This window comes from Microbacterium sp. 71-23, assembly GCF_001897265.1.
Taxonomy (GTDB): domain Bacteria; phylum Actinomycetota; class Actinomycetes; order Actinomycetales; family Microbacteriaceae; genus Microbacterium; species Microbacterium ginsengisoli.
The window spans coordinates 201,579-258,322 of sequence record NZ_MKSL01000017.1 but is presented as its reverse complement, the minus strand read 5'-3'; the positions used below and the strand labels follow the sequence as shown (position 1 = coordinate 258,322).

The following is a 56,744-nucleotide window of genomic DNA, read 5'->3' as shown; positions in this document are numbered from 1 at the left end:
CCGGCGCATCTCCGCAGCGAGCGCAGGGTTCGCGTACGGCCCCGCGCCCTCGAGTTCGGCGATCACGTGCTCGACGGTCTCCACCGGGCGGTTCTGGCTCAGCTTGCGCTTGGCGACCACCCGCGTCGGTGTGAGGCGGAACCCGACCGTGCCGCGCTCGAGCCGCCGCACGAACTCGGGATCGTTCGGCGGCGCCCACATGAGCTTCGGATCGGGCAGCGGCGCCTCGAACCGCTGCACCAGGCCGTCGAGCACGCGCAGATTCTCCTCGCCCGACAGGATCTCGGGCACGCCGGCGAGGTGCACGGCGGTGAAGTTCCACGTCGGTACCGCGGGCGAGCCGTCGTACCAGCCCGGCGAGATGTAGCCGTGCGGCCCCTGGAAGATCACGAGCAGCTCGCTGTCGCCGAGGCCGTGGATCGCATCGTCGGGCTTGCCGACGTGTCCGACGATCGTGAGGTCGTCGCGCTCCGGATCGAGCAGCACCGCGTAGTGCGAGGCGATGATGCCATCGGGCGTGTGGGAGACGAGGGTCGCCCACGGGTTGGCCTCGATCACACGGCGAAGCTCGGCGACATCCGTCATCGCGAAACTCGGATTCTGACGCATCACGGTCCTCCTACGTCTGACAGCCCGGACACCAGTACAGCTTGCGCGCGCCCATCTCCTCCAGCACCACCGAGGTGCCGCAGCGCCGGCACGGGAGCCCGGTGCGGTGGTACACCCAGTGCCGGTCGTCGCGGTTCGCGAGCGCCAGCCGGTAGGCCTCGGGATCGAGGTCGTCCATGGTCATCATCTGGCCGGTCTCGACCCCCACCCGCAGCAGCCGCACCCAGTCGCGCCAGATCTCGCGCACCGTCTCCTCGGGCACGTCGCGACCGGGGGTGTGCGGGTCGAGACGGGCACGGAAGAGCAGCTCGGCCCGATACACGTTGCCGATGCCGCTGACGATCGACTGGTCCATGAGCAGCAGACCGATGGGCGTCGGCTTGCGGCGCACGGCCGCGACGAAGCGCTCTTCGCCCTCGTGCACGTCGTCGACGAGCGGGTCGGGTCCCAGCTTCGCGATCACCTGCGCGACCTCGTCGGCGGAGAGCAGCTCGCACGCCGTCGGACCGCGCAGATCGGCGCACGTGACGTCGGTCAGCAGCCGCAGGCGCACCTGCCCGACCACCGGCGGCGGCCATTCGTCCTCCCCCGCCAGGCCCGTGGTCTGCTCGGACATCCGCACGCGGGTGCGCCGCGGCGCTCCGATCGAGGTCAGCGAGTTCTCGCCCGTGGCATCCATGATCTGCTCGTCGGTGCCACGCTGGTTCGTCTGCCCCATGCGTCCGTTCGCCGAGGCGATCGTCGCGTCGACGCTGATCTGACCGGCGAAGTCCCAGGCGCCGTACATGCCCAGATGCACCCGCAGCCAGAGCGCATCGTCGAACTCGAGGAACATCTGCTTGCCGACGGCCCGCACACGGGTGGCGAACCGGCCGTCGAGCAGGGCCGCACCCTCGGCGAAACGGCCCTGCGGGCTGGATGCCGCCACCCGCCGGCCGACCACGTTCACCGCGAACTGACGGGCGATGCGATGGACGGAGTGTCCTTCGGGCATCGGCCGATCAGCCCGCTTCCGGATCGAACGAGCTCGACGCGTCGGCAACGACGTCGGCGACGCCCTGGCCCGCGCGGGGATCGGGCAGCAGCGACCCGTCGCGCTCGAAGTCGGCGATCTGCGCGATGCGGCGCACGTGGCGCTCCTCGCCCGAGAACGGCGTCGCGATGAACGTGTCGATGAGCGAGACGACCTCGTCGTAGGTGTGCTGACGTGCACCGATCGAGATCACGTTCGCATCGTTGTGCTCGCGCGCCAGCTCGGCCGTCGCGGTGTTCCACACGAGGGCGGCACGGATGCCGTCCACCTTGTTCGCGGCGATCTGCTCGCCGTTGCCGGACCCGCCGAACACGATGCCGAGCGTGTCGACGCCCGCCGCCTGATCGCGCACGACCGCCTGCGCCGCACGGATGCAGAACGCCGGGTAGTCGTCGACGGGGTCGTAGCTGATCGGCCCGTGGTCGACGACGTCGTGACCGGAGTCGCGGAGGTGCTGCTGAAGCTGGACGGAGAAGTCGAGGCCGGCGTGGTCGGTCGCGATGTGGATGCGCATGAGGACGATCCTAGGGAGCGATGCCCGCGGCGGCGGGCTTGAATCCGGCGCGGACGTTCTCACAGCACGCGGGGCGGCACACGTCGAACCACGGACCGAGATCGGTGCGGTGCGGCCGGTCGGCGGCCACGGTGCCCTCGAGGCGCTCGACCACCAGGTCGACGAGACCCGCGACATAGGCCGGATCGACACCGGGCGTGCGGGTGCGGACCGCACGCAGGCCCGCCTCGGCCGCGGCATCCAGAGCCTCGGTGTCGAGGTCCCACTTGACCTCCATGTGGTCGCTCACGAAGCCGAGCGGCACGATCGCGACGGCCTCCACTCCCTGCGCGGGCAGCGACTCGATCACATCGCACACGTCGGGCTCGAGCCACGGCTGGGTGGGCGGTCCGGAACGCGACTGGAAGACGAGCTCCCACCTGACGGCCTGTGCCGACGGGATCGCGTGCGCGACATCTGCCATGACGACCTCGGCCACCGCGCGATGCTGCGCCGCGTACGCGCCACCCTCGCCGAAGTCGACGTCGCGCGGACCCGAACGCTCGGCATCCGCGGTCGGCACGGAGTGGGTCGAGAAGAGCACCCGGATCTTCTCGGGGGCAACCCCGTCGGCGAGGAAGCCCGCGATCGCCTCCCGCACCCCATCGACGAACGGTGCGACGAAGCCGGGGTGGTCGAAGAACTGGCGCACCTTGTCGATCGTCACAGTGCCCGCGAGGCCGGTCTCGGTGAGCACGCGCGCGAAGTCCTCGCGGTACTGACGGCAGCTCGAGAACGAGCTGTATGCGCTCGTCGCCACCGCGATGAGCGTCGTGTGGCCGGCCTCGGCGGCAGCGGTGACAGCCTCATCGAGATAGGGCGTCCAGTTGCGGTTGCCCCAGTAGACCGGCAGGCGGATGCCGCGCGCGGCGAGCTCCGCCTCGAGCGCCGCCTTCAACGCGCGGTTCTGCGCATTGATCGGACTGATGCCATCGAAGTGCCGGTAGTGATGAGCGACCTCTTCCAGCCTCTCGTCGGGGATGCCGCGTCCGCGCGTGACGTTGCGCAGGAACGGAATGACGTCGTCCTGGCCCTCGGGCCCGCCGAACCCCGCGAGCAGGATCCCGTCGTAGGCCACCGGCTCCTCGATGTGGGCGGCGCCGCCGCCGGCGGCGGCGGAGGCGAAGGGCACGGATGTCTCGTCGGAGGTGATGCTCACGCGTCCATCCTCGCACCGCCATCCCGGTCATCGCTCGGTCCGCGTCAGTGCCGCGGCGTAGGGTGGAGGGGTTGTCGCCGGCGCCACCCGCGTCAGGAGCGACGTCCCCCTCGACCCACGGGAGAACCGACGTGCCTGGAGAGAACCTCACCCGCATCGAAGCGCAGGAGCGCCGCGCAATCGTCGACACCACCGCCTACGCGGTCGTGCTCGACCTGACCACCGGGCCGGAGGTGTTCCGCTCGACGACGACCGTCACGTTCACGGCCACGGCCGGGGCATCCACCTTCATCGACCTCATCGCCCGCACGGTGCACTCGGTCACCCTCAACGGACGCGCGCTCGACGCCGCGGCCGTGTTCGCTGACTCGCGCATCCAGCTCGACGGGCTCGAGGCCGAGAACACCCTCGTCGTCGATGCCGACGCGCTCTACACCAACACCGGCGAGGGACTGCATCGCTTCGTCGACCCCGTCGACGGCGAGGTGTACCTGTACTCCCAGTTCGAGGTGCCCGACTCGCGCCGCGTGTTCGCGGCGTTCGAGCAGCCCGACCTCAAGGCGACGTTCCAGTTCACCGTCACCGCGCCGGCGGCGTGGAAGGTCATCTCGAACTCCCCCACCCCCGAGCCGGTCGTCGACGGCGACGCCGCCACCTGGACGTTCGAGCCGACCCCGCGCATCTCCTCCTACATCACGGCGCTCATCGCGGGACCGTACGAGTCGACGTTCTCCGAGCTGACGAGCGCCTCCGGCCGCGTCATCCCGCTCGGCGTGTACGCCCGTAAGAGCCTGTGGGGATTCCTCGACGCCGACTACGTCTTCGAGAAGACCCGTCAGGGCTTCGCGTACTACGAGGAGAAGTTCGGCGTCCCCTACCCGTTCGCGAAGTACGACCAGCTGTTCGTGCCGGAGTTCAACGCGGGCGCGATGGAGAACGCGGGCGCGGTGACGTTCACCGAGACCTACGTCTTCCGCTCCAAGGTGACCGATGCCATCAAGGAGCGTCGCGTCGTCACGATCCTGCACGAGCTCGCCCACATGTGGTTCGGCGACCTCGTGACGATGAAGTGGTGGAACGACCTCTGGCTGAACGAGTCGTTCGCCGAGTGGGCCTCGACGATCGCGACCGCCGAGGCCACCGAATGGACCGAGGCCTGGACCACGTTCAACGCCATGGAGAAGACCTGGGCCTACCGTCAGGACCAGCTGCCCTCGACCCACCCCGTGTTCGCCGAGATCACCGACCTCGAGGACGTGCAGGTCAACTTCGACGGGATCACGTACGCCAAGGGCGGCTCGGTGCTCAAGCAGCTCGCCGCCTGGGTCGGTATCGATGCGTTCTTCGCGGGCGTCGGCGCGTACTTCCGGAAGCACCAGTGGTCGAACACGGAGCTGCGCGACCTGCTGGTCGAGCTCGAGGCCACCAGCGGCCGCGAGCTGACCGAATGGTCGAAGAAGTGGCTGGAGACCGCGGGCGTGAACACCCTCAGTCCCGTCATCGAGGAGGACGAGTCGGGAGTGATCACCCGCTTCGCGATCGCGCAGACCGCCCCCGCCGACTACCCGACCATCCGCCCCCACCGTCTGGGTGTGGGCTTCTACCAGCACCAGGGCGGCGCCCTCGTGCGCGTGCACCACGTCGAGCTCGACGTGGACGGCGATCTCACCGAGGTGCCGGAGCTCGCCGGTCTCGCGCGCCCCGACCTCGTGCTGCTCAACGACGAGGACCTCGCCTACGCGAAGATCCGCCTCGACGAGCGCTCGCTGAAGACCGCGATCGCCCACCTCGCCGACATCAGCGACCCGCTCGCCCGCTCCCTCGTGTGGGGCGCGGCCTGGGACCAGACGCGCGACGCGGAGGCCGCGGCATCCGACTACGTCGACCTCGTGCTCGGCAACATCGGCACCGAGACGGAGTCGACCACGATCCGCACGACGCTGGCGCAGCTGCTGCTCGCGGCGACCGCGTACGTCGCCCCCGCGACCCGTGAGGCCACCCGCGTGCGGGTCGCCGACACGCTGTGGGAGCTCGCGCAGGGCGCTGCCGCCGGCAGCGACAGCCAGCTGCAGTTCACCACCGCGTTCGCCTCCGCCGCGGCCACCCGCACCCAGCACGAGACCGTGCGGGCGCTGCGCGACGGCGTGATCGCGCTCGACGGCCTCGAGATCGATGCGGACCTCTCGTGGGCCCTCCTCGTCTCGCTCGCCGCGGGTGGGCTGGTCACCGCGGCCGACATCGACGACGCACTCGCCGCGGACAACACCGCAAAGGGTGCCGAGCTCGCCGCACAGGCCAAGGCGGCACTGCCCGACGCGGCGTCGAAGCAGCTCGCGTGGGACTCGCTCGTCGGCAAGGCCGACCTTCCGAACACGATCGTGCGCTCCGCCGCGCTCGGCTTCGTGCACCCGGCGGGTCGCGACCTGCTCGACGCGTTCGTCGCGCCCTACTTCGAGAACCTGCTGCCGATCTGGGGCTCGCGCACCTACAAGATCGCCGAGTACCTCATCGCGGGCCTCTACCCGGCGCCGCTCGCGAACGCCGCGCTGCGCGACGCGACGCAGGCCTGGCTCACGGCGAACGCCGACGCGCCCGCGGCGCTGCGCCGCCTCGTGAACGAGAACCTCGCGGGTGTCGAGCGGGCGCTGCGCGTGCAGGAACGCGACGCGGAGTGATCTGACAGACGGATGCCCCGGCCCACCCAGGTGCGGCCGGGGCATCCGTCGTTAGGCTGGACCTGATGTGGAATCTCGCCGACACTCCGGCCGCTGAAGGCGGCATCGACTGGGCGGGGCTGGGCACCGCCATCGTGACCTGGCTGATCGCCGCGGGCTGGAACCTGCTCGCCGTCGTCATCGTCGTGGTCGTCTCGATCGTGGTGGTGTGGGTGCTGCGACGGCTGATCCGCCGCATCGTCACGCGCATCGTCAACGGCGCGAAGGAGAAGGCGCACGTCGACGACACACAGGCGCTCGACCGGTCGCCGCTCGCGGCCGTGAGGCTTGTGCAGCGCACGCGCACGCTCGGGTCGATCCTGTCGAACATCGTGAACGTCACGGTCGTGATCATCGCGGCGCTGTTGATCGTCAACATCCTCGCGCCGACGGCCCTCGGGTCGCTCACCCTGCTGACCGCGGCACTCGGTGCGGGCCTCGGTTTCGGCGCGCAGAACATCGTCAAGGATGTGCTCAACGGCATCTTCCTGGTCGCCGAGGATCAGGTGGGCATCGGCGACGTCGTCGACCTCGGGCTGGCGACCGGAGTCGTCGAGTACGTGAGCGTGCGCATCACCCACGTGCGTGACGTGAACGGCACTCTCTGGTACGTGCGCAACGGCGAGATCACGCGCATCGGCAACATGTCGCAGGGCTGGTCTCGCGTGATCATCGACCTGGCCGTCCCTGTCGACGCCGACGTCGCGGAGGTCGAGAAGCACATGCTCGAGGCGGCCCGCGCGCTCGCGAAAGACCCGAAATGGCGCACCCGCATTATCGAGCAGCCGGAGATCTGGGGTCTCGAGTCGATCACCGGCGACGCACTCGTCATCCGGCTCGTCATGAAGACGCGGTCGAACGCGAAAGACGACGTCGCGCGCGAGCTGCGGATGCGCCTCAAGCGCGCGGTCGACGAGATGGGCATCAGACTCCCGCAGCTGAACTCGATCATGCTGTCGGGGCTCGAAGGCGCCGGTCGCGTACGCGGCGCCAACCCGCCCCGTACCCGGCCGAATCCGGTGGTCGAGCGACCGGTCTGGAAAGCGAAGCGCACGGCCGCCGAGGCATCCGATGAGGCACCGGAGCCGAAGGGTCCGATCACGAAGCCGTCCCCGACGGATGCTGCAACGCGGCGCCCCGTCGAGAAGAAGCCGCGCACGCGCCCCGCTCCGAAGGACGAGAGCACGGGCGAGAAGGACGAGACACCATGAGCGAGCCCTCCCCCGACGCCCCGTCCCTGTTCGAGCAGATGGGCGGACGCCCGGCCTTCGCCCGGCTCGTCGACACGTTCTACCGCGGCGTCGCCGAAGACGACGTGCTGCGGCCGATGTACCCCGAAGAGGATCTGGAGCCCGCCAAGGAGCGTCTGCTGCTGTTCCTCGAGCAGTATTGGGGCGGACCGTCGACCTACAGCGAACAGCGCGGGCACCCCCGCCTGCGGATGCGGCATATGCCGTTCCACGTGAACGCGGACGCCCGCGACCGGTGGCTGGCCCACATGCGCGACGGCGTCGACGATCTCGACCTGCCGCCCCTGCTCGAGGCCACACTGTGGGACTATCTCCAACGGGCCGCGTTCGCGATGGTGAACACGTTCGAGCCCACCCCCGGAGCACCGACGAAGGAGTCGTGATGACCGCACCCGTGACCCCCTCTACCGATGTCCTCGTGATCGGATGGGGGCTCGCGGGACTCGTCGCGACCGCCGAAGCGGTGCGACGCGGCAAGCGGGTCGTGATCGTCGACCAGGAGCCGCGCACGAACCTCGGCGGACAGGCGTGGTGGTCGTTCGGGGGCCTGTTCCTCGTCGACTCGCCCGAACAGCGACGGCTGGGCATCCGAGACAGCCTCGAGCTCGCCCGCCAGGACTGGTTCGCGACGGCAGGCTTCGACCGCGACGACGACGCGTGGCCTCGACGATGGGCGGAGGCCTACCTCGACTTCGCCGCGGGCGAGAAGCGCGCGTGGCTGCACGATCTCGGCGTGCGCATCTTCCCCGTGGTCGGCTGGGCGGAGCGGGGCGGCTACACGGCGCTCGGCCCGGGCAATTCCGTGCCCCGCTTCCACATCACGTGGGGCACGGGACCCGGCATCGTCGCCCCGTTCGAGCGCGCGGTGCTCGCCGCCGAGGCGGACGGCCTGGTGACGATCCTTCCCCGCCACCGCGTCGCCGAGCTGATCACCGAGTCGGGTGCGGTGGTCGGCGCGCGGGGCGACATCCTCACCGATTCGGATGCCGCGCGCGGCGTCGCCTCGACCCGCGAGGTCGCGGGCGCGTTCGAGGTGCGGGCGACGGCGACGATCGTGTCGTCCGGCGGCATCGGCGGCAATCACGACGCGGTGCGTCGCATGTGGCCCGACCGGCTCGGTACGCCGCCGTCGACGATGGTGACGGGCGTGCCCGCCTACGTCGACGGACGGATGATCGACACGGCCGGAGCCGCGGGGGCGCGCCTCATCAACCGCGACCGCATGTGGCACTACGTGGAGGGCATCCAGAACTGGAACCCGATCTGGCCGGGCCACGGCATCCGCATCCTGCCCGGTCCCTCGTCGATCTGGCTCGACGCGACCGGTCACCGGCTCCCCACGCCGCTCTTCCCGGGCTTCGACACGCTCGGCACGCTCGCTCACCTGCGCACGACCGGCCACGATCACTCCTGGTTCGTGCTCTCCCAGAAGATCATCGAGAAGGAATTCACGCTCTCGGGGAGCGAGCAGAACCCCGATCTGACCGGCAAGGACATCGGGCTGCTCGTGCGGTCGCGTCTCGGCAAGGGCGCCGCCGCACCCGTGCAGGCCTTCCTCGACCACGGCGCCGACTTCGTGGTGCGCGACACCCTCGACGACCTGCTGGCCGGCATGCGGGCCCTGCCCGGCGGCGACGCGCTGGATGCCGAGGCCGCACGCGCGGAGGTCATCGCGCGCGACCGCGAGCTGGCGAACCCGTTCACGAAGGACGCGCAGGTCGCGATGCTGCGCTCTGCGCGGTCGTTCCGCGGCGACCGGCTCATCCGCACCGCCACGCCGCACCCGATCCTCGATCCCCGGTCGGGTCCGCTCATCGCCGTGAAGCTGCACGTGCTCACCCGCAAGTCCCTCGGTGGCATCGAGACCGATCTCGACTCGCGCGCCCTGGGCGCGGACGGGACGCCGATCCCGGGCCTCTACGCCGCGGGTGAAGCTGCGGGGTTCGGCGGCGGCGGTGTGCACGGGTACCGTGCGCTCGAGGGCACGTTCGTGGGTGGATGCCTCTTCTCGGGTCGTGCCGCGGGGCGGGCGGCATCCCGCGCGGTGTGACGAGCCGTCAGCTACCGGTGCGGCGCACGGCGGTCATCGACGGCCGCCGCGGAACCCGCAGCAGCACGTGTCCGCGCGCCAGGCTCACCCGGCGCCACCCGTCTGCCTGGAACACCACCGCCTGTTCGTCGCCCCCGATGAAACCGAGAGCGAAGGCCGCGAACGCGACGCCCCGCGGCATCCCGTCGAGTTCGGCGTCGCCGACCGACCAGATCGTCGCGCGGGTCGAGCGTACGACGTCCTCCCCCGGGTTGTGGGGCAGCGCCTCGGCGACGGCGGTCATCCCGCCCTGGGCGATGCGCGCGACCGTTGACGCAGACACGGATGCGACCCGCTCCCACCCGCCCTGGGGCGGCGCGATGCCCGCCCACGCGGCGCGCACGGCGGACGCGGGCAGTGAGACCTCGGTGTCGACGGATGCCGCGGCGAGCCCGGTCGCCTCGACCACCAGGTCACACTCCAACTCGGCGTCCACCGGGAGGATGCGCAGGGCCAGCACCGTCGGGGCCGCGTCGAGCAGGGTGCGCGGTGCCAGCACCGCCGTCGACATCACGAGGCGTCCCCCGGCAGCCTGCAGACGCACGGCCGCGTCGGTGTCGAGGGTCGCCGCGCGACGCGCGAAGGTGAGGGCGTCCGCCGCGGCATGGGCGTCCGGGAAGACGAGGCGGGGAGACATCCGCTCTAAACTACCAAGCGGCCCGCGGAGGCCTCGGGAGGAGCGGCATGTCCGAGAGCGAAGCGATCGCACGGTGGCGTGAGGACCCGGTGGCGGGGCTGCTGGGGGTATTCGACCTCACCGACACGGGCGCGCGCACGACAGAGGACATCTTCACGGCGTCGTCGCACTTCATGCCGAGTGGTCGCATCTTCGGCGGGCAGGTGCTCGCGCAGTCGATGCTCGCCGCCTCCCGCACGGTCGGGGACGACCGTGTCATCCACTCGATGCACGGCTACTTCCTCCGGCCCGGAGACGCGTCGCAGGACATCACGCTCTCCGTCGACCGCATCCACGACGGCCGGTCGTTCTCGACCCGCCGCACCCAGGCGTACCAGGGCGGCGCCCCGATCCTGTCGATGATCGCGTCGTTCCAGGTGCCGGACGACGGGCTGGAGCACGCGGCATCCTTCGACTGGGACGTGCCGTCCCCCGAGGAGCTCGGTGACCAGGAGACAGCGCTCACGCGCGTGACGTCGTTCAGCGGGCTGCGTCTGACCGATCGTCCCATCGAACTGCGCTACGTCGAGGGGCCCGTCTACATGCGGGTCGACGGTGCGCACGTGCCGCACCAGGCGGTGTGGGCGCGACTGCGGCGGCCGATCGGCGACGATCCGCTGCTGCATCGGGCTGCGCTCGCGTACCTCAGCGACCTGAGCATCCAGGAGTCGATCCTGCGTGCGCACGGCATCGCGTGGGCCACGCCGGGGATGAAGGTCGCGAGCCTCGACCACGCCATGTGGTGGCATCGTGACGGACGCGTCGACGATTGGGTGCTCTACGCGCAGGAGTCGCCGAACGCCCGCGGCGGGCGGGGGCTGGCGACCGGCCGCATCTACACCCGCGACGGCGACCTGCTCGCCTCGACGGCGCAGGAGGTCATGGTGCGACTTCCCGTCAGCGACGGTGCGCGTAGCTGATCGAAGGGCCCGCGTACGGCTCCCACGCGGCACGAAGGGTCTCGGGCAGGCGCACGGGTCGCCCGCTCACCGGGTCGACGAGCACGATCACCGCGGATGACTTCGCGTACAGCTTCTGCTCGCCGCCCGTCGCGGGGCTGAACACCTCGTAGCAGACCTCGACGCTCGATCCGCCGACCGTGCCGAACCACAGCTGCACGTCCAGCGGGTTGCGCTGGTAGGGCACGGGCAGCAGGTACTCGATCTCCTGCCGCGCGATGAGCGTCATCGGTCCGCCGTCCTCGACGGATGCCGGCAGCACCGCGGTGGGTGGGGCATCTTCCCCGTCTCCGGGCAGCCAGAAGGCACGCACGCGCGCCTCCTCGAGGAGCTTGAGCATCGCCGTGTTGTTGACGTGGTTGTACGCGTCGAGGTCTCCCCATCGCAGATGGATGGGGATGTGGACGCGCCTATGCGCGGCCCCGGACGGCTCGTCAGTCACGCGTCAGCTTGCGGTAGGTGGAGCGGTGGGGGTTGGCCGCATCGGCGCCGAGCCGCTCGATCTTGTTCTGCTCGTAGGCCTCGAAGTTGCCCTCGAACCAGTACCACCGGTCGGGGTCCTCATCGGTGCCCTCGTAGGCGAGGATGTGCGTCGCGATGCGGTCGAGGAACCACCGGTCGTGGGTGATCACGACGGCGCATCCCGGGAACTCGAGCAGTGCGTTCTCGAGCGACTGCAGCGTCTCGACGTCGAGGTCGTTCGTCGGCTCGTCGAGCAGCAGCAGGTTGCCGCCCTGCTTGAGGGTGAGCGCGAGGTTCAGGCGGTTGCGCTCACCACCGGAGAGCACGCCGGACTTCTTCTGCTGGTCGGGCCCCTTGAAACCGAACTTCGAGACGTAGGCGCGCGACGGGATCTCGGTCTTGCCGACGGTGATGATGTCGAGTCCGTCGGAGACGACCTCCCAGAGCGTCTTCTCCGGGTCGATGCCCGCACGGGACTGGTCGACGTAGCTGATCTTGACCGTCTCGCCGATCTTCAGATCTCCTCCGTCGAGCGGCTCGAGACCGACGATCGTCTTGAACAGCGTCGTCTTTCCGACGCCGTTCGGGCCGATGACGCCGACGATGCCGTTCGGCGGGAGACTGAAGCTCAGTCCGTCGATGAGCGACCGGCCGTCGAAGCCCTTCTGGAGCTTCTTCGCCTCGATCACGACACTGCCGAGGCGCGGCCCCGGCGGGATCTGGATCTCCTCGAAGTCGAGCTTGCGGGTGCGCTCGGCCTCCGCGGCCATCTCCTCATAGCGCGCGAGACGGGCCTTCGACTTCGCCTGGCGGCCCTTCGCGTTCGAACGGACCCAGTCGAGCTCTTCGGCCAGGCGCTTCGCGAGCTTGGCATCCTTCTTGCCCTGCACGTCGAGTCGTTCGGCCTTCTTCTCGAGGTAGGTCGAGTAGTTGCCCTCGTAGCCGATGAGCCGGCCGCGGTCGACTTCGGCGATCCACTCTGCGACGTTGTCGAGGAAGTACCGGTCGTGGGTGATCGCGATCACCGCACCGGGGTACTTCTGCAGGTGCTGCTCGAGCCAGAGCACGCTCTCGGCGTCGAGGTGGTTGGTGGGCTCATCGAGCAGGAGCAGGTCGGGCTTCTGCAGTAGCAGCTTCGTCAGCGCGACGCGTCGCTTCTCACCGCCCGAGAGAGGAGCGATCGCCGCATCTCCGGGCGGGGTGCGCAATGCATCCATCGCCTGCTCGAGCTGCGAGTCGAGGTCCCACGCGTCGGCCGCGTCGATCTCCTCCTGCAGGACGCCCATCTCGGCGAGCAGAGCGTCGAAGTCGGCGTCGGGGTCTGCCATGAGGCCGGAGATCTCGTTGAAGCGGTCGAGCTTCGCCTTGATGGCGATGCCGTCCTGGATGTTCTCGAGCACCGTCTTGCTCTCGTCGAGCTCGGGCTCCTGCATGAGGATGCCGACGGTGAACCCGGGGCTGAGCTTCGCGTCGCCGTTCGAGGGGTGGTCGAGACCGGCCATGATCTTGAGGATCGTCGACTTGCCGGCACCGTTGGGACCGACCATGCCGATCTTCGCGCCGGGGAGGAACGCCATCGTGACGTCGTCGAGGATGAGCTTCTCGCCGACGGCCTTGCGGGCGCGGACCATCTGGTAGATGTATTCAGCCATAGCCGCCCCAGTCTACGGGGGCGAGAGTCGCCGCGTCGGACGGTGCTGACGGGCTACCAGTTGATCGGACGGGTCTGTCCGATCAGGCAGCCGCCGGAAACGAGGCCCGGGGCGACCTCTGTCACCGGACTCGCGATGGTCGGGCCCACCTGTCCGATCAGACATTCGTCGCCGAGACGAACGGAGAACTGAAGGCTCTCGACTGCGCGTCCGATCGTGGTCTCATCGTTCGTGACCTGCATGTCGGCCTTCGAGAAGCCGTCGGCGACCAACGCGTCGATGTAAGCCCTGCCGTGAACCTGATCCGGACCGCTCCATACGCTCGCCACCGTCTGGGCGAAGATCGGCAGGTTCTGCTGAGCCGTGCCTCCCGGGACGAACGCCACTGGTCCCGATGCCGTCGGGGTGGACGTCGGCGTAGCCGACGACACCGCGACGGACGGAGTCGGAGATGGAGCCGGTGTGGAGGTGCACCCCGCGAGAAGAGCGAGCGCCCCCGCCGCGCAACCGGCGGCGATCAGTTGCACGGAGGAGCGGAACCGGGTCACAGCGGGAGTCTAACCGGGGCCGAACTCAGAACGGCGTCGCGACGTTGTCGCCGACAGGCTCTCGGCTCGGAGCCCCGGCGCTCTCGTCGCCCGGCAGGGCCCAGGAGGACTCGGAGTCATCCGGCGCGCCCTCGACGACCGCGGCGACATGGTCGCGCACGAAACTGGTCGTACCCCAGCGCAGGTCGTGGCCGATCGCATCGGCTTCGATCTCCGGTGACACGCCCTTTCGCGTGCCATTGTCCCATTCCCGCAGGCGCAGCCGTCCGTGGACGATGACGCGGTCACCCTTCTGCAGCGACCCGTGGGCATGATCTCCCAGCGCGCGGAACGCCGACACCGTGTACCAGTTCGTGTCGCCGTCGATCCACGCCTGCCGCTGTCGGTCGTAGCGCCGATCGGTTGCCGCCACCCGCAGCGTGGTGACAGTGAGGCCATCGGCGACCGTACGGCGTTCGGGGATGCCGGCCACGTTTCCGATGACGGTGATGTGCTCAGACATGAGGTGCTCCTTCCCGGTGCGGAGACCGTCCCCGCACCGGTCGCGACGCCCGGGTGCCCGCCGGACGTCGCGACCGGGACCAGCCTCATACGGGGACGGGCGCGGCATCCGCCTGACCCCGAGGCCAGGGGGAACCGCGCCCGTTGTGTGCGCTGGGGAGGAAGCCGCGTTCAGGCCTCGACGTACTCCGCGAAGCGCGCGCGTACCTTGTTCACCTTCGGAACGGCGACCGCCAGGCAGTAGCCCTGCGTCGGGTTCTTCGCGAAGAAGTCCTGGTGGTAGTCCTCCGCGGGGTAGAACTCCCCGAGCGGCTCGATCGTCGTGACGATCCCGCCGTCCCACCACTCCGACGCCCGATCACGAGCCGCTTCGAACAGCTCGCGCTGCGCGTCGTCGGCGGGGAACATCGCGCTGCGATACTGCGTGCCGATGTCGTTGCCCTGCCGATTGAGCTGACGAGGGTCGTGCATCGTGAAGAACGCATCCAGGATCACGTCGGCGGGCACCACATCGGGTTCGAACGTGACGGCCACAGCCTCGGCGTGTCCCGTGGCTCCCGTGCACACCTGCTCATACGTCGGATGGGGCCGCCGCCCGCCGGTGTAACCGGAGACGACCGAGCTCACGCCCCGCAGCGAGCGATATGCCGCGTCGAGGCACCAGAAGCAACCGCCGGCCAACACGAATGTCTGCATCATCTCTCCACTCTCTCGCACCCGAGGGTGCCATCGCATACAACAGCACCCTCGTCTCCCCTGTTCCCGGCGCCGATGTCCGTGGTCGAAGCTATGTTCGAACCACGGAGGCATCATGACGACGACACCACGACAGGATGACGGCATCGCGCGCGCCGCGGCAGACCTCTGGCGCGTGCTGCGTGCCGACGGCACGATTGCGGGGCACGTGCGCCGCGTGCGTGACGGGCACGACGACCTCTGGGTGACCCTGCGCTATCGGGCCGGCGCTGGGTTCGTCGAGATGGGCCGCTTCCGCGACCGTGCCGTGGCAATGGATGTCGCTCGTGCCGGTTGAGAGGTCAGATCACCGCATCGAGTCGGTCCATGCCCATCACCGGCGACATCGCGCGTACGTCGCGCCAGCACTGCGCCAGCACTCCCACCGCGCGCTCGAGCACGTCGGCGGTGGCGGTGAACGGCACGCGCAGATATGTGTCGTGTCCACCGTCCACCGAGAATCGCGGGCCGGGCGAGAGAAGCATCCCGCGCGCACGGGCCGCCAGCACCACGTTGCCGCTCAGCGGTGCACCGAGGTCGATCCAGAGCGCCACTCCGCCCTTCACATCGGGTACCGACCACTCCGGCAGCAGAGACCCGACGCCGTCGACGACCGTGTCGCGACCCGCACGCAGCACGTGGGCCCGCTGGGCGACCACCTCGTCGTACCGATCCATCACCCGGGCGGCGATCGCCTGGTCGAGGTCGGGGGTGCCGAGCTCGGCGGCGAATCGCGCGGCGATGAGTCGGCGGATGAGCGAGGTCTCCGCGCGGATCCAACCGATGCGCAACCCTCCCCAGACGGTCTTGCCGAGCGACCCGACGCGAACGATGTCGAGGCCGGGAACGTCGAGACCGAACAGCGGTGCACGGTCGAAGGGCTCCACAGAGAGGTCTGCAGTCGTGTCGTCCACGACCACGGTGGTGCCCGCGCGCACCGCCGCGCGAGCGATCTCGTCGCGCTCGACGATCGTCATCGATCGGCCGGTCGGGTTCTGGAAGTCGGGCATCAGGTATGCGGCCACGGGCACGGTGCGGGCGAAGGCCTGTCCAGCTCTGTCGAGGTCCCATCCGCCGCCCGTCGACACCGGGATGCCGACGAGCCGACCGCCTGCACGGCGGAACGCCTCCGCCGCATGCGGATAGGTCGGCGTCTCGAACACGACACGGTCGCCGCGCGTGACCAGAACGGTCGCGAGGAGCGCGATCGCGCTCTGCGCGCCCGTCGTCACGATGATCTGCTCGGCCACCGTCGGCAGGCCGCGGGCGCTGTAGTTCGCGGCGATCGCGGCACGCAGATCCGCTCGCCCCACCACGTCGTAGCCGGGCCGCGCCACCAGTGATGCGGCGTCGGTCGCGGCTTCTGCGATCACCCCGGGCAGTCCCGGCCACGCCGGCGGACTCGCCTGCTGCAGATCGAGGGCGAAATCGTCTGGCGCGATGGTGCGACGCATTCCCTCGCCGCCGCCGAGCGGCTCCGTCACGCTGCCCGATCCCCGTTGGCTGCGGATGTGGCCCGAGTCGCGCAGACTCCGGTAGGCCGCCGCGACCGTGGTGCGGCTCAGAGCGAGCGCCGCTGCGAGTTCGCGCTCTGCGGGCAACTGGGTGCGAGAGGCGAGACGACCGTCGAGGCAGAGCAGCCGGACGGCATCGGCGAGAGCCTCGTACGCGGGTTCGCTGGTGCGCCAGACACCGAGAGCGGCTACGAGGCCACGAGCCGAAATTCGCGAGTCCATGCGGCCACGTTACTCATATTGGACTGGTGCACAAAGTCCACCTGTGCGCTGAGATGGAGGAATGACCCGCCGCATCCTCGCCCTCATCGTCGGATTGGCCCTCTACGGCGCGGGAGATGCTTTCGCGATCCGCGCCGGTCTGGGAGTCGATCCGTGGACAGCCTTCGCGCAGGGCCTCTCCCTGCACACGGGCATCGGTGTCGGCTGGATCACGAACATCGTGGGTCTGCTCGTGCTGCTGCTCTGGATCCCGCTGCGGCAGCGGCCCGGCATGGGCACGGTCGCGAACATCCTCCTGCTCGGCACCGTCATGCAGGCCACGCTCGCGATCGTGCCTCCGGTCGAGGGCATCGTGGTGCAGTTCGCGCTGCTCATCGGTGGAACGCTGCTGGTCGCGCTCGCGACGGGCATCTACATCGGCGCGGGATTCGGGCCCGGGCCGCGAGACGGCCTGATGACAGGAATGAACACGCGGCTCGGGTGGCCGATCTGGGTGTGCCGCGCGATCGTCGAGCTCACCGTGCTCGCGATCGGCTGGCTGCTCGGCGGCACGGTCGGCATCGGCACCGTCATCTTCGCCCTCGCGATCGGGCCGCTCGTGCACCTGAGCATGGCGCGCTTCGCGCGAGTGCGCCACGACGGCGGCGCCGAGGCATCCACTGCGCAGTCACCCATCGAGGAGGACTCGACAGCGCAGACGTGCCCCCGACAGGACTCGAACCTGCAACCGTCGGATTAGAAGGCCGATGCTCTATCCATTGAGCTACGGGGGCAGATCAAGACTACGGGAGCACTCGCCCCGCCACCCTGTCGCCGGGGCGAGCGTCGCCACCCCGCACTAGGATCGGTGCCATGGCAGGAACGGAAGGCGACCGGCTCGTCTGGATCGATTGCGAGATGACGGGGCTCGATCTGGAGGTCGATCAGCTCGTCGAGATCGCTGTGATCGTGACCGACTTCGAGCTCACCCCGCTCGACGAGGGCTTCCAGGTCGTGATCAAGCCCGACGCATCCGCTCTGGCGCACATGAACGATTTCGTCACCGGGATGCACCGCACCTCGGGTCTGCTCGACGAGATCCCCGAGGGGATCACCGTCGCCGAGGCCGAGTTCCAGGCGCTCGAGTACATCCAGCGCTTCGTGCCGCAGGAGGGGAAGGCCCCGCTCGCCGGCAACACGATCGGCACCGATCGCATGTTCCTGGCTCGCTACATGCCCCGCCTCGACCGATGGCTGCACTACCGCAATGTCGACGTGTCGAGCATCAAGGAACTCTCCCGCCGCTGGTATCCCCGCGCCTACTTCAACGCTCCGTCGAAGGACGGCGGCCACCGCGCTCTCGCCGACATCCGCGAGTCGATCCGCGAACTGGCGTACTACCGCTCGGCGGTGTTCGTGCCGGCGCCCGGCCCCTCCTCCGACGATGCGCGCGCTGCCGCGCAGGCGGCGGTGTCGTCGTTCGCGTCCGGGGTGTGAGAGAATCTTGAGGTTGTCCCGAGATCTCGGGGCCATGGTGGCTATAGCTCAGTCGGTAGAGCACCTGGTTGTGGTCCAGGGGGTCGCGGGTTCAAGTCCCGTTAGCCACCCCACGTTCTCCCGCGACGGGAGCTGATCGATGATCGACCTCGATGTCGACGCGTTCGAGGCGCTCGTGACCGATGAGCTCGACCGACTTCCCGACGAGATGATCGACGGTCTCGACAACGTGGTGTTCGTCGTGGAGGACCGCGCCGCCGACGGCTCGCTCGACCTGCTCGGCCTTTATGACGGGTGGGCGCTGACCGAACGCGACCGCTACGGCATGGGTGAGCTTCCCGACCGCATCATCGTCTACCGCGAAGCGCATCTCGCCGTCTGCGACTCCGTCGACGAGCTCCGCGACGAGGTGCACACGACCCTCGTGCACGAGATCGCCCATTTCTACGGCATCGACGACGAGCGCCTGCACGAGCTGGGGTGGGCATGACGGGCACGGCGACCGAACTCGACCGCGACCTTGACATCGCCGGCGCGACCCGTAGCGAACGCCCCTGGCAGACGGTCGTATGGAACGACCCCGTCAACCTGATGAGCTACGTCGTGCACGTCTTCCGCACCTACTTCGGCTATCCCCCGCCGGTTGCCGAACGGCTCATGCTCGCCGTGCACCACGAGGGTCAGGCGATCGTGTCTGAAGGGCCACGAGAACTGATGGAACTGCACGCGCAAGCCATGCATGACTACGGCCTGTGGGCCACGATCCGGAAGAGCCCCGAATGACGACTCCTCGCCTGATCGTGCTTCAGCTGACCCGCATCGAAGCAGCCCACCTGCAGACGCTGGTGACGCAGTTCGCCGAGCTGGTCGAGGTGCGCGATGACGATGACCCCGCTGTGGCCCGGCTCACCCCGGACGCCTATCCCGACGACGCCCGCGCGGCGAGCGACTTCCGCGACGCGACGCAGGACGAGTTGCTGCGTCGTCGCTCCACCGACGCGGCCGTCGTCACCGATGCGCTCGACGAGCTCGGGCTCGAGGAGGCGATGGATGAGCCGGTCGAGCGTCAGATCGAGGAGGAGCTGATCACTCTCGATCCCGATCAGGCCGCGGCGTGGCTGCGCACCCTGGCGGCGATCCGCCTCGTGCTCGCGACACGACTCGGGGTCACGGACGAGGACTCACACGACGACCGGGATCCTCGATTCGGCATCTACGACTGGGTCGGATTCCGACTCGACGGACTCGTGAAGGCTCTCGACGAGATCTGACCCACGTCCCTAGACGACAGTGAACCTGTGGGTCGCCCACCGGCTCGGGTCGTCACGTCGCACGTGATCCTCATCCTGGGCCGCCCAGGTGTCCCAGTGCGGTGCGTACGCCTCGCCGTCACGAGCGAGGGCGCGTTCGCGGCGAACCTCAAGGGGCGCGTCGAGCCACACCCGCACGGCGGCCGTTGGCGCGGAGCGAGGGGTGAGCACGCCGCATCCTTCGATGATCACCGAGGTGTCCGACGCCACCTCATGCCACTCGGCAGCCCGCGCCGTCTGCCAGTCCCACCGCTGCCAGCGGCCGATCCCTCCCGTCGCGCGAGGCTCGAGAAGTTGGGATGCCACGGCCTCCGCACCGGCGCGCAGCCCCTCCCAGCCCGGGTAGATGTCGTCGAGCGCGACCACGGCGGCACCGCCGGCATGAGGCCACGCCGCGGCCAGCAGACGCGCGAGAGTCGACTTCCCGGCGCCGCTGCGGCCGTCGATCAACACCGTCAGAGGCAGGTCGGCGCGGGCGATCGCCGCCCCGAGCACCTCGGAGATCTGCGCGAGCGTGAGGGCTGCGACGCTACTTCTTGAGGGCGCGGATGACACGGCTCAGTGCGCGCCCGGACACGAACACGAGCGGGATCGCGACCGCGAGCAGCGACACCAGGTTCGGCTCGAAGCGCAGATCATCGCCACGACGGACGTACGCGCCGACGGGCACGCTGTATCCGCCGCCACCGCCGCCGCCGTTCCCCTCGGTGTCGGAGCCACCGCCGAACCCGGCCCAGGCGATCGCGACCGGGATGACGGTGACGCCGTCGAGGTCGTGAGGCTCTCCATAGGAGGCCTTCACGCCGAAGTTGGCGACCTGCTTGCCGAGATCGAGCACGAAGTTGGGCATATGCCCACGCTACCCGCCCAGGCGGGGCCGCGACACCCGGCCGTCATTCGGAGGCACGCGGCTTCGACGGCAACGAGCGTCCGCCTCGCACGTCGCCCAGCAGCGCGGCGCGCGTCACCGCGCCCCGCCCGAACTTGCCGGCGAGGCCGTCGAGTGCGCGTTCGACGTTGCGCCACTCCTCGTCGTCGTCCCACAGCAGTCCGGCGTCTGCGGCCGGGCGCAGCCGTTCCCCGCGCACGCCGACCAGCCGCACCGGCAGCGGGCGCTCCAGCGCACCGAACATGTCGAGCGCGGCCGCTCCGATGCGCTGCCCCACGGCCGTAGGGTCCGCGAGGGTCTGGCTGCGTGACAGCGTGCGGAAGTCGGCGAACCGCACCTTGATCGCCACCGTCGCGGCCTCGACACCGTGCGCACGCAGCCTCGCACCCACCCTGTCGGCGAGCCGACGGAACTCGGCGCGGAGCACGGCATCGTCGTCGATGTCGGTGTCGAACGTCTCCTCGTGCCCGATGCTCTTCTCGGTGCGCGTCGTCTGCACCTCGCGGGCATCGATCCCTCGCACGAGCTGCCACACCCGCTCCCCCATCGCCGCACCCAGCGCGCGCGTCAGGGTGTCGGCGGGCGCCTCGAGCACGTCGGCGACGGTGCGGAGTCCGCGCTGCTCCAGCGCCTCCGCGGCCTTGGGCCCGACGCCCCACAGGGCGCGCACCGGCCGTGGCGCGAGGAACCGCGCGGTATCGGCCTCCGCGACGATCAGCAGCCCGTCGGGCTTGCTGAGCGTCGACGCCATCTTCGCGACGTGCTTGGTGGCGGCGGCGCCGACACTGCAGGTGAGCCCGGTCTCATCCTTCACCCGCCGTCGCACCAGGCGCGCGATCGTTCCGGGCGAACCGAGCAGTCGCTGCGCGCCGCGGACGTCGAGGAAAGCCTCGTCGATCGACAGCGGCTCGACGAGCGGGGTCACCGAGCGGAACACCTCCATCACCCTCGCTGACAGCTCGAGATGGCGCGGGAAGTCGGGCGCGACGACCAGCGCCGCCGGGCACAGACGCAGCGCCTGACCGACCGGCATCGCCGACCGCACCCCGAACCGCCGCGCCTCATAGGACGCGCTCGAGACGACTCCGCGCCCCTCGGGTGCACCGATGATGATCGGCTTGCCGGCGAGGGTCGGATCATCGAGCACCGCGACCGACGCGTAGAACGCATCCATGTCGACGTGCAGGATGCCCGCACCGGTGTCGTCGGCATCGGGCGGCGACACGATTCGCCCCGACCCGTCACCTCGACCCATGCCCCGATTCTCGTCGGTGCCGCCGACATCCGACGGCACCGACGAGATGATCAGAGCGCGCCGGCGCGCTCCAGGATGAGTTCGCGCACGCGAGCCGCGTCGGCCTGGCCCTTCATGGCCTTCATCACGGCGCCGATGACGGCACCCGCGGCCTGCACCTTGCCGTCGCGGATCTTCTCCAGCACGTCGGGTTGGGCGACGAGCGCCTCGTCGATCGCCGCGATGAGGGCACCGTCGTCGCTCACGACTGCGAGCCCGCGCGCATCGACGACCTGCTGCGGCGTCCCCTCGCCGGCGATGACTCCCTCGAGCACCTGACGCGCGAGCTTGTCGGTGAGCGTGCCGGCGTCGACGAGCGCCTGCAGCGCGGCGACATCGGCCGGGGTGACCAGCTCGGATGCCTCACGCTCACCGGCGTTCGCGATGCGGGCGATCTCTCCCGTCCACCACTTCTTGGCCGCCGCGGGGGTCGTCCCGGACGCGACTGTCAGCTCGACCTGCTCGAGCAGGCCGCTGTTGCGGACATCCTGGAACTCCAGCTCGGTGAAGCCCCAGTCGGAGCGCAGCCGGCGACGCCGGGCGATCGGGGGCTCGGGCAGGTCGGCGCGCAGCTCGTCGATCAGCTCGATCGGCGGGGCGACAGGCAGCAGGTCGGGCTCGGGGAAGTAGCGGTAGTCGTCGGCATCCGACTTCGGTCGACCCGCCGACGTCGTGCCGGTGTCCTCGTGCCAATGGCGCGTCTCCTGCACGATCGTGCCGCCCCCGGCGAGGATGGCCGCTTGGCGCTGGATCTCGTAGCGCACGGCACGTTCGACGGAACGCGTCGAGTTCACGTTCTTCGTCTCCGTGCGGGTGCCGAGCTTCTCCTGACCGCGCGGGCGCAGCGACACGTTCGCGTCACACCGCAGGTTGCCACGCTCCATCCGCCCTTCCGAGACGCCGAGCGCCACGACGATGTCGCGGATCGCCTGCACGTACGCCTTCGCGATCTCGGGCGCACGATGCTCGGCGCCGAAGATGGGCTTCGTGACGATCTCGACCAGCGGCACGCCGGCACGGTTGTAGTCGACCAGCGAGTAGTCCGCCCCCTGGATGCGACCGGTCGCCCCGCCCACGTGCGTGAGCTTGCCGGCGTCCTCCTCCATGTGGGCCCGCTCGATGGGAACGGTCACGAGGCTGCCGTCGGTGAGCTCCACCTCGACCGAGCCCTCGAACGCGATCGGCTCGTCGTACTGCGAGATCTGATAGTTCTTGCCGAGGTCGGGGTAGAAGTAGTTCTTCCGCGCGAATCGGCTCGACGGCGCGATCGAACAGCCGAGCGCGAGGCCCAGGCGGATCGACGACCTCACGGCCTGCGCGTTCACGACCGGCAGCGAGCCGGGGAGCCCGAGGTCGACCGGGGCGATAAGCGTGTTCGGCGCCGCGTCGTGGTTGTCGGGGTGCGCCGGGTTGGGCGCCGCCGAGAACATCTTCGTCGCCGTGTTCAGCTCGACGTGCACCTCGAAGCCGAGCACCGGCTCGAACAGCTCGAGTGCCTTGTCGAAGTCCATGAGCGCGTCCTTGGCCATCAGCGCACACCTCCCAGGGTCGGGGCGCGGTCGAGGAGCGGTCCGCCCCACTCCGCTTCGAGCAGAGCCTCGAGGGCCGCACCGACGCGGTACAGACGAGCGTCCTTACGGGCCGGGGCGAGGAACTGGATGCCGACCGGGAGCCCGTCGTCGTCGGCGAGACCCGAGGGGATCGAGATGCCGGGCACGCCCGCGAGGTTCGCGGGGATGGTCGTCACATCGTTCAGGTACATCTGCAGCGGGTCGTCGATGCGCTCGCCGAGCCGGAACGCCGTCGTCGGCGCTGTCGGCGTGGCGATGACGTCGACGTTCGCGAAGGCCGCGGCGAAATCCTGCTGGATGAGCGTGCGCACCTTCTGAGCCGACCCGTAATAGGCGTCGTAATAGCCCGCCGACAAGGCGTAGGTGCCCAGGATGATGCGGCGCTTGACCTCGTCCCCGAAGCCCGCCTCGCGGGTGGCCGCCATGACGTCCTCGACGGTGCCGCCGGACACCGGGACCCGCAGGCCGAAGCGCACGGAGTCGAACTTTGCGAGGTTGCTGGAGGCCTCCGCGGGGAGGATCAGGTAATAGGCGGCGACACCGTACTCGAAGTGCGGCGCGCTGATCTCGACGATCTCGGCCCCCTGGGACTCGAGCTTCGCGAGCGCGCCGTGGAACGAGCGGGCGACACCCGGCTGGAAGCCGGAGTCGGGCAGCTCGCGGATCACGCCGACCTTCAGGCCCTTCAGCACGTCGCCGCGAGCACCCTCGCGCGCCGCGGCGGCGAAAGAGGGCCAGGCGTCGGTGAGCGAGGTCGAGTCGTTCGCGTCGTGCCCGCCGATCACGTCGTGCAGGAGACCCGCGTCGAGCACGGTGCGGGTGACGGGGCCGATCTGGTCGAGGCTCGACGCGAGCGCGATCGCCCCGTACCGACTCACTGCGCCGTACGTCGGCTTCACGCCGACGGTGCCGGTCACGTGCGCGGGCTGGCGGATGGAACCGCCCGTGTCGGAGCCGAGGGCGAGCGGCGCCTCGAAGGCCGCGACCGCGGCCGCCGATCCGCCGCCGGACCCGCCCGGGATCCGGTCGAGGTCCCACGGGTTGTGCGTGGGACCGTAGGCCGAGTGCTCGGTCGACGAGCCCATCGCGAACTCGTCCATGTTGGTCTTGCCGAGCGGGATCAACCCCGCTGCCCGGGCACGCGCGACGACGGTGGCGTCGTACGGCGACAGGTAGCCTTCGAGGATCTTGGAGCCGCTCGTCGAGGGCATGTCGGTCGTGACCAGCACGTCCTTCACCGCGAGCGGAACGCCCGCGAGCGCGTGCAGTTGCTCGCCGGCGGCGCGACGACGGTCGATGTCGGCGGCCGCGTCGAGAGCGGTGTCGCTCACGTGCAGGAACGCGTGCACGTCACCGTCGACCGCGGCGATGCGGTCGAGGTGAGCCTGCGTCGCCTCCACACTCGAGACCTCTCCCGCAGCCAGCCGATCGGCCAGCGCGGCGGCGGACAGACGAAGGATGTCGTCGCTCACTGCTCCTCCCCCAGGATCGCCGTCACGCGGAAACGGTCGCCCGCGGCATCCGGCGCGTTCTGCAGCGCCTGCGCGGTGGTCAGCACCTCGCCGACCGTGTCGGGGCGGAAGACGTTCTCCAGCGGGATCGGGTGGCTCGTCGCCACCACATCGGGCGTCGCCACCTGCGACACCTTCGCGATGTTGTCGACGATCGCGTCGAGCTGACCGGTGAGTCGGGTCACCTCGTCGTCGTCGAGCCGGATCCGGGCCAGTTCGCCGAGGTGGCGCACGAGTTCGGGAGTGATTTCAGACACCCGACGAGTCTAGTTGGGCGGCTGGACCGGCCCGCGTTCCGGGCCGTCTCGCGCGTAGGCTGACCGCGTGACGACCTTCGAGCCGCCCCGCCCCTGGACCGCCAGCTACGCCGACGGCGTGCCAGAAGACCTCGCGACGGTCACCGGCTGCCTGACCGACATCGTCGAGGCATCCGCCCGGGACTACCCCGATGCTGTCGCCCTCGAGTTCTTCCGCCGCGAGACCACCTATCGGGCGCTCCACGAGCGGATCTCCCGCGCTGCCGCGGGACTCGCGGCGCTCGGTGTGCGTGCCGGCGACCGGGTCGCGATCGTGCTGCCCAACTGCCCGCAGCACATCGTCGCGTTCTACGCGATCCTGCGCCTGGGCGCGATCGCCGTCGAGCACAACCCGCTCTACACACCGCGCGAGCTGCGCAAGCAGTTCGAGGACCACGGCGCCCGCGTCGCGATCGTCTGGAACAAGATCGTCGCCGACGTGCAGGCGTTCCCCGCCGACCTTCGGGTGCCGGCGATCGTGTCCGTCGACGTCGTGCAGGCGATGCCGTGGCACACCCGCCTCGCCCTGCGCCTACCGATCGCGAAGGCGCGGGAGTCGCGGGCGGCGCTGTTCGCACCCGTGCGCGGCACCACGCCGTGGGAGACCGTCGTCGCCGCCGCGCCGCTGCCCGACTCGCACCCGCGCCCGGCGACCGACGACGTCGCGATCCTGCAGTACACGAGCGGCACCACCGGAACCCCGAAGGGTGCGGTGCTCACCCACCGCAACCTGCTCACGAACGCCGCGCAGGCACGCGCCTGGGTGCCCTCGATCGTGCGCGGAGACGGATGCATCGTCTACGCCGTGCTGCCGATGTTCCACGCCTACGGGCTGACGCTCTGCCTCACGTTCGCGATGTCGATGGGGGCGCGGCTCGTGCTGTTCCCGCGCTTCGACCCCGACATGGTGCTCGCGGCGACCACCCGGCATCCGGCCACGTTCCTCCCGCTCGTGCCGCCCATCGCCGAGCGACTGCTCGCGCGGTCGCGCGAGACCGGCATCTCGATCGCCGGCACGAAGATCGCGATCTCGGGTGCCATGGCGCTGCCGCACGAACTCGTCGTGCCGTTCGAGGCGGCGTCCGGGGGCTACCTCGTGGAAGGGTACGGACTGAGCGAGTGCTCCCCCGTGCTCATGGCCAACCCGGTCGCCGAGAACCGCCGACCGGGCACCGTGGGTCTCCCGCTCCCCGGCACCGAGTGCCGCGTGGTCGATCCCGACGAGCCGACGCGCGACGTGCCCGCGGGCAGCCCCGGTGAGCTCGTCGTGCGCGGGCCGCAGGTATTCTCGGGCTACTACGGCAAGCCCGAGGCCAGCGCCGAAGTGTTCGTCGACGGCTGGTTCCGCACGGGCGACATCGTCACGATCGACGACGCCGGATTCGTGCGGATCGTCGATCGCATCAAGGAGCTCATCATCACGGGCGGGTTCAACGTTGCACCGACCGAGGTCGAGAACGCGCTGCGCCAACATCCTGATGTGCTCGATGCCGCGGTCGTCGGCCTCCCCGACGGCCACTCCGGCGAGGCGGTCGTGGCGGCGATCGTGCCGCGCGACGGTGCGGACGTCGACGTCGAGGAGATCCGGGCGTTCGCGCGCGGCGTGCTCACGCCCTACAAGGTGCCCAAGCGCGTCGTGGTCGTCGACGGCTTGCCGACATCGCTCATCGGCAAGGTGCTGCGACGCCAGGTCAAGGAGAAGCTGCTCGCCGACGACGCGCACTGACCCAGGTCGCGGCGACGGTCAGGACGCGTCGTCGCGGAGCGCGCCCGGTCCTTCGGTGACGAGCAGATGGAACTGAGCCGCGTCGATGATGCGCACGCCGAGCTCCTCGGCCTTCGCGAGCTTCGATCCCGCGCCCGGTCCGGCGGCGACGAAGTCGGTCTTCTTCGAGACGCTCGACGCCGCCTTCCCGCCGGCCCGGAGGATGGCCTCCTGCGCACCTTCACGGGTGTAGCCCTCGAGCGTGCCGGTCGCGACGACGGTGAGTCCGTCGAGCACGCCGCCGTTGACGACCGCGGCCCCCGGGCCCGGATGCCCCGGCGTCGCGAACTGCGCGCCGGCCGCCGCCCACCGGTGCACGATGTCGGCGTGCCAGTCGACGGCGAACCAATCGATCACGGCCTCGGCGATGATGCCGCCCACGCCGTCGACCGCCGCCAGCTCCTCCTGGGTCGCTGCCCGGATCGCATCCACGGAGCCGAACCACTGGGCGAGAGCCCGGGCGGCGACCGGGCCCACGTGCCGGATGTTCAATGCGACGAGGAACCGCCACAGCTCTTTCGTCTTCGCCTTCTCGAGCTCGTCGAGCAGCGTGACAGCCTGAGCGGAAGGATGCAGCACCACGTGGTCCTTGCGCACGCCCGCGGCGCGGCGCTCGGCGGGCGTTGCGTTCTCCCACCCGGGCGGGTAGGTGCGCTCGATTCGCTGGAAGGGAGCGCGGCGCACAAGGTCGCCGGTCGACTCGTCGACCTTCTCCTCGCCCGTCTCGGCATCGCGCACCACCACCTCGATGGGGATGAGCTGTTCGAGGGTGAGATCGAACAGGCCGGCCTCGGTGACGAGCGGCGGTGAGGCGGTGCCGTCGGCTTGCGTGAGGGCGGCTGCCGTCACCTCGCCCAGCGCTTCGACGTCGAGCGCGCCGCGCGAGCCGATGTGTTCGACACGTCCGCGCACCTGCGCCGGGCAGGAGCGGGTGTTCGGGCACCGCAGGTCGATGTCGCCCTCCTTCGCCGGGGCGAGCGGCGTGCCGCAGGCGGGGCACAGCGTCGGCATCACGAACGCGCGCTCGGTGCCGTCGCGCAGCTCGACCACGGGCCCGAGCACCTCGGGGATGACATCACCCGCCTTGCGCAGCACGATGGTGTCGCCGATCAGCACGCCCTTGGCCTTCACGACGTCCTGGTTGTGCAGCGTCGCCTGGCGCACCACCGACCCGGAGACCCGCGCGGGCGCCATGACGGCGAACGGGGTCGCGCGGCCGGTGCGGCCCACCGACACGACGATGTCGAGCAGCTTCGTGTTCACCTGCTCCGGCGGGTACTTGTAGGCGATCGCCCATCGCGGCGCCCGACTTGTCGCGCCCAGCTCGTCGTGCAGCGCCAGCTCGTCGACCTTGACCACGACACCGTCGATCTCATGCTCGACGTCGTGGCGGTGCTCACCGTAGTAGGCGACGAACTCGCGCACGCCCGCGGCATCCGTCGCGGTGCGGAAGGACGTGCTGGTCGGCAGGCCCCACTGCGCGAGCAGTCCGTAGACCTCGCTCTGCGAGGCGACCGGCGGGTCGGGCCACGCGCCGATGCCGTGCACGAGCAGCCGCAGCGAGTCGAGACGCGCCTGCCCGGCTTCGAGCTCGAGGCCGTCCTTCTTGTCGAGCTGCTGACGGAGCCCTCCGCTCGCCGCGTTGCGCGGATTCGCGAACGACGGGAACCGGCGGTCGGCGCTGGCCTGCGCGCGCGCCTCGTCGACGCCCCGCGCGCGGGCATCGGCGGTCACGCGCTCTCGCATGCGCGACTGACGTTCGTTCAGCCGGTCGAATGCCGCGACCGGGATGTACACCTCGCCGCGCACTTCGACGATGTCGGGATGCCCCGTTCCGGCGAGGCGCTGCGGGATGCCCGCGACGCGCACGGCGTTGACGGTGACGTCCTCGCCGACGCGACCGTCACCGCGGGTCGCCGCGGAGGTCAGCACGCCCCGTTCGTAGCGCAGGTTGATGGCGAGCCCGTCGATCTTCAGCTCGCACAGCCACCGCACGGGTCGGCCCGCGGCCCCCGCGGTCTTCGCGCACCACTCGGTGAGCTCCTCGGGGCTGAAGACGTTGTCGAGGCTCAGCATGCGTTCGGCGTGGGTCACCGGCGCGAACATCGAACTCTGCGCGGCGCCGACCGACAGCGTCGGCGAGTCCTGGCTCTGCAGCTCGGGGTAGGCCCGCTCGATCGCCTCGAGCCGCCGCATCCAGCCGTCGTAGGTCGCGTCGTCGACCAGCTCGGCGTCGTCGCCGTAGTACGCGTCACGCGCCCCGAGGATGCGGGTCGTGAGATCGGATGCCTCGGCCCGCGCCTCGTCGAGGGTCACCCGCGGGAGTTCGTCGTCAGCCACGCACCAAGTCTAGGGAGGGCCACCCCCACGGCGAGCGGATCACCCGGTGGACGGAACCCTCACGCGACGACCGGCACCGCCGACACGGTGCGGTCGATCGTGAACTGCCCGAGCACGCGCGTGCCGATGTAGAGCACGGCGGTCTGCCCGGGTGCGACGCCGTCGAACGGGGTGTCGGGACGCACCGTCACCGCGTCCTCCGTGATCGTCGCGTCGGCGGGCACCGGGTCCGCGTGCGCACGGATCTGCACCTCGACCCGCAGGTCGCCTGTCGCGGGCGCCGTCCCCGCCCACGAGCGCCGGGCGCCGGCGATCTCGGTCGTCGCGAGGGCCTCCTTCGGGCCCACGACGACGGTGTTCGAGACCGGACGCACCTCGAGGACGAACCGCGGCTTCCCGTCGTCCGCGGGCACGCCGAGCTTGAGACCTCGGCGCTGCCCGACCGTGAACGCATGCGCGCCCTCGTGCCGGCCCACGACGGCACCGGTGCGGTCGATGACGTCGCCTTCCTCGGCGCCCACCCGGTCGGCCAGCCAGCCGCGCGTGTCGCCGTCGGGGATGAAGCAGATGTCGTGACTGTCGGGCTTCGCGGCCACCGTGAACCCGCGCTGCTCGGCCTCCGCGCGCACGACGGCCTTCGAGGGGGTCGCGCCCAGCGGGAACAGGCAGTGGGCGAGCTGCTCGGCGGTGAGCACTCCCAGTACGTACGACTGGTCCTTCGCGGCATCCGATGCCCGGTGCAGCTCACGACCGGACGGAGTGTCGAGAAGCGTGGCGTAGTGGCCCGTGCACACCGCGTCGAAGCCGAGCTCGATGCCGCGTTCGAGCAGGGCGGCGAACTTGATCTTCTCGTTGCAGCGCATGCAGGGGTTGGGGGTGCGGCCCGCGCGGTACTCGGCGACGAAGTCCTCGATCACGTCGTCGCGGAAGCGCTCGGAGAAGTCCCACACGTAGAACGGGATGCCGAGGCGATCGGCGACGCGGCGGGCGTCCATCGCATCCTCGATCGTGCAGCAGCCCCGGCTGCCGGCGCGCAGCGTGCCGCCGGCGCGTGAGAGCGCGAGATGCACGCCGACGACATCGTGTCCGGCGTCGACGGCACGCGCCGCCGCCACCGCGGAGTCCACGCCCCCGCTCATCGCCGCCAACACCCGCATGCCCCCAGTCTACGAGCGGGCTCCGGCGTCGGGGCGGGCCTGCTCAGGCGACGGATGCCGCGGCCCGGGCCCGTGCGAGGGCGTCCGGGAGCGCCGCGACGAAGGCGGCGACATCGGCCGCGCTCGAGGTGCGACCGAGGGTGACGCGCAGTACGGCGCGGGCGTCGTCATCCGAGCGACCGAGCGCGAGGACCACGTGCGACGGCTCGGCCACTCCGGCCTGGCAGGCCGAGCCGGTCGACACCGAGACCCCCGCGACATCCAGCAGGAACAGCAGCGTCTCCCCGCGAACGCCCGGGAACAGCAGATGCACGTTGCCGGGCACCCGGTCGTCGGGGTCACCGAGCAGCACCGCGTCGGGGGCGATCGCGGCGACCGCGGCCCGCAGCTCGCGGGCCAGTGTCCGCAGGCGCGCCGCCTCGGTGTGGAGCTCGGCGACGGCGAGCTCGGCCGCCACAGCGAACGCCGCGGCACCCGCGACATCCTGCGTTCCGGCACGCAGCCCGCGCTGCTGCCCGCCACCGTGCAGTTGCGCCTCGAGACGCGCGCTGCGTGCGACGACGAGTGCGCCGACGCCGACGGGTCCGCCGACCTTGTGCGCCGACACGCTGAGGGCGACGAGCCCCGTTCCGGGCGTGGCATCGGACCGCCAGGCCCGGTACGCAACCGGAACGTGCCCGAAGGCGGCGACGGCGTCGAGATGCAGCGGCACCCCGGCAGCTCCGGCGACTGCGGCGAGCCGGGACGCATCGTTGACCGTGCCGATCTCGTTGTTGGCGACGAGCGCCGTCGCCATGGCGACGTCGTCACCGAGCGCCGCGCCGAACGCATCCGGATCGATGCGCCCCACCGCATCGATCGCCACGGGACGCTCCACGGCGCCGGGCAGCGCCCGCACGGCGTCGATCGTCGCGTGGTGCTCGCCATCGGGCAGAACGACGACCCCGCGAGCGACGGCCCGCGCCTCCCAGAGGCCCGCCACCGCGAGGTTCACGGCCTCGGTGCCGCCGGAGGTGAACACCACCTCGATGGGCTCCGCGTCGAGCGCGGCCGCGACCCGCTCGCGCGACTCCTCGAGCAGCCGGCGGGCGGCCTGACCGTCACCGTGGATCGACGACGCGTTCCCCACCATCTCCTGCGCGTCGAGCCACGCCGCGCGCGCCTCCGGGCGCAAGGGGCTGGATGCCGCGTGGTCGAGGTAGACACTCACCTGTCCACTGTCCCATGCCCGGCGCGATGCCCGGCGACTGCCGCCACGCTCGCGCGTAACGCCGTCGACTCACATACTCGTTACCCTCGAGACCATGCCCGGCACGACCCCGACGTCCGAGACGTCGCTCCTGCATTCGACCGCGTTCGACGACCTCGGCGTCACCCTCCACGCCGGCGGCGGCACACTCCGCGTGTGGTCGGGCAACGCGATCGGACTCGAGCTGGTCGTCTTCGACGACACCGATCTCGACTGGATCACCGCCGAGCTTCCGATGAGCCCCTCAGGCCACGGCGTCTGGGAGGTGACCTCCGAGCTGCTGCACCCCGGCGCGCGCTACGCCGTGCGCGCCGTCGGCCCACAGCAGAACGGCAGCATGTTCAACTCGCGCACACTGCTGCTCGACCCCTACGCGAAGGGCATCACCGCGGGCGGCTTCAACGACTGGCGCTCGGTCGTGGTGGATGGCACGTTCGACTGGGGCGGTGTGGCGAAGCCGCGGGTGCCGCTCGACCGGACGGTGCTCTACGAGGGTCACGTGAAAGGCCTCACGAAGCGGCATCCGGATGTCCCTCCCGCCCTTCACGGCACGTACGCGGGACTCGCCCACCCGGCGATGATCGAGCATTTCCACGCGCTCGGGATCACCACGATCGAGCTGCTGCCCATCCACGCGTTCCAATCGGAGCCGCGACTTCTGCAGCTGGGGCTCGCCAACTACTGGGGCTACAACACCGTCAACTTCTTCACCCCGCACCCGCGGTACGCGACGGACGCCGCGCGCCGCGCCGGCTCCACCGCGGTGCTCGCCGAGGTCAAGGGCATGGTGAAGCTGCTCCACGAGGCCGGCCTCGAGGTCGTGCTCGACGTGGTCTACAACCACACCGCGGAAGAGGGCATCGGCGGTCCCCGCTCGAGCCTGCGCGGCCTCGACAACCGCAACTACTACCGCCAGACCGACGACGGCGTGTACGTCGACGTCACCGGGTGCGGCAACTCGTTGAACACGTCGACGGATGCCGCGGCCCGCCTGGTGCTCGACTCCCTCCGGTACTGGGCCGACGAGGTGCAGATCGACGGCTTCCGCTTCGACCTCGCGACGACCCTCGGACGCGACGCCGCCCACACGTACACCCCCGAGCACCCGCTGCTGCGCGCGATCGCCGACGACCCGCTGCTGCAGGACGCCAAGCTCATCGCCGAGCCCTGGGATGTCGGCCTGGGCGGCTGGCAGACCGGCAACTTCGGCGCCGGTTGGCACGAGTGGAACGACCGCTACCGCGACCGCGTGCGCAACTTCTGGCTGAGCGACGTCGACTACGCCCGGCGCGCCTCGACCGCTCCGGTCGGCATCGGCGGGTTCGCGACGCGCCTGGCCGGATCGTCCAACACCTTCTCTGAGGACCGCGGCCCGCTGGCATCCATCAACTTCGTCACCGCGCACGACGGGTTCACCCTTCGCGATCTCGTCTCGTACGACGTGAAGCACAACCTCGGCAACGGCGAGCAGAACCGCGACGGTGCCGACACGAACCGGTCGTTCAACCACGGCGCCGAAGGTCCGACCGACGACGAGCGCATCCTCGCCACCCGGCGCAAAGCGATGCGCAACCTGCTCGGCACACTGCTGTTGTCGGCCGGCATCCCGATGCTCACCGCGGGCGACGAGTACGCCCGCACCCAGCGGGGCAACAACAACGCCTACTGCCACGACTCCGAGCTCACCTGGCTCGACTGGGAGCCGGCGTCCTGGCAGAAGCAGCTGTTCGCCCACGTGCAGCGCCTCATCCGCCTGCGCCGCGAGAACCCGGCGCTGCGCCCCATCCGATTCGCACGGCTCGGGGAGCACACGCCGTCGGCGTCGGTCATGGAGTGGTACGACGAGCACGGCGAGACGATGTCGGAGGAGCGGTGGACGAACCCCGCCCACCGCACCCTGCAGTACGTGGCGGCATCCACCCCCGAGTTCGAGGCGTTCAACCGCATTCTGCTGATCGTGCACGGAACCGAGCGTCCGGTCGAGGTCACTCTGCCCGAGGTGGACGGGGTCACCCGCTACGTCTCGCTGTGGCGCAGCGACGAGGACGTTCCGCAGCTGCTCGAACAGGTGCACGCCCCCGGCGACGCCGTCGAGGTCTCCCCCACCTCGATGCACCTCTTCCGTGCCGAATGACCCGGCGCCGATGAGCGCGGCGGGGTAGGTTCGAGCCGTGGCACAGAAGACACCGGCTCCGACGTCCTCCGCCTGGCTGAGCGCCTCCGCGCTTCCTCTCCGGCCCGCCTCCGCGTGGGCGGCCCCGGACGGAACGGTGAGCGGTCGCATCCCCCTCGCAAGCCCGCGTCCCGTCGCACCCGACGTGCGCTACACCCCCACCGCGTTCGCGGGCGAGGCGGTGCCGTTCAGCGTCACCGCGTTCCGCGAGGGCCACGACCTCATCGGCGTGCACGTGCGCCTACTCAGCCCGAGCGGCGACGAATCGCTGCACGCCCTCGCGCCCGTCGACGGCGTTCCCGACCGGTGGAGCGCACTCGTCGCCCTGCGTGAAGAGGGCACCTGGCGGTTCCGGTTCGAGGCGTTCGGCGACGACATCGCGACCTGGCACCATGCGGCATCCGTCAAGATCGCCGCCGGCGTCGACATCGAGCTCATGCGCGAGTCGGGAGCGCTCCTGCTCCTGCGCGGCGCCGCGGAGAAGGACCGGCCGACCGCCGAGCGCGCGCAGCTGCGCGCCCAGGCGGAACGACTGCGTGACAGCACCGTCGACACCGTCGCCGCGCTCGCGATCGTCGACGACCCGGCCCTCGCCGCCGCGTTCTCACGCCGTCCGCTGACCTCGCTCGTCACCCTCGGCGATGACCTCGCCCTCCTCGTCGAGCGCGAGCGCGCCGGTGTCGGTGCCTGGTACGAGTTCTTCCCGCGGTCCGAGGGCGCGCGCCGCCAGCGCAACGGCGTCGTGAAGAGCGGCACCTTCCGCACCGCGACCAAGCGCCTGCCTGGAGTCGCCGGGATGGGCTTCGACGTGCTGTACCTGCCGCCGATCCATCCGATCGGTGTCCGCAACCGCAAGGGCCCGAACAACACCCTCACCGCCGGCCCCGGTGATCCCGGATCGCCCTGGGCCGTCGGCGGCACCGAGGGCGGACACGACGCCGTGCATCCCGACCTCGGCACGCTCGCGGATTTCCGTGCGTTCGTGCGCGCAGCCCGCGCAGAGGGCCTCGAGGTCGCGCTCGACCTCGCCCTGCAGGCCTCGCCCGATCACCCCTGGGTCACGGCGCATCCGGAGTGGTTCACGACCCTCCCCGACGGCACGATCGCGTACGCCGAGAACCCGCCGAAGAAGTACCAGGACATCTACCCCCTGAACTTCGACAACGACCCCGAGGGCATCCGCACCGAAGTGCTGCGTATCGTGCGGCACTGGATCGCCCAGGGCGTGCGCATCTTCCGGGTCGACAACCCCCACACCAAGCCCCTGCAGTTCTGGGAGTGGCTCATCGCCGAGGTCACGCGCACCGACCCCGACGTCGTCTTCCTCGCAGAGGCGTTCACCCGGCCCGCCCCGATGCGCGCCCTCGCGATGGGCGGATTCCAGCAGAGCTACAGCTACTTCACCTGGCGCAACACCAAGGCCGAGCTGGAGGAGTTCCTGCAGACCGCGGCGGACGAGACATCCGACTTTCTGCGCCCCAACCTGTTCGTCAACACGCCCGACATCCTCACCGAGTACCTGCAGTTCGGCGGACGGGCCGCGTATGCCGTACGCGCCGTGATCGCCGCCACCGCGGCCCCCAGCTACGGCGTGTACGCCGGCTTCGAGCTGTTCGAGAACGTCGCCCGTCCGGGCGCCGAGGAGAACATCGACAACGAGAAGTATGAGTACAAGTTCCGCGACTGGGATGCCGCAGAGGCCCGCGGAGACTCGCTCGCACCGTTCCTGCGACGCCTGAACGAGATCCGTCGCGCTCATCCCGCCCTGCGGCAGCTGCGCAATCTGCAGGTGCAGTGGAGCGACGACGACGCCGTGCTCGTCTATGTGAAGCACCTGCCCGCGGCCCTCAACCCGGCCGGCGTCGACGACACCGTCATCGTCGTCGTGAACGTGGATCCCCACTCGGTGCGGGAGACGACGGTGCACCTCGACTCCCGCACGTTCGGCGTCCCCGCCGGCACTCCGTTCGAGGTCGAGGATCTCGTCACGGGCGCCGTGTGGACCTGGGGCGAGCACAACTACGTGCGCCTCGACGCGTTCACCCAGCCCTCCCACATCCTGCACGTGAGGAGCAGCCGATGAGCATCATCGACGACGCCGCACTCGACGCCGTGGCGCACGGCGCCCATCACGAACCCCACGCGATCCTCGGCATCCATCCGTATCGGGATGCCGCCGGCTCCGCCCGCGCGACGGTGCGCGCCCGACGTCCCCTCGCCGACAGCGTCACGGCGGTGTTCGTCGATGGCGACCGCGTGCCGCTCGTGCACGTGCGCTCGGGGATCTGGGAGGGCGAGCGGGTCGGTCCGCCTCTCGCCTACGAGCTCGAGACGGCCTACGCGAACGGTCCGTCGTTCACCGCGGACGACCCCTATCGCCACGCACCGACCATCGGCGAGCTCGACCTGCACTTGATCGCCGAGGGGCGCCACGAGCAGCTGTGGCGGGTGCTCGGCGCCCACCTGCGCGAGAGCGACGGCACCGCCGGGGCATCCTTCGCCGTCTGGGCTCCCCACGCACGCGCCGTGCGTGTCGTCGGGGCGTTCAATAACTGGGACGGGGCCGGCCACGCACTGCGCTCGATGGGAGCGAGCGGCGTGTGGGAGCTGTTCGTCCCGCACCTCGGCGAGGGCGCCGTCTACAAGTACGAGATCCTCACCGCGCACGGCGAGTGGATCCTCAAGGCCGACCCGCTCGCCCGGCAGGCCGAGGTTCCGCCGGCGACAGCGTCGATCGTGACCAGGTCGCGCTACGGCTGGGGCGACGGCGACTGGCTGCACCACCGCTCCACGCATCAGCCCCTCGATCAGCCCATGTCGATCTACGAGGTGCACCTGGGGTCGTGGCGACAGGGGCTCTCCTACCGCGACGCCGCTGATCCGCTCATCGACTACGTCACCGCTCACGGCTTCACGCATATCGAATTCCTGCCGCTCGCCGAGCACCCCTTCGGCGGTTCGTGGGGGTATCAGGTGTCGGGCTACTACGCCCCGACCAGTCGCTTCGGCTCCCCCGACGATCTTCGCTATCTGATCGACCGACTCCATCGCGCCGGCATCGGCGTGATCATGGACTGGGTACCCGGTCACTTCCCGAAGGACGCCTTCGCCCTCGCCCGTTTCGACGGCGATGCCCTCTATGAGCACCCCGACCCTCGGCGCGGCGAGCACAAGGACTGGGGCACGCTCATCTTCGACTACGGTCGCGCGGAGGTGCGCAACTTCCTCGTGGCGAACGCCCTGTACTGGTTCGACGAGTTCCACGTCGACGGACTGCGTGTCGATGCCGTGGCCTCGATGCTCTATCTCGACTACTCCCGCGAGCCGGGAGAGTGGGAGCCGAACGTGCACGGCGGCCGCGAGAACCTCGAGGCCATCTCGTTCCTCCAGGAGGTCACCGCGACGTCCTACAAGCTGTTCCCCGGCATCTCGCTGACGGCGGAGGAGTCGACGAGCTTCCCGGGTGTCACGGCGCCCACCGACGCCGGCGGGCTGGGCTTCGGCTTCAAGTGGAACATGGGCTGGATGAACGACTCGCTGGTCTACATCTCCCGAGACCCGCTCTACCGTTCGCACCACGAGGGAGAGCTCTCGTTCTCGTTCGTCTACGCGTTCAGCGAGAACTACGTGCTGCCGATCTCACACGACGAGGTCGTGCACGGCAAGGGCAGCCTCATCGGGCGCATGCCGGGCGATCACTGGCAGAAGCTCGCGAACGTGCGCGCCTACCTCGCCTACATGTGGGCCCACCCGGGCAAGCAGCTGCTGTTCATGGGGCAGGAGTTCGGCCAGTTCGCCGAGTGGTCCGAGAGCCGCAGTCTCGACTGGTGGCTTCTCGAGCAGCCCACGCACCGTCAGCTCGCGGATTTCGTCGCGGTGCTCAACGCGACCTACAAGGCCTACGCACCCCTGTGGTCACGGGACGCCGACGGCGCCGCGTTCGCGCGCCTGGGCGGCCCCACGTGGAACCCCACCGTTCAGGCCTTCTCCCGGCGCGACCATCACGGCAACGTGGTGGTGGCGCTCTGCAACTTCGCGGGCGCGCCGGTCTACGACTACGTCATCGACCTGCCGGAACGCGGTCGCTGGCGCGAGGTGCTGAACTCCGACGCGACCGAGTACGGCGGGTCAGGGGTCGGCAACTACGGCGTCGTCGAGACGGATGCCGCGGCCCGTGCGACGCTCGTACTGCCGCCGCTCGGCGTGCTGTGGCTCGCGCACGCGGACGGCGAGTGATCGCGCGCTGACGAGCCGCGTCGGCGCCGCGGACTCAGAACAGCAGCGACGTGAGACGACCACGCGCGCGGACGACGCGCGGGTCGCTGTCCCCGATCACACCGAACAGTTCGAGCAGGCGCTCGCGCACCGGCGTGCGCTCGTCGGCCGGGAGCGCCCCGAACAGGTCGAGGAGGCGTCCGAACGCGTCATCGACGTGACCTCCGGCGAGGTCGAGATCGGCCACGGCGAACTGAGCGTCGGCATCGAGCGGTGCCGCGGCCGCCGCCGCCCGCGCCGTCTGCAGGTCGAGTCCCGCGACGCGTGCGAGCAGTCGCACCTGACCGAGACCCGCACGGGCGTCCTCGTCCCGCGGGTTCTCGACGAGCGCCTGCTCGTACGCCGCCTCGGCACGCGGATAGTCGCCGGCTTCGATCGCCGCGAAGGCCTCCTGGTGCAGCGGCGGAAGCTCCGGCTCGACGGGTTCCGTCGCGGCATCCTGCTCGCCACGGGGCACCGTGCCGGTCACGCCGTTCTGCGCCGCGACCTGCAGGAGCTGCGCGAAGACCTCACGCACCTGCTCCTCGGGGACGGCGCCGGTGAACAGCGGCACGGGCTGGCCGCCCACGAGTGCCACGACGAGAGGGATCGACTGGGCGCGGAAAGCCTGCGCAAGCTGGGGGTTCGCGTCGACGTCGACCTTGGCGAGCAGCAGCTTGCCGTCGAGCTCGAGCACGACCTTCTCGAGGATCGGGCTCAGTTGCAGGCACGGCCCGCACCATTCGGCCCAGAGGTCCACGACCACCGGCACGCTGCGGGAGATCTCGAGCACCTGCGGGAAGCTCTGGTCGGTGACGTCGATCACGAGCGAGGGCGCCCCCGCAGCCCCGGCCGCGGGTGCAGCACCCGGCGCCGGCGCTGCCGGGCGGTTGCGCAACGACGAGAGGTCGACAGCGCCGCGGAGGACGGAACCGGGGGTGGGAGAGCTCACTGGATCACCTTCGCGTCGAGCACGTTCGAACTGTAGCCGAGCAGACGGATGCGGTCGGTCGACCCCTGCGCGGGGACATAGAAGAACAGCTGGTCGGCGTAGCGGCTCGTCACGCCGGTGGGCGACTCGGTCGCGCCGGTGAGCGCCGCCACCACCTTGTTGTCGCCGAACTTGATGGTGATGTCGCCTCCCGTCGGCTTCACCGTGTCGACCTCGTTGACACTCACCGCGACGATCGCGCCGCTCTCGAGCGTCGCCAGTGCCAGCGGGGTCGTGCCGCCCGCCTCGGCCGAGAACGTGAAGCTGCCGGTGGTCGACGCGGTCGTGTTGAACTCCTGCAGGCGCTTCTGCCGGTCGGCCTGCACACTCGCGTAGAAGGCGTCCGACTGCTCATCGAAGAGGTTCGCCGATGTGCTGTTCTCCCCGTTCGTCAGCAGGTCGGCATACGCGGCCGCAAGCTGGTCGGGAGCGATGGACAGGAGTCCGAAATCCGGCGGGATCTGGGTCGCGCCCACGAAGTCCGGGGCGAGATCGGGAAGCACGGTCGATCCCGCGAGACTGCCGAGGTACTGCAGCTTGTAGTTCGACCACGGATCCTGCTGCTGGAGCATCATGATGGTCGCCGTCTTCTTGCCGTCGGTCTCGTCGCTCACAACCGCCATGACCATGCGCGGCCAGGCGTCATAGGCCTGCGGCAGGATCGGATAGACCTGACCGGACGGGATCGCCGGCAGCGCCGTCATGTCGGACACCTTGCCGCGCAGGGTGTAATTCGTCTGACGCTCCGCCAGTGCGGCGCCCGCGAGACGCGTGGCGGCCAGATTCGCATCGAGAGACGCGTCTGCGGTGCCGACGGTGTCACGCACGCGAGCGATGATGTTCTGCGCCTGCGCGGAACTCACCACCGGGGCGGGCTGTCCCGCCGGTACCGTCGGCGCTGCCGAATCGGAGGGACTGGACGAAGGATCGGGCACCGGCCAGGAATCGGCCGAGCATCCCGCGAACGCGAGGACGCCCACGAGGGCGATCGGAAGCGCGAGCAGCCGTCGGGTGCCCCGAGACCGGCGTGTCGAGGGCGGGCTCGAAGAGATGACGCCGCGGTCGGGCGACTCGATCGCGAGATCGATCGGCTCGGTCACCGGAAGAGGCGGCGGAGCCTTGCGACGCGGGCCGCGGGACCGTCGCGAATGCCGGATCGCGAGGATGTACAGCACGATGCCGACGAGAAGGAACACTCCTCCGAGCACGATGAGGGGCCCGGCCCAGGGGGTCGATGCGCGCAGCGGCCAGCTGATCGTCACCGTCGACGGTGCGGCGGCCTTGCCGTCAGACGCGACCAGCACGCTCATTCCCTGCGGCACCTGCAGCGAGCTGGAGAGGGCACCGCTTCCGGAGAACTCCTCGAGCCACAGATCCGAGCCGGTCGGGGGAACGGGAGTCGCGGCATCCGTCGCGACCTGCTCGTTGGTGGCGTCCGTCGGATCGACGGTCTGCGCTGCGTTCGCCGCAGCCGCCACCACCGTCGTCTGGGTGTTGCCCGACGCGTCGAGCGTGACGTCGTTGTACGACACGTTCGACAGCCACGCCTTCACGTCGGCGGTACGGCCATACGACACGAACAGAGCGGATGCCCCGCGCAGCGCGACCCGCTGGACGCCCGGCTCGCGAGTGAGCACAGCACCGTCGATCAGCGTGTACGGGGCCGATCCGCTCGTGTGAATCTGCGCGGTGCGCTCAGGGGGACCTTGGAAGATGGTCCGCTGGGAGATCCCGGCGCCGATCAGGATGGCGGCGAGCACGAATGCGGCCACGGCCCACACAAAACGCACGAAATGAGTCCTTCCCTGTCCCCGGGTATGAGACACGCCGACACGGCCGACTCTCCAGGTTAGCCCAGACGACCTGGGCACGTCCCGCGAGCGTGTACGACAGGGGCATCTCGACGGAACGCCGTAGTCTCGAGCCAGACCGACACCGCCCCCAGGAGCCGCCGTGAAGCTGTATCAGCCCTTCCGCACCGCCTTCCTCGCGACGCTCGGTGTGGGACTCGGGATCCTCCTGATCTCCAGCGTGCAGACCCTCTCGACGATCCTCCTCTACATCGGTACCGCGCTGTTCCTCTCGCTCGGACTCGAGCCCGTCGTCTCGTTCCTCGAGCGTCGGCGACTGCCGCGATGGGCCGCGGTTCTGCTGACGATCCTCGCCGTGCTCGCCCTGTTCGCCGGCATCGTGCTCATGGTGCTGCCGATCCTCATCGGGCAGGTCAGCGACCTCGTGCAGGAGATCACCCGCTACTTCCAGGCGGGCACCTTCATCGACGACGTGAAGAACTGGGTGCACACCGTGTTCCCCGGCCTCAGCGACTCGTCCATGAACGACGCTCTCACGAATGTGCAGAACTGGCTTCTCGCCAACTGGGGATCCATCACCGGAGGCCTCATCAACGCGGGTCTCGCATTCTTCAGCGGACTGACGGGCGCTGTCATCGTCCTGGTGCTCACCATCTACTTCACCGCGTCGACCCCGTCGCTGAAGGCCGCGGTGTACAGCATGGTCCCGTCATCGAAGCGGTCGCGCTTCGTGGATCTGTCCGAGCAGATCACGGATTCGGTCGGCTACTACGTCATGGGACAGGTCGCTCTCGGCGTGGTCAACGGCGTGCTGAGCGCGATTTACCTGTCGATCATCCAGGCGCCCTTCCCCGCCGTGCTCGCTGTCGTGGCCTTCTTCTTCTCCCTGATCCCCCTCGTCGGAACGCTCACCGGCTCCGCGATCATCGTCCTGACCTGCCTCATCCCCGGACTGGGATCGCCCGCAACCGCCCTCGCCGCAGGCATCTACTACCTTCTCTACATGCAGCTCGAGGCCTACGTGCTGTCCCCGCGCATCATGAACCGCGCGGTCTCCGTGCCCGGCGCGGTCGTCGTGATCGCCGCCCTCGCCGGCGGTTCCCTTCTGGGCCTGCTCGGTGCGCTCGTCGCGATTCCGATCGCCGCGAGCATCCTGATCCTCTTCCGCCAGGTGCTCATTCCTCGACAGAACGAGCTCTGAGGGCTTCGCGTCAGCCCAGCTCCCCGCTCCATTCGGTCGGGAGGGGGTCCGCCCCCGGACGAACGATCGACACGATCTCATCGAGCACGCGCCGCGTCTGCGTCTCACCCACCCAGAGGTGCTTGCCCTCGGGGACATCCACGATCCGTGCGTGCGGAACGGCGGCGAAACGTTCGCGCGCCTGCACCGGGGGGAGGAAGTCATCCCACTCCGGAACGACCGCCACCATCGGCCTCCCGTCACCGGCCCATGCGGCGAGCTCGCGCTCGGTCGTGCGTCGCAACGGCGGAGACAGAAGGATGAGCCCGGCGATGTCATGCCCACGCCCGTGTTTGAGCGCGACCTCCGTGCCGAACGACCAGCCGACGAGCCACGGCACCGGCAGTCCCCGCTCGGCGACGAACGAGACCGCGGCGGCCAGATCGGCCGCCTCGGCCTCACCATCGCCGAAGGTTCCCTCGCTCCTTCCCCGTGGCGAGACGGTGCCACGGGTGTTGAACCTCAGCACGGCGATGTCCGCCAACGCCGGAAGCCGCGCGGCCGCCTTCCGAAGGATGTGGGAGTCCATGAACCCGCCCTGCGTGGGCAGAGGATGCAGCGTCACCAGGGTCGCGACCGGACGGCGCTCGAGCGGCTCCGCCAGCTCCCCGACGAGCGTGAGCCCGTCGGACGTGCGCAGCGACACCTCTTCACGTCGCGCCGGCAGCTGCACCGCGCCTCGGATCTCCGCGCTCATCCGATCCGCCAGCAGCTCTCGTGCCAGTGACGACGAGCGGCGAGGTCAGCCGCATCACCGAGGACCCCGTCAGCCCGCCATGCGACCAGGTGGGCTGTACCCGGAATGACCACGCGCCCGCACCCCGGGCAGACGTACTCCTTGACGGCATTCGCCGGACCGACCGGCTGCACGTTCCACTCGACACCGCGGCGAGTCTCGATTCGCCGAAACCCTTGCAGCAGCCGGTCGAACGAATCATCGGCCGCGCTGTCGTCTCGCCGACGGCGATGCGACCGCGGCACGGCTCAATACCAGCCGGTCGCGTTCGAGTGAGCCCAGGCACCGCACGGGGTGCCGTAGCGGCCCGTGATGTACCCCAGGCCCCAGGTGATCTGTGTGGCCGGGTTGGTCTGCCAGTCGGCGCCGGCGCTGGCCATCTTGCTGCCGGGAAGGGCCTGCGGGATGCCATAGGCGCCACTCCCCTTGTTGTAGGAGGCGACGTTCCAGCCCGACTCGCGATTCCACAGGGCGACCAGGCACGAGAACTGGTCCTGCCCCATGCCGCGCGCCTCCAGCATCTGCAGTGCGATCGCCTGCGCGGTGCCGGGGTCCGGGGTCACGAACGGCGGAACGAACGACTTCACACTCGAGGTGGCCGTCGCGACGACCTTCGGCTTGGCCGCGGCCGAATAGCCCCCGCGGTCGAGCTCGACCGTCGCGTCACCCGACACCGACAGCGACTGCGCCGCCGCGACGGTGATCGAGTAGATCGACGAGGGCGCGGATGCCGCACTCGGATCCGTGCCCGCTGATGCCACCGCCATGCCCGCAGGGGCGAGAGACGCGCCCAGGAAGCCCACGGCGGCGACCACGGCGAACACGCTCGCAACCGCCCGCCGACGAGACCATCGAGGACGACGGGCGACCACCGCGGACCGCGGCATCTGCGCCGCCGCCAGGCGCGCTTCCCGTCGGGTGGCGGGAGCGGTGCGCACAGTCGTCACGTGGTAGCCAGAAGTCACAGTGTCGCGAGTCTAACCCGCACAGCCTGGGTGCGCCATCGATGCCGACGCGTGCCGCTGCATCCGATCAGTCCACAATCCGATCAGTCCACAGCCAACTGCACGGTGACGACGGCATCGAGCACCGCGTCGACCTGCAGCTCGTCGTAGCCGCCGCGCTGCATGCGGAATGCAACAGCGCGCACCTGCTCAACGGTGACCGGCTCCCCCGCCGCCAGGTATCCGGCGATACGGTCGGCGACGATGTCGACCTCATCGAGCCGATAGCCGTAGCGGATCCAGGGAACTCGCGCGAACCGCTCGCGCCGGGGACGCGTGAGCCGATCGAGGATCTCCTGCGCCAGGCCGCGGTGCACGTCGATCCACCGGGCCGGTCCGAGGGCGTCGATCGCGTCTGCGCGCTCCCGCGCAGCGAAGGCGTCTTCCACCCGCGACAGGGCGGCGTCGACCGCTGCGACCTGGTAGCCGTGCCGCACGACCGGGAACGACGCCGAGCGCACGCTCTCCGCGCTGAAGGGTGAGCCCGCAGCATCCGTCTCGAACGCGTCCCGTGCCTGCGCCAGGAATGCCTCCACCGCTCGCGGCTCGTATCCGCGAGTACGCCCGCGCTCGACCGGGAACAACGGCTCGCTGTAGGCGTCCGCCTCGATCTGATCGATCGCACTCGACGGTTCGTCGTGAACGGTCATGACACCACTCCCATCGGGAAGAACACGTAGTACAGGGCCAGAGCCGCTCCGGCCGACGGAAGGATCGAATCCAACCGGTCGAGGACGCCGCCGTGACCGGGGAGCCACGAACTCATGTCCTTGATGCCCAGGTCCCGCTTGATCATGGATTCGCCGAGGTCACCGGCGGTCGCGGTGCCGAGGATAACAAGTCCGATGATGATGCCGGTCCACCACGGGAGACCGAGCATCAGCCACGCCAGCAGAATCGCGCCGACGACGGAGAGCACTGCAGCTCCCGCGAAGCCCTCCCAGGTCTTCTTGGGACTGATCTTCGGCGCCATCGGATGACGTCCCAAGGTCAGACCCGAGACGTAGGCGCCGGTGTCCGCGACGATCGTGATGATGAGGAACGCCATCACCCACCACTCGCCATGCGGTTGCCGCAGCAGCAGAATGGCGAGGCTCGCCAGGAACGGAACGTAAAGAGGGACGAAGGTGGCCAGCAGCACGTCGTCGACGACGTTGCCGTAGGTGCGGCCGTCCCGCTCGATCATCTGCCCCACGAGGCGCCAGACGATCGCGACCACCACGCCGCAGAAGAGCGCGACCCACATCTGCCACGGCCCGAGCAGGTATGCCGTCGCCGGCACGATCACGGCGATCGCGACCTGCGGGATGAGGTCGACCTTCCGGCCGGCACCTTGCAGCGCTCGCGAGAACTCGAAGACCCCGAGGACGGCGACCGCGAGGGCGAACAGCGCGAACGGCCAGTTCGCGAAGACGAGCGAGACGAACACGACCAGACCGATCGCGAGGCCGATCACGATCGCGAGGATCAGGTCTCGCCCCGTGCGCTGCTTGATGCGCGCATTCGCCTCTTCGAACTCGGCGCGTGCGTGCGCCATCTGCAGTTCGAACTCGTTGCGCGGCGCTCGCGAGGAACGCCGCATCGACCCGTGGCCGCTCGGCACGGTGTCCGGCGACGGGTCGGCGTCGCGCGACGAGTCACTCATGATCGCGGTCAGACCTCGAGGAGCTCGGCCTCTTTGCGCTTGAGCGCGTCGTCGATCGAGTCGACGTGGCCGCGGGTGAGCGCGTCGAGCTCCTTCTCCGCACGCACGAGGTCGTCTTCACCGACCTCGGACTTCAGCGCGTCCAGATCGTCCTTGGCCTTGCGGCGGATGCCACGAAGGTGCACCTTCGCGTCCTCCCCCTTGCCGCGGACGATCTTCACGAACTCCTTGCGACGCTCCTGAGTCAGCTCAGGAAGGCTCACGCGCACGATGTTCCCGTCATTGGTGGGATTCGCGCCGAGGTTCGGCATGTCGCGGATCGCCTGCTCGATCGCCTTGAGAGCGGTCTTGTCGTACGGGGTCACGATGAGGGTGCGGGCCTCGGGGTTCGCGAGAGAGGCCAGTTGCGCGAGCGGGGTGGGAGTCCCGTAGTACTCGACGAGCACCTTCTGGAACAGCTGCGGGTTCGCGCGCCCGCTGCGGACGGTCGCGAAGTCCTCCTTCGCGGACTCGACAGCGCGGTCCATACGCTCTCCGGCATCGGCCAGAACGTCGGCGATCATGGGTGTCTCCCCTCGGTGGTGCAGTCTCAGAGTCTAGTGGCAGGGTCTCCGCCCGACCTGGGCGGGAACGAGGGTCACGAGGTGACGAGCGTGCCGATCTTCTCGCCCAGAAGCGCCTTGGTGATGTTGCCGTCGGGCTCCATGCCGAACACGCGCATGTCGATGCGGTTGTCCATGCACAGGCTGAACGCGGTGGAGTCGACGACCTTCAGTCCCCGCACGAGCGCGTCGCCGTAGGTGATGGTGTCGATCCGCGTCGCCGCGGGGTCCTTGCGAGGATCGGCCGTGTACACGCCGTCCACACCGTTCTTCGCGACGAGCACCTCATCAGCACCGATCTCGAGCGCGCGCTGCGCGGCGACGGTGTCCGTCGAGAAGTAGGGAAGACCCGCACCGGCGCCGAAGATCACGACGCGGCCCTTCTCCATGTGGCGCTCCGCGCGCCGCGGAATGTACGGCTCCGCGACCTGCGTCATCGAAATGGCGGACTGGACGCGTGTCGCCGCTCCGGCCTGTTCGAGGAAGTCCTGCAGGGCGAGGGCGTTCATCACCGTGCCCAGCATGCCCATGTAGTCGGCGCGACCGCGGTCCATCCCGCGCTGGCTCAGCTCGGCGCCGCGGAAGAAGTTGCCGCCGCCCACGACCACGGCCACTTCCACCGTGTCGACGGCGGCGGCGATGTCGCGCGCGATGCGGCTGACGACATCCGGATTGACCCCGAGGGATCCACCCCCGAACGCTTCACCGGAGAGCTTGAGGAGGACGCGACGGCGTCCGGTCGATTCATCCATGCGGGGTCCTCTCGTCGTGTCCAACTTAGCGAGTGCGCACGCCAGACTTCGGGCACGCACGACGAAGGGCCCGCATCGAGCGATGCGGGCCCTTCGCGGCGATCAGGCGCCGACCTTGAAGCGGGCGAAGCCCGTGAGCGTCAGACCGGCGTCCTTCGCGACCTGCGCGACGGAGAGCTTGTTGTCCTTGGCGTAGTCCTGGTCGAGCAGCGCGACCTGCTTGAAGAACGCGTTCACGCGGCCCTCGACGATCTTCGGCAGCGCGGCCTCCGGCTTGCCCTCGTTGCGGGAGATCTCGGTGACGATCTCGCGCTCCTTCTCGACATCGGCCTCGGGGACCTCGTCGCGGGTGAGGTAGCTCGGGTTGGCGAACGAGATGTGCTGCGCGAGCGAGCGAGCGGTCTCGGCGTCGTCGCCCGAGTAGGCGAGCACCACACCGACCTGCGGGGGCAGGTCCTTGCTGGTCTTGTGCAGGTACACCTCGATGTGGTCACCGGCGAGCGTGCGCACGCGGCGCAGCTCGACCTTCTCACCGATGATCGCGGCCTCGTCCGAGATGAGCTGCTCGACGGTCTGGCCGTTCGCGTCGGCGGCCAGAGCGGCCTCGGCGGAGTCCGCACCGGCGGCGGCCGCGGCATCCGCGACCTTGTCAGCGAGGGCGATGAAACGCTCGTTCTTCGCGACGAAGTCGGTCTCGCAGGCGAGCTCGACGAGCGTCACCTTGCCGCCGAGCTCGCGAGCGGTCACGAGGCCCTCGCTCGTCGAACGGTCAGCGCGCTTGGCGTTGCCCTTCGCGCCCTTGAGGCGCAGGATCTCGACGGCCTTCTCGACGTCGCCGTCGGCCTCCTCGAGTGCCTTCTTGGTGTCGACCATGCCGGTGCCGAGCTGCTCGCGCAGCGCCTTGATGTCAGCGATGGTGAAGTTGGCCATGGGTGGCGGCTCCTTCTGTCTATGCGTTCGCGTGGGCGATCGGCGCGGCGCGATGCGCACGCCGCGCCGATCGTAGTGCGTCTGGACGACGCGGAGGTTTACTGGGCGTCGGCCGCGGGCGCGACAGCGGCCTCGGGGGCAGCCTCGACCTCGACGACCTCGGCCTGGGGCTGCTCGAGCAGCTCGCGCTCCCACTCCGCCAGAGGCTCGGCCTCTTCGGCATCGCCGGCGGGCTGGTGGCGCTGGATGAGCCCCTCGGCTGCGGCGTCCGCGATGATGCGGGTGAGCAGCGAGACCGAGCGGATCGCGTCGTCGTTGCCCGGGATCGGGAACTGGAACTCGTCGGGGTCGGCGTTCGTGTCGAGGATGCCGATCACGGGGATACCGAGCTTCTTGGCCTCGTCGATCGCGAGGTGCTCGCGCTTGGCGTCGACCACCCAGATCGCCGACGGCGTCTTGGTGAGGTTGCGGATACCGCCGAGCGACTTGTGCAGCTTGTCGAGCTCGCGCTGCTTGAGCAGCAGCTCCTTCTTGGTGAAGCCGGTGCCGGCCGGGTCGTTGAAGTCGAGCTCCTCGAGCTCCTTCATGCGTGCGAGGCGCTTCGACACGGTGGAGAAGTTCGTGAGCAGACCGCCCAGCCAGCGCTGGTTGACGAAGGGCTGGCCGACGCGGGTCGCCTGCTCGGCGATGACCTCCTGGGCCTGCTTCTTCGTGCCGACGAAGAGCACGGTGCCGCCGTGGGCGACCGTCTCCTTGACGAACTCGTACGCCTTGTCGATGTACGACAGCGACTGCTGCAGGTCGATGATGTGGATGCCGGAGCGCTCGGTGAGGATGAAGCGCTTCACCTTCGGGTTCCACCGGCGGGTCTGGTGTCCGAAGTGCACGCCGCTGTCGAGCAGCTGGCGGATGGTGACGACGGCCATGGCCGTTCTCCTGTCTGGCGCGGGGCGCCTCTTGCGGTTGTCCTCTGCGCGCGGATGCGGCGCGGAGCCTGGTGCCCGGCGCCACTCCGCCCGTCGAGACGGGACCGTCGGAGTGGATGCCACCCGGCGGAGACCGCCGGACTCTGGGCACGCGTAGTCACCCCGACAAGCGAGGTGCTCGTTCAGCATACAGGACGCCGTCTCCTCCCCCGGCGGCCGAGCGGATGCGGCCTCCCCCGCGAGTTGCATGGTTCGCTCCCGCGTGCGCCGCGAAGGCCAGCATCGACCCATGCGCCGCCCCCTCATCGCCGCCCTCCTCACCGCCGCACTGGCCCTCGCGCCGGGCGCACCGGCGGACGCGACACCGACCGCTGCGCCGGGCGGTGCCCGTGGGGTCGCGCAGCCCACCTGGTCGTGGCCGGTCGCGCCGCCGCGCGTCATCGCCGGATACGCGGCACCCGCCAGCGCCTACGGCGCGGGTCATCGCGGAATCGACCTGGCTGCGAATGAGGGCGCACCCGTGGTCGCCGTCGATGACGGAGTGGTCGCGTTCGTGGGCATCGTGGTGGATCGAGCAGTGATCACGATCCGGCATGACGACGGTGTGGTCAGCACTCTTGAGCCAGTGGCTTCCGGCCTTCCCGTGGGCGCCCGCATCGCGGCAGGCGATCAGGTGGGAACGGTGACGACCGGGGGCCACGTCGCGCCCGGGGGCGTCCATCTCGGCGCACGTCTGCACGGAGCGTACGTCAATCCGTTGCTGTTCCTCGGAAGAGTCGAGCGGGCAGTGCTGCTGCCGTGCTGCGGCTGAGCACGACCAGAGCCGGCGTCTCGATGAGGACGCCAACGGCCGCACCCGTCAGGCGCGCGGATGCGCCTGACGGTAGGCAGCGGTCAGCCGCTCCGTCGACACATGGGTGTAGATCTGGGTGGTACCCAGGCTCGCGTGGCCGAGCAGCTCCTGCACCGCCCGCAGGTCCGCCCCGCCGTCGAGCAGATGCGTGGCGGCCGTGTGACGGAGAGTATGCGGACCGACGTGCGCGACACCGAGGGCTGGCGCGAGTGCACTGCTGACGACCCGGTAGACCGCGCGGGGGGCGAGCGCGCCCCCGCGCGCACCGAGAAAGACGCGGTCGCCCGGGACCGCACTCCGAGCCCGAAGCACCGGTCGTGCACTGTCGAGGTACTCGCCGAGGGCACGGTCGGCGGGCGCGCCAAAGGGGACGACCCGCTCTTTGTCGCCCTTGCCGCGCACTCGCGCGGTGCGGCGCACGCGGTCGATGTCGGCCACGCGCAGACTGCAGAGCTCCGAGACCCGTACTCCGGTCGCGTAGAGCATCTCGAGGAGCGCGTGATCGCGCACGGCGACGGGGTCCCGTTCGGCGGCCCGGGCTGCGGCCGCCGCCAGCACCTGGTCGACCGCGGTCGTGGTGGCCACCCTCGGCAGGGTGCGCCCGCGGGCTGGTGCGGCGAGGCGGGCCGCAGGGTCTCGCGCCACCTGTCCCCGCTCGAATGCCCACGAGAACAGTCCACGCACAGTGGCACGGCGACGGGCGAGCGTCGCCGGCGCGTCCCCCCGCTGCACGGCAGCCCACATCCACTCCCGCAGATCATCCGTGTCGATGTCGTCGATCGAACGGTGCTCGCCGAGATGGTGCGAGAGATCGGCCATGTCCTGTGTGTACGCCCGCACCGTGGCAGGAGACAGGCGCCGAACGTCGCGAAGGTGGACGAGCCATTCGAGGGCGACCGCGTCCAGCGCGACGGGCGGGCGCGGGGGCGACGGCACGACGGATGCCTCGGACGTCATGGTCCCAGTGTGCGGTGCGATGCTCCGACGCTGGGCACGACGCGGCGACGATGACGCATCAGGTCACCCGAAGCCACCCCTCACCTCGGTCGACCGCGTCACCGGCAAGCAGGGCGTATCCGAGGATGACCGCAACGTCGGACGGGTCCATGCCTGCCCGGCGCGCGATGTCGCCCACCGTGCGCGGCGCCCTCGTCGAGAGGGCGTCGCGCACCCGCGTCGCGTCGTCGGTGCGCGCGGCGTCGACGCCCGCGCCGGATGCGAGCCCGGCGTCGATGCCGACGAGCGCGAGGGCGTCATCGGCGCACGTGATGCAGACGGCGTCGTAGTCGCGCAACAGCCGATGACATCCCGCTGAGGCCGGGGAGGTGATCGGACCGGGGACCGCGCCGAGCGGCCGCCCGAGGGCCGACGCGTGGCCTGCGGTGTTCAGGGATCCGCTGCGCCAGCCCGCTTCGACGACGACAGTGGCGGCTCCGAGCGCCGCGATCAGCCTGTTGCGCTGGAGAAATCTCCATTTGGTGGGCGCGGCGCCGCACGGCACCTCCGCGGCCACGGCGCCTCCCGCGGCCATCGCCGCCTCGATCAGCTCGGTATGCCCCGACGGATACACCTTGTCGACACCGCCCGCCAGCACCGCGACGGTGCGGCCACCGACGCCGAACGCAGCCCGGTGGGCGACGCCATCGATCCCCCAGGCCGCGCCGGAGACGATGATCACGCCTCGTGCGGCGAGGTCGCCCGCCACCTCAGCGGCCGCCGCTTCGCCGTACGCGGTCGCCGCCCGTGCGCCGACGATTGCGATCGACGGCTCCGCCGCGAGCGCAGACGCGTCACCTCGCACCCAGAGGGCGACCGGCGCGTGCGCGCCGAGATCGCCGAGCGAGCGCGGCCAGCCGGCATCGACCGGGGTCAGCAGCCCGGCTCCGGCGCGGGCGGCGAGCTCGACGGTGTCGCGGAGGGTCGCGGCATCCCAGCGTGGACCCCACCGCCGCAGCGCGGCCGACCACACGGCATCGCCGACCAGACGTCCGCCCTCGGCATCACCCCGCCGTGCGCGGTCGAGGGCTCCCCGTGCGCCCCACTGCGCGATCGCCGCGCCCGCCACGCGGTCACCCGGTTCGACGAGAGTGCTCCACACGATCGCCGCATCGCGGTCGTCGCGGAACTCATCGTCAGGAAGGCCGAGCGCATCGGCACGCGCGCGCACCGCACGCGCATCTGTCGAGGTGCCGTTCACGCCGCCATCCCCCGCTTGAGGTACAGCGCGCGGCCGATGTCGTCACCGGTGAGGCGATCGTGCCCGGCGAGGTCGGCGACGCTCCAGGCGACACGCAGCACGCGGTCATAGGCACGCAGGGTCAGCAGACCGCGTTCGAGTGCCGCATCCAGCGGAGCCCGCACGTCCGACGTAGGCGCGTGGGGACCTTGCCGCAACCACGCCCCGTCGATCTCCGCGTTCACGGTCCACGGGGTCTCGCGCAGACGCCGGGCGGCGCGCTCGCGCGCACCCCTCACCCGCTCCCGCGCATCAGCGCTGGACGTGCGGCCGCGACTGTGCGGCACACGGGTGACTCGGGTCATCCTCATCTCGATGTCGATCCGATCGAGGAGCGGACCCGACAGCCGCGCGCGGTAGCGGCGGATCGCCGACGGCGGGCATTCGCAGAGCGCACCTCGCACGCCGTGGTTCCCGCACGGGCAAGGGTTGGTCGCGAGATTGTGGCTGGGGTTTGCGGCGTGTCCGGTGTTTGCTTTCGAAGACGCAAGTACGGTCGCTGTTGTGTCTAACTCGCGGTCTGGTGTTCTTGGGCGGTCTGTGTGGCGGTTGCATCGGGCGCAGGACGGCTTTCGCGCGACTGGATTGCGGGGCGTCGGCGCGGCGGATGTGTTGGATGGCTGGGGTGCGTGGCGCACGGGTGTGGGGATCCCGTTGGGCACGCCGTTTCTGATCGCGCCGACGTTCGAGTACGACGTGCGGTTGAACGCGTTCTTCTATTCCGCGGATATGCTCACGGCCCGGATGTCGACGAGGGTCGGGTATGCGCGGGATCTGAAGGGGTTCCTTGATTTCCTTCATCTGGGCCGTGGCGGTGTTGGCTGGTCGGATGCGACGGAGGACGATCATCGGGCGTATCTGATCTGGCGGCGGGAGGATCCTGCCGGGCCTCGGGTGAGTCCTGCGACGTGGGATCGTGAGGTGAGCGGGGTCGATCGGTTCTATCGCTGGCAGGTCTCCCGGGGGCAGCTCGTGGAGAGCCCGATTCCCCAGCGATCGCGTCGGGTCGCGAGCGGATACGGCGCCGATGGGGGGCGGGGTCTGACGGCGGCGACGTACTCGCATGCGTCGCGGCGCGATCAGATCCGCTGGCTCCCGTCGCGCTCGTACCGGCAGTGGCGGGACGTGGGCCTGCGTGGGTATGGTGCAGACGGGTTGCCGGATCCGGTGTTCCGGGGTCGTTGGGCGGATCGGAACGCGGCGTTCGCCGATCTGATGGTGCGTACCGGTCTGCGGTTGACGGAGCAGGCATCGTTGACGGTCACCGAGATCCCCGAGGTACGGACGCAGGGCGGTTATCACCGGTTCTGGCTGCCGGGCGCGATCGCGAAGGCGGGATCGGCGAGGTGGGTGTATGTGCCGTCGATGATCCTGCGGGAGCTGTGGGCGTATATCGACGTCGACCGGCGTGTGGCGATCGCCCGGGCTCAAGCCCGCGGCTTGTATGACGATCCGGGCGGGGGCTTTCTGCTTCTGGATGATCGTCTCCTGGCGCGCCCGGTCTCCGAGGACTCGGGGGCGGTGAAGCTGTCGCTGCTGACCCCGGAGGAGCGGCGGCTGCTGCTGGTGCGGGGCCGGGATGGGTGGGAGCCGGCGGCGCTGTGGTTGAACGAGGACGGCGCTCCGATGTCGACGGCGAGCTGGAAGGACATCTTCCGTCAGGCGAACGCCCGGTGCCACAAGCACGGGCTGTCCGTCCGCGCGCACGCGCACATGCTGCGTCACACGTTCGCGGTGCTGACGTTGGAGCAGCTGCAGCGCGGGCACATCGCCGCGCTGGCCGGAATGAGCCCCGACCAGCGGCAGCATTACACGCGGATCTTCGGCGATCCGCTCGATTGGGTGCGGCGGCGGCTGGGACACAAGAGCGTGACCACGACGCAGGTGTACTTGCATGCGTTGGAGGAGCTGGAGATGCAGACGCGGATGACGCTGGTGTCCGATCCGTGGGAAGACTCCCGCGACGCGCGGCTGGTCGTGAACCTGGATAGGCGGGACCGGTCATGAGCGGGCGCGGCAGCACCAGGACGGGGAGGCCGACCCTGGCGCCGACAGGTCACTACACGCCCCGGCCGGTGGCGGCGGGGCTGGTCATCGAGTTCCACGGTGAGGACGACCGGTCCTTCACCTTCGATGTCGGCGCGCTGCCGTTGCCGGGATGGCATCAGAGCCTCGCGGCGAGCTGGGCGGCCAGGACCGGTCCTGCCGGTTCGTTGCGCACCCGCGCGTCGGCGCAGACGGCGTGGGGCATGCTGACACGGATGATCCGGTTCTACGGACAGCAGCTGCGCCCGCCCCAGCACCCGAGCGAGCTGCGTGTCGAGCATGTCGACGCATACCGCCGATTCCGCGCCGACGCGGTCGGCGAGCGGGCCGCACGGCTCGAGCTGAGGTCAGCGGCGCGGACGTTCGAGACTCAGCCGCTGGCCGGCCTGGTGCCCGCGGAGGTCCGCGACAGGATGCGTCCGCATCAGACGAATCGGAACTCACCGGTATCGGGATACTCCGATGGCGAGCTGAGCCGGCTGGTGGCCGCAGCCCGCACAGACGTCGCCGCGCTGCGGGACCGGCTGACCGTGCCCGCGGAGCGCACCGCATCGGAGCAGCAGCGCATCGAGGTCGCACGATCCACCGGGCACGTGCCACTGCGAGGCGTGCCCGCGACCCATGCCGCGGCGGCGCGGCGGCGGGTCGCGGAGCAGCTGTTCGTCACCCGCAACGACCTGACCCCGATGCTGGTGCTGCTGGTTGCGACGACCGGATGGAACGTCGAGGTCGTCAAGGAACTGCGCGCCGAGCACCGGGTCATCGAGGACCTCGCCGTGGAAGTCGAAGTCATCAAGCGGCGCCGGGGCCCAGGCCGCTGGCATCGGACGGTGACCTGGGAGATCGGGCCGCCCGGGAACGAGCTGATCACCCCGGGCGGGGTGTATCTGCTGCTGCACGAGCTGATGTCCGCGGGCCGCCAGCTGCTGGACGCGCCGGCGTTCTGGGCGGTGTATCACCACACCGGGCGGCGCAGTGGCGCGGACGGATGCCGCGATCCGTTCGCCGCCGCCCTGGACGCGAGCCTGCGCCACCAGAACTGGGTGCGAGCCCGCGGGATCGTCGCCGACGAACCCGATGAGAACGGCGACCCGGTGCTGCTGCGGCTGAACTTCAACCGGCTCAAGACAAGCGTCGACGTGCGCCGCACCCGCCAGATGGGCGGGCACCTTCCCACCGCGGCACGCAGCAACACCACCGCGGTGCTGTTCCGCAACTACCTCTCCGGGGACCACGCCACGATCGACTGGGCGCACCGGCTGATCGCCGACACGGTCGCCGAGGTCGAGCAGGCCGCGTGGGCCGCGCACCGACGCGCACTGGCCACCCAGGGACGGACCGCGTTGGAGATCCGTCCCGCGGCGGGAACCGAACACGACCGGGGCGAGGGCACCGAGACCGCGTGGGCGAGATGCGCCGACCACGACCACCATCCGCTGACGGGACGACGATGCGCGGCGAGCTTCCTGGACTGCTTCCATTGCGGCAACTGCATGATCACCGGCGACCACCTGCCGCGGCTGCTCAGCCTGCTGGACGCGCTCGAGGCGCGCCGAACCCAGCTGGGCGAGAGCGCTTGGTGGACACGATACGGGCCCGCGTGGGCGGCGATCCGCTACGAAGTGCTGCCCAAGTTCAGCGAAGCGGAGGTGAGCAGCGCCGAGCAGGTCAAGCCCGACGACAGCCTCCTCGACCTCGTCGAACCCTCCTGGGAGCAGCCATGAGCACGCTCCCCCGCCCCGACGCCACCGTTCCCGGGCCGCTGCCGGGTACGTTCGTGCTGCACGGCCGTGCGCTGCGGCCCGGGGTCGGCATCGCCGACACGGCCCGGTTCGGGGACGACGAGTGGCCGGTGGCGCCCGCCGCGCTACAAGGGCAGGAACGCGGGCTCACCCTCCGGTTCCGGATCGTGCCACCCGGCTACCGGCACACCCTCAAGTCGCTGGCCTACCTCGCCCTGTCCGGGCCGCTGCCGCCCGACGAGCCGCGGCCGACGATCAGCACCGTCGTGTCCATGTTCTACAACATCGGCGTGTTCCTGCGCTGGCTGGACGGGCACCACGGCGGCCGCCCCGTCTCGCTGGCCACCACTGACACGCTGCTGCAGTTCCAGCGGTTCCTGATCACCGAGTACCGCACCGCGACCCGTCGGCACGCACTGCGCGCCGCGACGGTGTTCCTGTGGCGGTACCGGCAGGGCCTCGGCGGCGAAGCGCTCCGCGTGGACCCGCGCACCATCCCCGGCTGGAAGGAGCAGCACAGCCCCCGCACCGAGAACACCACCGCGAGGATCCCCGAGGATGTCCACAGCCGGCTGCTGGTGTGGGCGATGCGGTTCGTCAACGACTTCGCCGATGACATCCTGGACGCCGTCACCCGGTGGGCGCAGTTGCGAGTCAGCCGCCCCCGCCGCCACTCTCCCCGCGGCTCGAACCTGATCAGCATCACCCGGTACCTGGAGGACGCCCACCAGGAGGGGCGCCCGCTGCCGGGCTTCAACGGACAGGTCAATCACGCCGCGATCGCCCGCACGATCGGCTGCGACCGCCGCGCCCTCGACGACCACCACGCTGCCATCGCCGACGCCGTCGCCACGCTCGGCGTGTCCGACTTCGCCTACCTGGGCGTGCCGATCCGGGGGCGCATCGACGGCGCCCCGTGGCTCAAGGGCGTCTCCCTGGACCCGATCCGCGACGACTCGCTCACCGTCCTCACCCAGATGCTGCAAGCAGCCTGCTACATCCTCGTCGCCTTCCTGTCCGGGATGCGGGACAGCGAGGTCAAGCACCTGCGCCGCGGCTGCTGCACCGCCGAGAAAGATGGCAACGGGCACCCGTACCGGTGGCGGGTGACCAGCGTCGCGTTCAAAGGCGAAGGCACCCCCACCGGGGTTCCCGCGACCTGGGTGGTCGGCGAGTCCGCCGCGACCGCGATCGACGTGCTGGAGCGGATCCACCGCGACCGGGCCCGGGACCGCACCGACTGGCTGTTCGCGCCGATCAAGTCCGGCC

At 70.1% G+C, this 56,744-nt stretch carries 53 protein-coding genes, 2 tRNA genes and 1 pseudogene (1 of these 56 only partly in view); 21 read left to right on the top strand and 35 right to left on the bottom strand.

Translation table 11 applies throughout. The features are described 5' to 3' along the window. The 4 genes in view from BGO15_RS07880 to BGO15_RS07865 are tightly spaced (at most 10 nt apart) and all read right to left on the bottom strand, a layout consistent with a single transcriptional unit that may run on beyond the window. Positions 1–609, bottom strand: the 5' portion of a protein-coding gene (locus tag BGO15_RS07880) for an FMN-binding negative transcriptional regulator (protein WP_056208643.1). 27 nt of this gene lie to the left of the window's left edge; the window shows 609 of its 636 coding nt (coding positions 1–609); it begins with the start codon at positions 607–609; its stop codon lies off the left edge, out of view. A gap of 10 nt (positions 610–619) precedes the next feature. Beyond that, positions 620–1,603: an Fpg/Nei family DNA glycosylase gene (locus BGO15_RS07875; protein WP_056518597.1), complete on the bottom strand. Its 984-nt coding sequence runs from the start codon at positions 1,601–1,603 to the stop codon at positions 620–622. A gap of 7 nt (positions 1,604–1,610) precedes the next feature. Beyond that, on the bottom strand, positions 1,611–2,156 hold the full coding sequence (locus BGO15_RS07870) for a ribose-5-phosphate isomerase (RefSeq protein WP_056208635.1): 546 nt from the start codon (positions 2,154–2,156) through the stop codon (positions 1,611–1,613). Positions 2,157–2,166: 10 nt separating this feature from the next. Next, positions 2,167–3,348 (bottom strand): ferrochelatase, encoded by a 1,182-nt coding sequence (locus BGO15_RS07865; protein ID WP_156454699.1) that lies wholly within the window; start codon positions 3,346–3,348, stop codon positions 2,167–2,169. A gap of 137 nt (positions 3,349–3,485) precedes the next feature. On the opposite strand from BGO15_RS07865, the gene pepN reads away from it, so the two are divergent. The 4 genes from pepN (at position 3,486) to BGO15_RS07845 (ending at position 9,368) form a co-directional block, all read left to right on the top strand. Next, a complete protein-coding gene (pepN, locus tag BGO15_RS07860; RefSeq protein WP_056208627.1) occupies positions 3,486–6,029 on the top strand; it encodes an aminopeptidase N in 2,544 nt (847 codons plus the stop codon). A 65-nt stretch (positions 6,030–6,094) separates the two neighbouring features. Beyond that, positions 6,095–7,279: a mechanosensitive ion channel family protein gene (locus BGO15_RS07855; protein WP_082483173.1), complete on the top strand. Its 1,185-nt coding sequence runs from the start codon at positions 6,095–6,097 to the stop codon at positions 7,277–7,279. Continuing rightward, positions 7,276–7,701, top strand: a complete 426-nt coding sequence (locus BGO15_RS07850) for a globin (protein ID WP_056208622.1) — start codon at positions 7,276–7,278, stop codon at positions 7,699–7,701. The genes BGO15_RS07855 and BGO15_RS07850 overlap by 4 nt, the downstream gene beginning before the upstream one ends. Then, positions 7,701–9,368, top strand: coding sequence for an FAD-binding dehydrogenase (locus BGO15_RS07845; RefSeq protein WP_056208620.1), 1,668 nt, complete (start codon positions 7,701–7,703; stop codon positions 9,366–9,368). Before BGO15_RS07850 ends, BGO15_RS07845 begins: the two co-directional genes overlap by 1 nt. Before the next feature lie 7 nt (positions 9,369–9,375). Here BGO15_RS07845 and BGO15_RS07840 read toward each other — a convergent pair whose 3' ends face one another. Next, a complete protein-coding gene (locus BGO15_RS07840; protein WP_273188264.1) occupies positions 9,376–10,044 on the bottom strand; it encodes a DUF8185 domain-containing protein in 669 nt (222 codons plus the stop codon). A 47-nt stretch (positions 10,045–10,091) separates the two neighbouring features. On the opposite strand from BGO15_RS07840, the gene BGO15_RS07835 reads away from it, so the two are divergent. After that, positions 10,092–11,003 (top strand): acyl-CoA thioesterase, encoded by a 912-nt coding sequence (locus BGO15_RS07835; protein ID WP_056208615.1) that lies wholly within the window; start codon positions 10,092–10,094, stop codon positions 11,001–11,003. On the opposite strand, the gene BGO15_RS07830 is transcribed toward BGO15_RS07835, so the two are convergent. The 5 genes from BGO15_RS07830 to msrA all read right to left on the bottom strand — a co-directional run bounded on the left by BGO15_RS07830 (position 10,981) and on the right by msrA (position 14,901). Beyond that, the gene (locus tag BGO15_RS07830; protein WP_056208612.1) at positions 10,981–11,484 is read right to left on the bottom strand and encodes an acyl-CoA thioesterase; all 504 of its coding nucleotides are present in this window, start codon (positions 11,482–11,484) and stop codon (positions 10,981–10,983) included. The two genes, BGO15_RS07835 and BGO15_RS07830, sit on opposite strands and share 23 nt — an antisense overlap. Beyond that, the gene (ettA, locus tag BGO15_RS07825) at positions 11,477–13,156 is read right to left on the bottom strand and encodes an energy-dependent translational throttle protein EttA (RefSeq protein ID WP_056518600.1); all 1,680 of its coding nucleotides are present in this window, start codon (positions 13,154–13,156) and stop codon (positions 11,477–11,479) included. Before ettA ends, BGO15_RS07830 begins: the two co-directional genes overlap by 8 nt. A 53-nt stretch (positions 13,157–13,209) precedes the next feature. Continuing rightward, a complete protein-coding gene (locus tag BGO15_RS07820) occupies positions 13,210–13,704 on the bottom strand; it encodes a DUF6993 domain-containing protein (RefSeq protein ID WP_200930897.1) in 495 nt (164 codons plus the stop codon). A gap of 25 nt (positions 13,705–13,729) precedes the next feature. Continuing rightward, positions 13,730–14,206 (bottom strand): single-stranded DNA-binding protein, encoded by a 477-nt coding sequence (ssb, locus tag BGO15_RS07815; RefSeq protein ID WP_056208607.1) that lies wholly within the window; start codon positions 14,204–14,206, stop codon positions 13,730–13,732. 170 nt (positions 14,207–14,376) lie between these two features. Beyond that, positions 14,377–14,901 carry a peptide-methionine (S)-S-oxide reductase MsrA gene (gene msrA / locus BGO15_RS07810; protein WP_056518624.1) on the bottom strand — a complete coding sequence of 175 codons (525 nt, stop codon included), beginning with the start codon at positions 14,899–14,901 and terminating at the stop codon, positions 14,377–14,379. Positions 14,902–15,016: 115 nt separating this feature from the next. On the opposite strand from msrA, the gene BGO15_RS07805 reads away from it, so the two are divergent. After that, positions 15,017–15,238, top strand: a complete 222-nt coding sequence (locus BGO15_RS07805) for a hypothetical protein (RefSeq protein ID WP_056208599.1) — start codon at positions 15,017–15,019, stop codon at positions 15,236–15,238. 4 nt (positions 15,239–15,242) lie between these two features. Here BGO15_RS07805 and yczR read toward each other — a convergent pair whose 3' ends face one another. Continuing rightward, positions 15,243–16,676: a MocR-like transcription factor YczR gene (gene yczR / locus BGO15_RS07800; RefSeq protein ID WP_056518602.1), complete on the bottom strand. Its 1,434-nt coding sequence runs from the start codon at positions 16,674–16,676 to the stop codon at positions 15,243–15,245. A gap of 61 nt (positions 16,677–16,737) precedes the next feature. Here yczR and yczE point away from each other — a divergent pair, with 61 nt between their 5' ends. Next, the gene (gene yczE, locus BGO15_RS14820) at positions 16,738–17,415 is read left to right on the top strand and encodes a membrane protein YczE (protein ID WP_056209200.1); all 678 of its coding nucleotides are present in this window, start codon (positions 16,738–16,740) and stop codon (positions 17,413–17,415) included. Here yczE and BGO15_RS07790 read toward each other — a convergent pair. Continuing rightward, positions 17,377–17,449: transfer RNA gene (locus BGO15_RS07790), tRNA-Arg, on the bottom strand. The two genes, yczE and BGO15_RS07790, sit on opposite strands and share 39 nt — an antisense overlap. A gap of 79 nt (positions 17,450–17,528) precedes the next feature. Between BGO15_RS07790 and orn the strand changes: the two genes are divergently transcribed. From orn to BGO15_RS07765, 5 genes are all read left to right on the top strand, one after another. Then, positions 17,529–18,152, top strand: a complete 624-nt coding sequence (orn, locus tag BGO15_RS07785; RefSeq protein WP_056208596.1) for an oligoribonuclease — start codon at positions 17,529–17,531, stop codon at positions 18,150–18,152. Positions 18,153–18,189: 37 nt separating this feature from the next. After that, positions 18,190–18,265 (top strand) — tRNA-His (locus tag BGO15_RS07780). Between the two features lie 26 nt (positions 18,266–18,291). Next, a complete protein-coding gene (locus tag BGO15_RS07775) occupies positions 18,292–18,642 on the top strand; it encodes a metallopeptidase family protein (RefSeq protein WP_045248401.1) in 351 nt (116 codons plus the stop codon). After that, the gene (gene clpS / locus BGO15_RS07770; protein WP_045248552.1) at positions 18,639–18,935 is read left to right on the top strand and encodes an ATP-dependent Clp protease adapter ClpS; all 297 of its coding nucleotides are present in this window, start codon (positions 18,639–18,641) and stop codon (positions 18,933–18,935) included. The genes BGO15_RS07775 and clpS overlap by 4 nt, the downstream gene beginning before the upstream one ends. Then, positions 18,932–19,423, top strand: a complete 492-nt coding sequence (locus tag BGO15_RS07765) for a DUF2017 family protein (RefSeq protein ID WP_056208593.1) — start codon at positions 18,932–18,934, stop codon at positions 19,421–19,423. Before clpS ends, BGO15_RS07765 begins: the two co-directional genes overlap by 4 nt. 9 nt (positions 19,424–19,432) lie before the next feature. Here BGO15_RS07765 and BGO15_RS07760 read toward each other — a convergent pair whose 3' ends face one another. From BGO15_RS07760 to gatC, 6 genes are read right to left on the bottom strand one after another with little or no spacing between them, the layout of a single operon-like run. Continuing rightward, positions 19,433–20,017: a nucleoside/nucleotide kinase family protein gene (locus BGO15_RS07760; RefSeq protein WP_235557354.1), complete on the bottom strand. Its 585-nt coding sequence runs from the start codon at positions 20,015–20,017 to the stop codon at positions 19,433–19,435. After that, positions 19,992–20,312 (bottom strand): hypothetical protein, encoded by a 321-nt coding sequence (locus BGO15_RS07755; RefSeq protein ID WP_045248403.1) that lies wholly within the window; start codon positions 20,310–20,312, stop codon positions 19,992–19,994. Before BGO15_RS07755 ends, BGO15_RS07760 begins: the two co-directional genes overlap by 26 nt. A gap of 43 nt (positions 20,313–20,355) precedes the next feature. After that, positions 20,356–21,606 (bottom strand): DNA polymerase IV, encoded by a 1,251-nt coding sequence (dinB, locus tag BGO15_RS07750; RefSeq protein ID WP_056208590.1) that lies wholly within the window; start codon positions 21,604–21,606, stop codon positions 20,356–20,358. 50 nt (positions 21,607–21,656) lie between these two features. Further along, on the bottom strand, positions 21,657–23,174 hold the full coding sequence (gene gatB / locus BGO15_RS07745; protein ID WP_056208586.1) for an Asp-tRNA(Asn)/Glu-tRNA(Gln) amidotransferase subunit GatB: 1,518 nt from the start codon (positions 23,172–23,174) through the stop codon (positions 21,657–21,659). Continuing rightward, entirely contained in the window at positions 23,174–24,688 is a 1,515-nt protein-coding gene (gene gatA / locus BGO15_RS07740) for an Asp-tRNA(Asn)/Glu-tRNA(Gln) amidotransferase subunit GatA (protein ID WP_056208583.1), read from the bottom strand. The genes gatB and gatA overlap by 1 nt, the downstream gene beginning before the upstream one ends. Then, the gene (gene gatC, locus BGO15_RS07735; RefSeq protein ID WP_045248407.1) at positions 24,685–24,984 is read right to left on the bottom strand and encodes an Asp-tRNA(Asn)/Glu-tRNA(Gln) amidotransferase subunit GatC; all 300 of its coding nucleotides are present in this window, start codon (positions 24,982–24,984) and stop codon (positions 24,685–24,687) included. Before gatC ends, gatA begins: the two co-directional genes overlap by 4 nt. A gap of 67 nt (positions 24,985–25,051) precedes the next feature. Between gatC and BGO15_RS07730 the strand changes: the two genes are divergently transcribed. Beyond that, the gene (locus tag BGO15_RS07730) at positions 25,052–26,749 is read left to right on the top strand and encodes a long-chain-fatty-acid--CoA ligase (protein ID WP_056208580.1); all 1,698 of its coding nucleotides are present in this window, start codon (positions 25,052–25,054) and stop codon (positions 26,747–26,749) included. An 18-nt stretch (positions 26,750–26,767) separates the two neighbouring features. Here the strand turns inward: BGO15_RS07730 and ligA are convergent, their stop codons facing one another. The 3 genes from ligA to BGO15_RS07715 are packed head-to-tail and all read right to left on the bottom strand — an operon-like array spanning position 26,768 to position 31,495. Then, complete coding sequence (ligA, locus tag BGO15_RS07725) at positions 26,768–29,128, bottom strand: NAD-dependent DNA ligase LigA (protein ID WP_056208578.1); 2,361 nt, start codon at positions 29,126–29,128, stop codon at positions 26,768–26,770. Positions 29,129–29,187: 59 nt separating this feature from the next. Further along, positions 29,188–30,285, bottom strand: coding sequence for a tRNA 2-thiouridine(34) synthase MnmA (gene mnmA, locus BGO15_RS07720; protein ID WP_082483171.1), 1,098 nt, complete (start codon positions 30,283–30,285; stop codon positions 29,188–29,190). A 43-nt stretch (positions 30,286–30,328) separates the two neighbouring features. Next, positions 30,329–31,495 (bottom strand): cysteine desulfurase family protein, encoded by a 1,167-nt coding sequence (locus tag BGO15_RS07715; RefSeq protein ID WP_056208575.1) that lies wholly within the window; start codon positions 31,493–31,495, stop codon positions 30,329–30,331. 94 nt (positions 31,496–31,589) lie between these two features. Between BGO15_RS07715 and glgX the strand changes: the two genes are divergently transcribed. The 3 genes from glgX to glgB are packed head-to-tail and all read left to right on the top strand — an operon-like array spanning position 31,590 to position 37,943. Beyond that, complete coding sequence (gene glgX / locus BGO15_RS07710; protein ID WP_056208573.1) at positions 31,590–33,668, top strand: glycogen debranching protein GlgX; 2,079 nt, start codon at positions 31,590–31,592, stop codon at positions 33,666–33,668. A gap of 37 nt (positions 33,669–33,705) precedes the next feature. Continuing rightward, on the top strand, positions 33,706–35,790 hold the full coding sequence (locus tag BGO15_RS07705) for an alpha-1,4-glucan--maltose-1-phosphate maltosyltransferase (protein WP_082486229.1): 2,085 nt from the start codon (positions 33,706–33,708) through the stop codon (positions 35,788–35,790). Further along, positions 35,787–37,943: a 1,4-alpha-glucan branching protein GlgB gene (glgB, locus tag BGO15_RS07700; RefSeq protein ID WP_056209189.1), complete on the top strand. Its 2,157-nt coding sequence runs from the start codon at positions 35,787–35,789 to the stop codon at positions 37,941–37,943. Before BGO15_RS07705 ends, glgB begins: the two co-directional genes overlap by 4 nt. A 34-nt stretch (positions 37,944–37,977) precedes the next feature. Here the strand turns inward: glgB and BGO15_RS07695 are convergent, their stop codons facing one another. Next, positions 37,978–38,913: a tetratricopeptide repeat protein gene (locus BGO15_RS07695; protein WP_045248413.1), complete on the bottom strand. Its 936-nt coding sequence runs from the start codon at positions 38,911–38,913 to the stop codon at positions 37,978–37,980. Further along, positions 38,910–40,742: a DUF8094 domain-containing protein gene (locus BGO15_RS07690; RefSeq protein ID WP_056208570.1), complete on the bottom strand. Its 1,833-nt coding sequence runs from the start codon at positions 40,740–40,742 to the stop codon at positions 38,910–38,912. The genes BGO15_RS07695 and BGO15_RS07690 overlap by 4 nt, the downstream gene beginning before the upstream one ends. A gap of 163 nt (positions 40,743–40,905) precedes the next feature. Here BGO15_RS07690 and BGO15_RS07685 point away from each other — a divergent pair, with 163 nt between their 5' ends. Next, positions 40,906–41,964, top strand: coding sequence for an AI-2E family transporter (locus BGO15_RS07685; protein ID WP_045248415.1), 1,059 nt, complete (start codon positions 40,906–40,908; stop codon positions 41,962–41,964). A 10-nt stretch (positions 41,965–41,974) separates the two neighbouring features. Here BGO15_RS07685 and BGO15_RS07680 read toward each other — a convergent pair whose 3' ends face one another. The 9 genes from BGO15_RS07680 to rpsB all read right to left on the bottom strand — a co-directional run bounded on the left by BGO15_RS07680 (position 41,975) and on the right by rpsB (position 48,598). After that, positions 41,975–42,700, bottom strand: a complete 726-nt coding sequence (locus BGO15_RS07680) for an alpha/beta hydrolase (RefSeq protein ID WP_056208567.1) — start codon at positions 42,698–42,700, stop codon at positions 41,975–41,977. Further along, on the bottom strand, positions 42,697–42,984 hold the full coding sequence (locus BGO15_RS07675; RefSeq protein ID WP_082483169.1) for an Rv1322 family protein: 288 nt from the start codon (positions 42,982–42,984) through the stop codon (positions 42,697–42,699). Before BGO15_RS07675 ends, BGO15_RS07680 begins: the two co-directional genes overlap by 4 nt. Before the next feature lie 3 nt (positions 42,985–42,987). Then, complete coding sequence (locus BGO15_RS07670; RefSeq protein WP_235557355.1) at positions 42,988–43,704, bottom strand: aggregation-promoting factor C-terminal-like domain-containing protein; 717 nt, start codon at positions 43,702–43,704, stop codon at positions 42,988–42,990. An 83-nt stretch (positions 43,705–43,787) separates the two neighbouring features. Beyond that, on the bottom strand, positions 43,788–44,393 hold the full coding sequence (locus tag BGO15_RS07665; RefSeq protein WP_056208564.1) for a DivIVA domain-containing protein: 606 nt from the start codon (positions 44,391–44,393) through the stop codon (positions 43,788–43,790). Beyond that, positions 44,390–45,388, bottom strand: coding sequence for a phosphatidate cytidylyltransferase (locus BGO15_RS07660; protein WP_082483168.1), 999 nt, complete (start codon positions 45,386–45,388; stop codon positions 44,390–44,392). Before BGO15_RS07660 ends, BGO15_RS07665 begins: the two co-directional genes overlap by 4 nt. Before the next feature lie 8 nt (positions 45,389–45,396). Beyond that, positions 45,397–45,951 (bottom strand): ribosome recycling factor, encoded by a 555-nt coding sequence (gene frr, locus BGO15_RS07655; protein WP_056208561.1) that lies wholly within the window; start codon positions 45,949–45,951, stop codon positions 45,397–45,399. Positions 45,952–46,025: 74 nt separating this feature from the next. Further along, positions 46,026–46,742, bottom strand: coding sequence for a UMP kinase (pyrH, locus tag BGO15_RS07650; protein WP_045248419.1), 717 nt, complete (start codon positions 46,740–46,742; stop codon positions 46,026–46,028). Positions 46,743–46,844: 102 nt separating this feature from the next. Next, on the bottom strand, positions 46,845–47,672 hold the full coding sequence (gene tsf, locus BGO15_RS07645; protein ID WP_045248420.1) for a translation elongation factor Ts: 828 nt from the start codon (positions 47,670–47,672) through the stop codon (positions 46,845–46,847). A 98-nt stretch (positions 47,673–47,770) separates the two neighbouring features. Continuing rightward, positions 47,771–48,598: a 30S ribosomal protein S2 gene (gene rpsB / locus BGO15_RS07640; RefSeq protein WP_056208557.1), complete on the bottom strand. Its 828-nt coding sequence runs from the start codon at positions 48,596–48,598 to the stop codon at positions 47,771–47,773. Positions 48,599–48,887: 289 nt separating this feature from the next. Here rpsB and BGO15_RS07635 point away from each other — a divergent pair, with 289 nt between their 5' ends. Next, positions 48,888–49,409 carry a M23 family metallopeptidase gene (locus tag BGO15_RS07635; RefSeq protein ID WP_056208554.1) on the top strand — a complete coding sequence of 174 codons (522 nt, stop codon included), beginning with the start codon at positions 48,888–48,890 and terminating at the stop codon, positions 49,407–49,409. A gap of 48 nt (positions 49,410–49,457) precedes the next feature. Here the strand turns inward: BGO15_RS07635 and BGO15_RS07630 are convergent, their stop codons facing one another. Genes BGO15_RS07630 through BGO15_RS07620 form a run of 3 tightly spaced genes read right to left on the bottom strand, consistent with a single transcriptional unit; the run spans position 49,458 to position 52,325 of the window. After that, positions 49,458–50,408 carry a tyrosine recombinase XerC gene (locus tag BGO15_RS07630; RefSeq protein WP_082483167.1) on the bottom strand — a complete coding sequence of 317 codons (951 nt, stop codon included), beginning with the start codon at positions 50,406–50,408 and terminating at the stop codon, positions 49,458–49,460. A gap of 58 nt (positions 50,409–50,466) precedes the next feature. Then, positions 50,467–51,648 (bottom strand): DNA-processing protein DprA, encoded by a 1,182-nt coding sequence (dprA, locus tag BGO15_RS07625; RefSeq protein WP_273188252.1) that lies wholly within the window; start codon positions 51,646–51,648, stop codon positions 50,467–50,469. Continuing rightward, on the bottom strand, positions 51,645–52,325 hold the full coding sequence (locus tag BGO15_RS07620) for a magnesium chelatase subunit ChlI family protein (RefSeq protein WP_268768611.1): 681 nt from the start codon (positions 52,323–52,325) through the stop codon (positions 51,645–51,647). The genes dprA and BGO15_RS07620 overlap by 4 nt, the downstream gene beginning before the upstream one ends. 16 nt (positions 52,326–52,341) lie before the next feature. Between BGO15_RS07620 and BGO15_RS07615 the strand changes: the two genes are divergently transcribed. From BGO15_RS07615 to BGO15_RS07605, 3 genes and pseudogenes are all read left to right on the top strand, one after another. Beyond that, positions 52,342–53,694 (top strand): tyrosine-type recombinase/integrase, encoded by a 1,353-nt coding sequence (locus BGO15_RS07615; RefSeq protein WP_082483162.1) that lies wholly within the window; start codon positions 52,342–52,344, stop codon positions 53,692–53,694. Further along, positions 53,691–55,457, top strand: a complete 1,767-nt coding sequence (locus tag BGO15_RS07610; protein ID WP_156454697.1) for a hypothetical protein — start codon at positions 53,691–53,693, stop codon at positions 55,455–55,457. Before BGO15_RS07615 ends, BGO15_RS07610 begins: the two co-directional genes overlap by 4 nt. Further along, positions 55,454–56,744: pseudogene (locus tag BGO15_RS07605) on the top strand (hypothetical protein); the annotation flags it as partial. The gene BGO15_RS07610 and the pseudogene BGO15_RS07605, both read left to right, overlap by 4 nt.

Bases quoted from the DNA above. Each gene is read 5' to 3' on its own strand.
- BGO15_RS07850 (WP_056208622.1), top strand. From the start codon at position 7,276: ATGAGCGAGCCCTCCCCCGACGCCCCGTCCCTGTTCGAGCAGATGGGC.
- BGO15_RS07870 (WP_056208635.1), bottom strand. From the start codon at position 2,156: ATGCGCATCCACATCGCGACCGACCACGCCGGCCTCGACTTCTCCGTC.
- mnmA (WP_082483171.1), bottom strand. From the start codon at position 30,285: ATGCGGGTGTTGGCGGCGATGAGCGGGGGCGTGGACTCCGCGGTGGCG.
- BGO15_RS07840 (WP_273188264.1), bottom strand. From the start codon at position 10,044: ATGTCTCCCCGCCTCGTCTTCCCGGACGCCCATGCCGCGGCGGACGCC.
- gatB (WP_056208586.1), bottom strand. From the start codon at position 23,174: ATGGCCAAGGACGCGCTCATGGACTTCGACAAGGCACTCGAGCTGTTC.
- BGO15_RS07665 (WP_056208564.1), bottom strand. From the start codon at position 44,393: ATGACCGTTCACGACGAACCGTCGAGTGCGATCGATCAGATCGAGGCG.
- tsf (WP_045248420.1), bottom strand. From the start codon at position 47,672: ATGGCCAACTTCACCATCGCTGACATCAAGGCGCTGCGCGAGCAGCTC.
- dinB (WP_056208590.1), bottom strand. From the start codon at position 21,606: ATGGGTCGAGGTGACGGGTCGGGGCGAATCGTGTCGCCGCCCGATGCC.
- BGO15_RS07755 (WP_045248403.1), bottom strand. From the start codon at position 20,312: ATGCCCAACTTCGTGCTCGATCTCGGCAAGCAGGTCGCCAACTTCGGC.
- BGO15_RS07805 (WP_056208599.1), top strand. From the start codon at position 15,017: ATGACGACGACACCACGACAGGATGACGGCATCGCGCGCGCCGCGGCA.
- BGO15_RS07855 (WP_082483173.1), top strand. From the start codon at position 6,095: ATGTGGAATCTCGCCGACACTCCGGCCGCTGAAGGCGGCATCGACTGG.
- glgX (WP_056208573.1), top strand. From the start codon at position 31,590: ATGCCCGGCACGACCCCGACGTCCGAGACGTCGCTCCTGCATTCGACC.
- yczR (WP_056518602.1), bottom strand. From the start codon at position 16,676: ATGGACTCGCGAATTTCGGCTCGTGGCCTCGTAGCCGCTCTCGGTGTC.
- BGO15_RS07610 (WP_156454697.1), top strand. From the start codon at position 53,691: ATGAGCGGGCGCGGCAGCACCAGGACGGGGAGGCCGACCCTGGCGCCG.
- BGO15_RS07680 (WP_056208567.1), bottom strand. From the start codon at position 42,700: ATGAGCGCGGAGATCCGAGGCGCGGTGCAGCTGCCGGCGCGACGTGAA.
- ettA (WP_056518600.1), bottom strand. From the start codon at position 13,156: ATGGCTGAATACATCTACCAGATGGTCCGCGCCCGCAAGGCCGTCGGC.
- BGO15_RS07875 (WP_056518597.1), bottom strand. From the start codon at position 1,603: ATGCCCGAAGGACACTCCGTCCATCGCATCGCCCGTCAGTTCGCGGTG.
- BGO15_RS07775 (WP_045248401.1), top strand. From the start codon at position 18,292: ATGATCGACCTCGATGTCGACGCGTTCGAGGCGCTCGTGACCGATGAG.
- BGO15_RS07845 (WP_056208620.1), top strand. From the start codon at position 7,701: ATGACCGCACCCGTGACCCCCTCTACCGATGTCCTCGTGATCGGATGG.
- BGO15_RS07835 (WP_056208615.1), top strand. From the start codon at position 10,092: ATGTCCGAGAGCGAAGCGATCGCACGGTGGCGTGAGGACCCGGTGGCG.
- msrA (WP_056518624.1), bottom strand. From the start codon at position 14,901: ATGCAGACATTCGTGTTGGCCGGCGGTTGCTTCTGGTGCCTCGACGCG.
- BGO15_RS07635 (WP_056208554.1), top strand. From the start codon at position 48,888: ATGCGCCGCCCCCTCATCGCCGCCCTCCTCACCGCCGCACTGGCCCTC.
- glgB (WP_056209189.1), top strand. From the start codon at position 35,787: ATGAGCATCATCGACGACGCCGCACTCGACGCCGTGGCGCACGGCGCC.
- BGO15_RS07660 (WP_082483168.1), bottom strand. From the start codon at position 45,388: ATGAGTGACTCGTCGCGCGACGCCGACCCGTCGCCGGACACCGTGCCG.
- BGO15_RS07630 (WP_082483167.1), bottom strand. From the start codon at position 50,408: ATGACGTCCGAGGCATCCGTCGTGCCGTCGCCCCCGCGCCCGCCCGTC.
- clpS (WP_045248552.1), top strand. From the start codon at position 18,639: ATGACGGGCACGGCGACCGAACTCGACCGCGACCTTGACATCGCCGGC.
- BGO15_RS07765 (WP_056208593.1), top strand. From the start codon at position 18,932: ATGACGACTCCTCGCCTGATCGTGCTTCAGCTGACCCGCATCGAAGCA.
- pyrH (WP_045248419.1), bottom strand. From the start codon at position 46,742: ATGGATGAATCGACCGGACGCCGTCGCGTCCTCCTCAAGCTCTCCGGT.
- frr (WP_056208561.1), bottom strand. From the start codon at position 45,951: ATGATCGCCGACGTTCTGGCCGATGCCGGAGAGCGTATGGACCGCGCT.
- orn (WP_056208596.1), top strand. From the start codon at position 17,529: ATGGCAGGAACGGAAGGCGACCGGCTCGTCTGGATCGATTGCGAGATG.
- yczE (WP_056209200.1), top strand. From the start codon at position 16,738: ATGACCCGCCGCATCCTCGCCCTCATCGTCGGATTGGCCCTCTACGGC.
- rpsB (WP_056208557.1), bottom strand. From the start codon at position 48,598: ATGGCCGTCGTCACCATCCGCCAGCTGCTCGACAGCGGCGTGCACTTC.
- ssb (WP_056208607.1), bottom strand. From the start codon at position 14,206: ATGTCTGAGCACATCACCGTCATCGGAAACGTGGCCGGCATCCCCGAA.